This window comes from Corynebacterium durum, assembly GCF_030408675.1.
GTDB lineage: Bacteria > Actinomycetota > Actinomycetes > Mycobacteriales > Mycobacteriaceae > Corynebacterium > Corynebacterium durum.
On sequence record NZ_CP047200.1, the window covers coordinates 2419027 to 2476697 of the forward strand.

Genomic DNA, 57671 nt, shown 5'->3' on the forward strand with positions numbered 1-57671 from the left:
AACTACTGGAAAAGGTGTTCAACCTTCATGCCGTTGTTGTGGAAGATCCCATCACCGGCGGGCCGATGATTGTGCCGCTCCGCAACGCCGACAAAGCAAAAGCTGACTAAGACTTTTCTGACTTCGTGTAGGAATCCAAGTCCACCTGCGGGGTAGGCTGCAGCTCGTCGGTGGCGGGGTTGGCCACTGACGGGTTTTTGAAATCTACGTGGGAGTCGTCGCCGCTGTCCACGTAGGGTATCTTCCCGTCCAGCACGTCGTGAACGCGTTGCTTATCAATGGTTTTCGTCCAGGTTCCCACCAGCAGGGTGGCCACGGCGTTGCCAGAGAAGTTGGTCAACGCGCGGGCTTCGGACATGAAACGGTCGATGCCCACGATGACCCCTACGCCGTCGAGAAGCTCGGGGCGGTGCGACTGCAAACCAGCGGCGAGGGTGGCGATACCAGCGCCTGACACACCTGCGGCGCCTTTGGATGCGATGATCATGAAGACAAGCAGACCGATCTGTTCCCCAACTGTCATTGGCTTGTTCATGGCGTCAGAAATGAAGATGGCTGCCATGGTGAGGTAAATGGCGGTGCCGTCAAGGTTGAAGGAATAGCCGGTGGGTACCACGATGCCCACGGTGGATTTGTCCACACCCACATGCTCCATCTTGCGCATCAGGTTAGGCAGAGCCGATTCGGACGAGGATGTTGCCACGATGAGCAGGTACTCGCGTGCCAGGTACTTGGCCAGCTTGAACATGTTGTATCCAGTAAAGAGCCGCAGCACCAGCCCCAACACCCCAAACACAAACACCACACAGGTGATGTAGAACGCCAGCATCAGAATGGCTAATTGCTTGACAGCCTCGAAACCAGTGGCACCCACCACGCCAGCAATGGCACCGAATGCACCAATCGGAGCGATCCACAGGATCATCGTCAAAATTTTGAACACCAGGCGCTGGACGTGGGCAATTCCCTGGAGGATCGGTTCACCTTTGGCCCCTAGGGATTGCACAGCAAACCCGACGAGCAACGCCACGAACAGCGTCTGCAGCACAGAACCCGACGTTAGGGCAGAAAACAGCGTGTCGGGGATGATGGATTGGATGAATCCGACGGTTCCGCCACCATGATCGGCTTTAGCCGCGTACTGGGCACCAGCATCTTTTGTTGCCTCAATGTTGAGACCGGTGCCGGGTTCAATAAGGTTCCCCACTACCAGGCCAACAGCCAGGGCAAAGGTGGACATCGTAATAAAATAGGTTAGCGCGATGCCGCCAGCTTTACCCACGGATGCTGCCGCGCGGACGGAGCCGATGCCCAAAACGATGGTGCAGAAGATCACCGGGGAGATCATCATCTTGATCAGGTTGACGAACATCGTTCCGACAACCTTGAATTCGGTGGCTGCGCTGGGTGCCACCAGCCCGAAGATAATGCCGGCGATAACCGCAATGATCACTCCGATGTAAAGCCAGTGGGTCCTGTCTTTTCTTGGTTGTTTTGACTTAGCGATGCGTAGACCGCTACTCGTCCGTACGTCAGACATGTCACACTCGATTCCTTGCAGCTATGTATAAAGTGTCCTGGCGGATAGTTACACCTTATAGGTGACCGGCGCTACACAAAAGAAAAAGAGCAAAAAAATTTCCCTGCACCATTGCAGCAATAAAGCCACTCTTATGCAGGGGTTCCGCCTCGTAGCTGGTCAATAATCCACGCATGTTCAAACGCTGCCTGCTTCCAGCTCTCGTACCGTCCCGAGACGCCGCCATGCCCGGCCGACATCTCAGTCTTCAGCAGAAAATCCCCAGATGTTGCCATATCACGCAACTTGGCAATCCATTTAGCGGGTTCCACATACAACACCCGCGTATCGTTCAACGATGTGGAGGCCAAAATATTGGGGTACGGCTTCGCCTCCACGTTCTCGTACGGTGAGTAGGACGCCATGTAGTCATATACCGCAACATCTTCCAGTGGGTTGCCCCACTCCTCCCACTCGATCACGGTCAGTGGAAGCTCCGGCATCAAAATAGAGGTCAGCGGATCCACAAACGGTACTACTGCGTGAATGGCCTTAAACCGGTCCCCGCCCATGTTGGCCACGGCACCCATGAGCAAACCACCGGCCGAACCCCCCTGCGCCACCAGCAGTTCAGGCGTGGTCATGTTGCTGCTGATCAGGTAATCCGCCACGTCAATGAAGTCGGTGAAGGTGTTCTTCTTGGTCAGCATTTTGCCGTTGTCGTACCACAGCCGACCCATTTCACCACCGCCGCGAACATGTGCCACGGCCACGATGATCCCACGGTCAAGCAGACTCAGCCACAGAATGCTCATGCTCGGATCGATGGTGCTTTCGTAGGAGCCGTAACCGTACAACAGGGTGGGGTTCGGCACGCTCATGTCCAGGTCAGCGCGGTGAATCACCGACACCGGCACCTGCGCGCCGTCCTGAGCAGTCACCCACAGACGGTGTGCCACATAGTCGTCACGGTTGTAGCCACCGGGAATCTCCTGTTCCTTCAGCAACCGAAGCTCACCTGTGGCGGGCCAGTAGTCGTACAGTCGGGCGGGCGTCGTAAAGGAATCGTAGCTGAGACGGAAACAAGGAGCGTCCCAATAGTGGCCGGTGCCGAAACCGACGTCGTACAGCTCCTCATCAAACTCCAGTTCCTTGAACTCGGTGAACCCCTGCTCGCCTAGCTGCATCACCGCGAGTTTCGACGCCCCCTCCTGCCGGTACGACAGCACCAGATACCGCGCCCACGCGCCCACGGCATTCAGGCGGACAGTATCGCGGTGCGGCACCAAAACACGCAGGTCATCGAGGTCATCGGGAAGCGGCCCCAGCGGGCATTCGCCCAGCTCAAAGTTCGGACCGTGAGCATTATGCAGCACCAACCAGCGCGGCTCGCCGCCAACCTCGGCGTAGGTAACGTCGTACTCCACCTCCGCCTCGCGGGTGCGCAAACACCGAAACTCGCTGGTGGGATTATCGCACTCCAACACCCATATTTCGCTGCTGAGCTTGCTGCCCGATTCGATGTACAGGAACTTTTCCATGCGATCCGAACTAACCCCCACCCAGAAACGCTCGTCCGGTTCATAAAACACGCGCACATCGTCGGTGACCGGGGTACCCACCTTGTGCCGCCACACGGAATCGGGGCGCCACGCGTCGTCGACACGCTGGTAAAACAGGTACTCCTCACCGCACCAGGTCAGCCCCGAAGAAATGCCCTCAATGGTATCCTCCAGCAGCTCGCCCGTAGCCAGGTCCTTGATGTGCAGCGTGTAGCGCTCGTCACCAGTGGTGTCGGTGGAATAAGCAAGGAACCGGCCGGATTGCGTCACCCCAGAACCACCCAGCGAGAAAAACTCGTGTCCCTCTGCCAGCACATTGCCATCAAGAATGATTTCCTCGCCCTCAGGCGCGGAGTTTTCTGGAATCACCGGCGGGGTCCACGGATCTTGGTCCGGCAGCACCGGAAGCCTGCACGAAAGGAAATAACTCTTCCCCTCCTCAGTACGGCCGTAATACCAGTAATCACCATCGCGGGACGGCACGGACATGTCCGTTTCCTTCACCCGAGACTTGATCTCCTGGAAAATATCCTCCTGCAGCTGTTGCTGATCCTTGGTCGCCTCATCGGTGTAGGCGTTCTCGGCCTCAAGGTAGGCGATGGTCTCCGCAGCCCCCTTGTCTCGGAGCCACTCATAGTCATCAACGAACACCCGACCATGATGCGTTCGCGTGGTCGGGTGTTTTGGTGCCTTTGGTGCTTGAGGCTTGGGAGCAGTGCGGTCGGTTTCAGTCATGGGTCACCATGGTACCGGACAGTGTGCACTTCCCCGCAGGCTTATACAGTGGCCTTAGGTTGCGGGCCTTAGGTTGCGGGTGATGCCGCCGCAACGTTGGCGCACACGTTAAACAACTCACCGGTGAGAATCGTTCCGTAGTTCTCCCCTGTCTTACCGCCGGTGTGGATAGCAAAAATCATCGACTTATCATCCATCACCGAGGAACCAGATTGGCCGTTAAACGTATCCGTTTGGTACACCACCTGACGGTCCGTCACCTTCACGACCTTGTTCCGGTCCGCCCACTGCGCACCGTTATCCTTATCCCCCGGATAACCAATAACCGTCGCCTGCGTATCCACCAGCTTCTGCGTATCCGGCACATTCATACCAAACCAGCCCGTCTTCTCCCCGACCGCAGAATCCAGCTTAATCACGGCCCAATCGTGGCCGGTCTCCCCGTACTTCTTGTCGTACCAGATTTGCTTCGCTGCGGCCGTGCCGTAGGGCTGCTGGCCCTTGTTTTCACCAGCCGCAAAGGTCCACTTCGACTGCCCCTTGGCCACACAATGCCCGGCAGTAATTACGGTGTCCTTCGAGATTAACGACGCCGTGCAATACGACGACCCACCACTCTGCGTGGTGGAGTGCAACTTACCCACCCAGCGCGCCGGGGTCTGCTTCGTGTCCGAGACTTCCTTGCGATCATCATTGCCGATCACCACATTCGGGAGGGCCCCTTCCTGGAGATGATTGATGCCCATCTCAGCCCCAGCCAGGTTCTGCGCCTTGGGAACGAGGGGGCTTTGTGCGTTGGCCTGGCCCGACGGTTGGGTGCTTGAATAACCAGGATCCTTCTGAATCTCCGCATTCGCGATGGGGTTGTTGGTATCAAGCTTGCCGTCCACAACGTTGTATCCCACCGGCTCGATCGGCAGATTCGAGGGAGTTGCGGCTATCGACACCCCCACTCCCGACCACGTTGCAGTCACGGTCAGCGCCACAGCAACCACGCCGCGTGCGACGCGTATGTGACGCTTTGATGCGATATGTTGTCGTGTCACTTGTGTCGTATGCATGCCCGCCAGTATTGCGCGCAAAAGCTTGAGGCGCAATGTTAATTGATTAAGTGAAAAGATTAATGATAATCGATTAACGATAGTCATATGTGACACGTACACAATTCGCTTTGCCGCAGTCCGGGATGCATAAACACCCAGTAGCAATTATCATGACAACTCGAAACATAATTATTATATAAAACAAACCTTTACATATCATTAAGTTTCATAACGTCGCTAACATAATTCTGGAGTAAGTTCTTGACATGTTCAGAAAATTAGCACAGAAAGTATGCGACCACACACATAACCAGGGACAATACATGGACGTCGTTTTATATGGGTTGTGATACATAAACCGATAGCAGGATGAAGTACATCGTTGCAGTTAAGGTAAAAAATTCTCATATATGCACAAAACGTCCCCCTCATGAGGGTGCATACATTAAGGCAGATTAAAAAAATCGGTTCGAACATTGACCATTAAACCCGCGAATGTAAAAATCGAGCTATGTCCATATGGCAATAACATATCGCCTACATTGTGATAGGAGTTTTGGTAACAGAACTTTTCGACGAAAAACAAACATCAGCAACGCAACCCAGGGCCGAAGACCACGACGGCCGGGACATAAGGTACATCATAATTATCCAGGGAGGATATACCTTGAAGAAAAAGAACATCGCCGCAGCTATGCTTGCAGCCTCAATGCCATTGCTTTCCATCTCGGCAGCACACGCGACCCCCGATACGGCAAGCACTACACCAAGCCAGACCCAGCAGCAGGGTGAGCAGCGCGAAACCCAGCAAAGCACGTCGAAGCAGGATGTTGAAGTAACTCAGGAGCTGGTTGAAAAGTACTCACAGTACGTTTCACAAGAAGGAGATCAGTTCCGCCTCAACGCACCAGAGAACCTAAAGTCTGACAACGCCCAAGAGGTCTCGAAGGTGCAGGAGATCATCAACAACACCAACGAAGACATCGCGAGCGGCCAGACGGAGGTTACCGACAACGAGAGCGATGACCAAACCGTAGAGACCGCAGCCGGTAAGCACAAGGCATCGGGTTCGCATGGCGGATATGAATATAAATGGTGGGGAATTCAATTTTGGCTAGATGAGTGGGCCACCCAAGAATACACCAATTCACTATCACAGGGTGCCTCAGCTGATAAAATCGCTGCAGATTTCTGCGCATGGACCGGCATCAAGAGCAAAACAGTTGTCAAGGTTTCACAGACCTTGCGCATTGACGCAAAAATTGTGCGCACCAGCAATTGGCAGAACAGGGGAATCATTGTGAATGCTCCTGTTGGCAAATTTACCCGGGCATGGTGCCAGCCACGACACGCAGACACAGACACCCCAGATGTCCAGAAGCCTCACAAGCCCCAGAAGCCCGAGTAGTCTCAACCTGGCTACTAGCGAGCGCTAGATTTCAGGGAATCAACGTTTCCCCAACGTGTGCCCACTGTTTTTCATCAGTGGGCACACGTTGTTCTACTACATAGGGGCTCTTGCCCGCCGGGGGCAATACAGCGCAAGAGCTTCTGGAAAGTTGCGCCCCTCAAGCACGCTCAGGTGCTTAAGGGAAGGCTGCGCATTCGCAAATGGGGTTGTTGTGCGGATTATAGTCCGCAACATTGTATCCCAACGGCTTGCTTGGCGGGTTCGAGGTCTCGCAGCTATCGATGTCTCAACTTCCGGCTATGTTGCCGCCACAGTCACCGCTACAGCAATCACCCCTCAATGTTGATCAACCAAACACATCACTACCATAATTATTCACCCCCAGATACATCCCCCCATTACAACATGCAATAAGCCTGTGCACTGATGTTTTAACACTTAGCATTTTTTATTCCTATTCCTCGTTCGTTTCACTATGTAACGTGGTATGTACTTTAATCCAGCACGTCACGGTAGATGAAGCCACTCTGGAAGGAATAGATTGGGACAGTCTCAAGCTTGTGCAGTAACAGTAGGCCTTGGCTGCATCGCATGTCTCAGCGCCGCTTCAGGGGCAACTGGCGGGACCGCTGGATACTGCGTCGGCAAGAATTGGAGCTAACCTCGCATGACTCGGAATAAGCGCATTGGAATCGCATCGCTGACACTTATCCCCCCGTTTCTTCTTGTGATTAATTTCATTGATATTCTTGGGTTAAGTATTGCGGCCTGGGCATTCGCATTCTACTTGCTAATCTTCAGTGTCTTCATGCTAACGCGAGACTCTAATAGTTAGCCAGACCAACGGCAACTGTTGCACAAAGTAAAACGCTCTGCACAGTAAATCTAGCGTGGAGCACGCATATCAGATTCGCTTCCACAACGGTACTCAAAGAGGTACATACCTAAGCAAAACTAGAGGGAAAGATTGTACACCTTCTCGCGAGAAGATCGCATACTGTTATGCGTGACGGTATGCGACTTGTCAGTTAGCAGTGCTGCCCATCTGAGGCAACAGGCATGCTCACTAACGCGTATGCGCATAACGATCCCCCATCATTACGAAGGCTTTTCACCAAGCATGTCACAGCACCTAGAACCTAGTCACAGCCAGCCGATACACCCGTTCTCACATTTTTCATAGCTTTACACCACAAAGAGGCCATCACATTACCCCCAAACACCCCTAAATGGCGCCTAAATTGATATTTCGCCAAGAATATAATAAATATAAAGTAAATACCTATTACTATAAGAACGTTATTGTTATAACGTCGTACAGCCGTGCGACCCCTGTTCTCGCCAACTCTCAGGGAGCCTGAACAATGATCGTTCCTCGACATTTCGACGACCTCAGTGTCCTTCACGAGCACACGCTGCCTCCCCGCGCCTACTATGTGCCCGCCTCCCACCCACTTTCTACCGCATGGAAACGAGAGGATTCCGACCGCTTCCACCTGCTCAACGGGACATGGGCTTTTAAATACCTCCCCAGCATCTATGAGCTCACCGAACCTTTCTGGGATCACAGCCCCACAACCTCAGCCCCAGACGGTTTCAGCATGATCGAGGTGCCCAGCACCTGGCAGCACCTGGGTTATGACCACCACCACTACACCAATGTGCGCTACCCTATCCCCCTCGATCCGCCGCATGTTCCCCAGGACAACCCTTGCGGCGCCTACATTCGGGATTTTGACTATACACCGAACCCCCAGGCACCCAGCACGTATCTCACGTTCGAGGGGGTGGACTCCTGCTTCTATGTGTGGCTCAATGGCACGTATATTGGCTACAGCCAGGTGTCCCACGCTTCCGCCGAGTTCGATGTCACCGACTTCATTCACCCCGACGCGAACCGCCTGGCCGTACTGGTGCTCAAGTGGTGTGATGGTACGTACCTGGAGGATCAGGATAAGTTCCGTACCAGCGGCATTTTCCGCGACGTGTACCTCGTGGACCGCCCGGCTGCCGTGTTTTTCGACTATGTCACCACAACATCATTCACGTCGGACACTGCCATTGTTGATATTCGAGGCAACTACCGTGGCGGCACCGTCCCCACCACTGTGGAACTCTACGACTCCGATGGGCATCTGGTGACCACCAGCACTATGGAGCTTATCGACGCCGATGCTGACTACACGCACCACGCCCAGCTCACCGTGACCAATCCTCACCTGTGGAACGCCGAAGATCCTTATCTCTACCAGCTGGCTATTGTCAAGCCCGACGAGGTGATCACTGACCGGGTGGGCATCCGCGATGTTGCTGTAAAAGACACTGAGGTGTGTCTTAATGGCAACCCCCTCACCTTACGGGGCGTCAACAGGCACGATTCGGACCCTGTCACTGGCCCCGTGGTTGATCTGGAGCACATGCAGCGTGACCTGCGGTTGATGAAGGAACACAACATCAACGCGGTGCGTAGTTCCCACTACCCGAACGATCCGCGCTTCTACCAGCTGTGCGACGAGTATGGTTTCTATGTCATGTCCGAGGCGGACAATGAGAGCCACGGCACGCAAACCCAGTTCCTTGCCGATGCATCCTGGGATAACCAGGTCGAGCATTGGAACGAACCTATCGCCGATAATCCCAAATGGACCGAGGCCACTGTGGATCGCATGCAGTTGTGTGTTCACCGGGAGAAGAATCGGCCCAGCATTATTTCCTGGTCGGCCGGTAATGAGTGCGCCTATGGTTGCACCCTTGAGACGGCACTGTCGTGGACCAAGAGTTTCGACCCCACACGACTGACTCACTACGAAAGCTCCTACTACCGGGATTCTAAGCGTCGTTACGACTACTCCTGCATCGATCTGTACAGCCGCATGTACCCCGCCATTGAGGAGATTCGGAAGTACCTGGATTCCGACCCGGATAAGCCCTTCATCCTCGTGGAATACTGCCATGCAATGGGCAATAGCCCCGGTGACCTTGAAGATTACTGGGAGATCATCCGTGCGGATAAGCGTATGTGCGGTGGTTTCGTGTGGGAGTGGTGCGATCACGCAGTAACCGCCGGAACCAGCGAGGACGGCCGTCCCATCTATCTCTACGGCGGCGACCACGACGAACAGATCCACGATGGCAACTTCTGTGTTGATGGACTGGTTTCACCGGACCGCATCCCGCATTCCGGCCTCGCCGAACTTAAGAATGTTCAACGCCCCGCCCGCGTCGTCGCATACGACCAGGACAAGGGCCTGCTCACCATCGTCAATGAACTTGACCACACGGATCTGTCCCAGTACCTCAGCATCTCCTATGAGGTCCGGCGCGACGGTGCAATCGTTGAGCACGGAGATCTTGATCTGAATGAACCTGTGCCGCCACACGCAACAACCACGCTGCGCTGCGAGCCACGTATTCCAGAATCCGGGCGCTGTCATCTTCTAGTCACGTATCGCCTTGCACGCCCCGAGCCGCTACTGACCACTGGACATATCCTCGGTTTTGATGAAGTTCCACTGCATAACAGTGACGCCCGCCACCAGCGGGCCGTAGAACTCGCACACCGTCCGGTAGGTAACCAACCGTTGTCGGTTTCCCGAACCGCAACCCGAATCGACGTCGATACGCGCGACCTGCACTATAGCTTCGATGTACGAACCGGACTGCCTGTGAGCCTGGTGCATCGCGGCAGTGAGTTTCTGGACCGTCCAGCTGAGCTGAATATCTGGCGCGCCCCCACCGACAATGATCGCCACATACGTCGGGAGTGGGAACGCGCTCACTACCATCAGGCGACGGCCCGTGCCTACGCTGTTGATGTCAGTGAGGAACCTGGGCGTGTGATCATCAGCGCAGAGGTAGCTGTGGTGGCGCCGACGGTCCAACCTGTGCTGCGCGGACGTCTCACCTGGACCATTACCGATAGCGATGTACTCAGCCTGAACCTGCGGTTACAGCGAACTCTCGGATTCCCCAGCCTTCCACGCCTCGGGCTGCGCTTGTTCCTTCCTGAGTCCATGAATCATGTGGATTACTGCGGTATGGGTCCGCAGGAAAGCTATGTGGACAAGCATCGCGCCAGCTACCACGGGTTTTTCAACGCCACCGTCGCTGATCTTCATCAGGATTACATCCGGCCGCAGGAAAACGGCAGCCACTCCGACTGCAACGAGGTCACTATCTCAGACAGCGACCGAAGCCTCACTGCCTTGGCACTCAGCCCCTTCTCCTTCAACGCCTCTCACTACACGCAGGAAGAACTTGTTGCACAAAAACGCAACACGGACCTGACACCGTCGGGAAGCACGGTCTTGTGCCTCGACGCGGCCATGGCGGGCATCGGATCGAACAGCTGCGGGCCAACACTTCGGCCCAAATACCAAGTGAAAAACCACGAGCTGGAAATGGACCTCCACCTCCTGCTCACCACTTTCTAATCACAATCCTTTCATCACACCAGTATTCAGAACGAGGTGAGAACCATGAGCAACGATATGGCCGCCAGCAATCCCAGCAGTTCATCCGCTAGGATGGGACTAGAGGCAGCCAGCCAGAAGAAATATCTCAAGTGGTACAACAAGGTGGGCTACGGCTCGGGCGACGTGGCCGGCAATGTCGTTTACGCGCTCTTGTCCGCCTTCGTCATGATCTATCTGGCGGATACGGCAGGACTGAACCCGGGTGTCGTCGGCACGCTCATGATGTTGTCGAAAGTGTTCGACGGTATCTCAGACATGATCTTCGGTACCCTGCTGGACCGCACGAATACACGCATGGGTAAGGCCCGGCCGTGGATGCTGTGGGCCTATGTAGGGTGCGCAGTGTTACTCGTCGCCATCTTCGCCATACCCCCGAGCCTGGGTGATTTTGCCAAGTACACATGGTTCTTCATCGCTTACACCCTGCTCAACGCCGTCTTCTTCACAGCCAACAATATCGCTTACTCCTCGCTAACGGCGCTGATCACCCGCAACAAGGACGAGCGCGTGCAGATGGGGTCCATCCGCTTCATGTTCGCCTTCACCACGAACATGCTTATCCAAACCTTCACCGTGGGCGGTGTCATGCTGTTCGGCGGCGGGGCTGGAGGCTGGCGGAACATGGCCATCGTCTACGCACTCATCGGCCTGGCAATTAACACCCTGTCTGTGTACTCGGTGAAGGAACTCTCGCCGGAGGAGCTGGAAGGCGAAAACAACGGCCCTGAGGAAGACAAGCTGCCGCTACTGGAATCGGCCAAAATCCTCTTCTCTAACAAGTACTACCTGATTATTTTGGTGATCTTCCTGCTCACGCAAATCTTCACGGCCATGCTCAACATGGGTATCTTCTTCATGAAGTACGTCCTCGGTGACGAACGCCTCCTGGGCACCTTCGCCTGGGCCATCAACGTCCCGCTCGTCATCGGACTCATGATCACGCCCTACATTGTGAGCAAATACGGGGGCATGTATCGCATCGACATCCTGGGCTACATCATTGCCGTCGCCGGGCGACTCGGAGTGCTGGTGGCCGCTTACATGCAGAATGTGCCGCTGATGCTGGCGTTCTCCGCCATCGCTTCCCTGGGCATGAGTCCGTTGCAGGGCACACTCAACGCCCTGATCGCAGAGGCATCGGAATACACATGGCTACGCACCGGCAAACGCATCGACGGACTGCTATTCTCCTGCACCTCGCTGGGTGTGAAAATCGGTAGTGGCCTGGGCACCGCTGCATCCGGCTGGCTCCTCCAGATGAGCGGCTACCACGCCAACATGGAGGTGCAGCCAGACTCGGCTATCCAGATGCTCTACGTCATGTACGTGTGGCTCACGCTCGGGGCCAACGTGATCATCCTTCTCTTGCTCACCAGGCTTGACGTTGAAAAAGCCACCGCCCGTTTCAAGGAACAGGCTGATGCCATGGCTTCCGATGGAAGTGTCAGTCAGCCAAGCTAGAGCCTTGTCAGCTGGCGTGCGTACGTGTTACGCACGCCATAACCTTTTCAAGGCCATGGCCACCAATCCCGCGCACACCAACAGCACCGCCGCATCAACGCCCCACTCCAGTGCCGAAGAATTCTCCACCGCAGAACCCGGCAACATGTAACAGCCAAGTGCCAACGACGACACCACGTATATGCGCCACCTCCCCGCCAGGAAGTACGATGCCCGCATACGCATTCCATATAACCGACCGACCACATACAACAACGCCGTCAGTGCACCCACGCAGGCAGCACCGCCCACCATAGGCACAGCATCACCGCTGCGAATGCTTATCGACGCCGCGCATCGCGCCGCTCCCAACGAAACGGCAATCAGCATCACCATCACCCAGGAAAAAACATCTTTCTGCATGGTGGATCCCTTCAACATTGACGCGGCGTCGTCACGCGTGTGGTGCCACACCTGCCACCCTAACGTGGGGCGCTGCACTATTGCCAGTTTTTTAGTGTCACGTTCAGGGAAGTTGGGTACACTCTACAAAGCTGGCAGTTGATGCTGCCCAACCCCGTTTTGTAAAGGAAAAACTACTATGATGGAAGCCTTGACGGAGTACATTATCCACCTGGGTATCGTAGCCGTGATCGCTGTAATTTTTGCCGAATCCGGGCTGCTCGTCGGGTTCTTTTTGCCGGGCGACAGCCTCTTGTTCATGTCGGGCTTCCTCACCCAACAGGGCATTTTCAAAATCAATATCCACCTTTTTGCCCTGCTCCTTTTCATCGCCGCAGTGGCGGGCGACAACGTCGGCTACAGCTTTGGCAAACGGGTGGGCCGGAAACTGTTCGAACGCCCCAATTCCAGGCTGTTCAAACAGCAATATCTGGTGCAGGCGGAGCAGTTCTTTGAAAAGCACGGATCAAAGGCCATTGTGCTGGCCCGTTTCGTGCCGGTCGTGCGCACCTTCACCCCGATTATTGCTGGTGTGAGCACCATGCATTACCGCACGTTTTTTGTCTACAACCTCATTGGTGGTTTCCTCTGGACGGCCACGTTCAGCTACGCCGGATACTACATCGGCCAGAAGCTACACGAGATGGGCTTCAACATCGAAATCATCTCAATTGTGATCATCCTGATCTCTGTTGCCCCGATCGCCATTCACGCCGTGTCCAGCCAGGAACGCCGACAGGCACTCATGGCACAGATCAAGAATCTGCCTACGACCATCCGGGGGATCTTTACCAAGGAAGACAGCGCACAGTAGTCTTCCCTGGTCTCATCGATTATTCCACCGCCGACACCACTGGAACTCCATCATGGTCCAGAATGTCGGCGTGTACTTTATAGACCTCATGGATAAGGTCCGCGTCCAGCACGTCCTTCGGCGACCCCTGGGCGACAATGCCGCCGCGCTTCATCACCATGAGTTCAGAGCAGAATCGCGCGGCAAGATTGATGTCGTGGATAGCCACGAGGGCAACGGCTCCAGTGCTTTCGGCACGGTTTCGAATGGTTTCCAGCAGGAAAAGCTGGTGATGCAAGTCCAGTGCGGACGTAGGCTCATCAAGCAACATCACATGAGGCTCCACCACCATCATCTGGGCCACCGCCACGAGTTGGCGTTGCCCGCCGGATAGCTCCCCGAGGTACGAGTGCGCTAGGTGCCCTATCTGCAGCGCCTCCATAGTGCGAGCCGCCATGGCTGCCGGTTTTTCTGACACGGTGTGCACATTACGCGCCCGACGCGCGGCGATGAGCACCGTCTCAAAGGCAGTGAGTGCTGCAGCGACGGGTAGATCCTGGGGGACGTAACCAATGTGATCACGCAGTTTCCGTCCTGTGTATTCCTGCCCATCAATGTCCGCGGCGATGGTTCCCGCGCGTGGTTTGTTAACCCCAGCGAGGGTGGTGATGAAGGTCGACTTACCGCAGGCATTGGGTCCGAGTAGACCGATGACGTGTCCGCCGGTGAAGGGCTTTGGGGTGAAGTTGGTGAGGATGGATTCTCCCCTCCCATACCCCACGTCGAGGTCGGAGACTGTAACAACGACGGGTTTCACCAGAGTGCTCGCTTCCTGGTCATGATGATGAATATGAAGAATGGAACACCAACAAGGGAGGTGACAATCCCGATGGGTATGGCCAATCCCGGTGTGATGATGAGGCTGACTGCATGCGCGGTAGACATCATGAGCGCACCGGATGCAAGGGACGCTGGGATGAAGTAGCGTTGGTCTTCCCCAACGAGCATGCGTGCCACATGCGGACCCACAAGCCCCACAAATCCGATGATGCCACTGAAAGCAACGGATGTTGCGGCCAGTAGAGACACAACAATGAGCACAATGACCCGGAGGCGGGTGACGTTAACGCCCATGGCGCGTGCGCGGGCGTCGCCAAGCCTTAGCGCCGTGAGCTGCCAGGATAGCCCCATGAAGATGGGGAGACAGCAGACCAGCACGACTGCAAGGATGCCGTTTCCAATCCAGGTTGCACGGGTGAGGGACCCGAGAATCCAAAAGACAATCTGCTGTAGTGCCTCAGTTGATGCCTTGTATTGAATCAGCGCGAGCAATGCTTGGAACAGGAAGACGAGCCCGATGCCGAGCAGAATCATCGTTTCGGCGCTCGCTCCGCGAAACAACGACGCAAGGACAATCACCAGCGAGGCAGTCATGGCCGCGAACCAGGCGATCAGTGCGATATTGAGCTGCGCGTTGGGAAGGAAAATCAGGCCGAAGACGATTGACGACGCCCCGCCAAACGCTGCCGCCGCCGAAATACCCAGCGTGAATGGTTCGGCAAGGGGGTTGCCCAGAATCGTCTGCATCTGCGCCCCAGCCACGCTCAACGCCATGCCCACGAGCAGCGCCATGACGGACATGGGAAGACGGAGCTTCCAGATCACGGTGTGCGATTGCCGGTCCAAGGTCTCGGGCCGGAAAATACCAACGATGACGTCACCAACGCTGATGTTAACTGGCCCGACAACGGTGCTGACGATAAAAGCGACAAGCGCGCAGAAGATCAGCACCGCAATAATCAACAAGCGGCGGAACACCAGAGCGCGGTGATCAGCGACAAGGGTGTCCGCCGTAACATGTGGAGTGTGCGTTTCCACCGGATTAGCCGTTTTGGCTGACAAAGAGCACTCCAGAATTGGGGAACGGAAGGTACTTTTCGTGCGCTTCTTGGTAGTGCTTGGTCACGTCCACGTCTTTGAACAGATCAGGCTGCAACCACACACCGAATTGCTCCAGTGCAAGGAAGTTGAACGGGGAGTCATAGAACTGGTGCCACACACCGTACATTTCCTTATTCTTGGGCGCGTCCAGCTGGTCGAAACCTGGCGTTGCGGTGAGCCCCTCAAGGGTTTGCTTGGCCTGCTCTTCATTGGCCTTGTATCCAAGAGTCACGTAGGGGACCTGGATGTTTTTGTCCGGCTTGACTACCCACGATCCACCGGTGGCAATGATCTTCTCAGGCTGCTCAGCAATGACTTTTTCGGGGGTGATGTCGCCGGATTCTGAGTCGAGGATATGGTCGCCCATATTGTCGCCACCAGCCACGTTGACCAGCTCGCCAAGGTTGCTTTCTTTGACTGTGGCACAGCAGTCATTCCAGCCGGCAGCGCGCCAGAGGAACGTCTTGGGCTTCTTGTCAGCTTTCGCTGCGGTTTGTTTGACGCGATCTACTGTATCGGTCCAGTCCTTGTTGAAGGCTTCCGCCTTGTCTTCCTTATCAAAGATCTTTCCCAACAGCTCAATGGACTTGGTGGTGTTGGTGAGCGGATGCTGACGGAAGTCGGTGACTACGTACTTAATCCCGGCATCGTCCATTTTGGTGAGCATACCGTTGGTTTCAGAGGCTTTATAGTGGTCGGCAGTCATAACCACAACGTCCGGGTTGTAGGACAGAAGATTTTCTACAGTCACGTCCCCCTTAGCCATATTGCCGATTTCGGGGATGTCTTTTGTCTCTGGGACAGCTTTTTCCAATTCCTCGTAGAAGGACGGTGCGGCTGTTTTCAGGTCGGAGCCTCTGGCAACGACTTTGTCGAAAGGCTTGTCTTTGTCCAGAATTGAGGTTGCGAATACCCCGCGTCCTTCTGCCAGGATGATGCGTTCCGGCTGCTTATCAAAGCTTACTTCACGACCTTGCACATCCGTGACCGTTAACGCCGCATTGTTGGCGGCGTTACCGCTTGCGCTGCTGCCACCTTCGCCGTTCGACGTTGTTCCCCCGCCGCATGCGCTAACGAAGATGGTGCAGGCAGCAACGACGACACCCGCCACCATCTTTGTGTAACTTTTCACCTTAAGGCTCCTCTCAATGATGCACTTCACATCTGAGAATGAAGCTTAGATGCAGCCATATATTTTAGGCAAGCCTGGCCTAAGGGATATGTCAGTTTTCTTAGTTCACCTAAGCGCAGGACCCTATCCACGTGGTGAATTTCTTACCGGAAATACGCTCGTACGCCTCAATGTAACGCTCGCGAGTTGCCTCTACCACTGAACCAGGAAGACTCGGCGGAGGCGCCATGCCATTACGATCCCATCCGGCTTTAGGACAGTTCAGCCAGTTGCGCACATACTGCTTATCAAAGCTCGGCTGCGTCTTCCCCTCCACATAGTCGCTGCTGGGCCAGTAGCGTGAGGAATCAGGCGTGAGCACTTCATCGGCCAGCACAAGCTTGCCATCCGCATCGATACCGAACTCCAGCTTTGTGTCAGCCAAGATCAGCCCATGTTCTTCCGCAAGGGCCGCTGCCTGCTTATAAATACTCAGCGTGGCCTCGCGCAGTTCATTCGCCCGCGCCTCACCCAGCTTTTCGACGACCGCTTCAAACGGCACGTTTTCATCATGGTCACCCAACTCCGCTTTCGTCGCGGGAGTGAAAATAGGCTCGGGCAGTTTCGACGATTCACGCAGCCCCGCCGGTAGCGGAATGCCACAGACGGTTCCGGTTTCCTGATACTCGGCAAGCCCCGAGCCGGTGAGGTAACCACGCGCCACGCACTCAAAGGGGATCATGTCTAGTTTTTTACACACAAGCGCCCGACCAAGAACCTCTTCGGGGATGCGCGGATCGTCTACCGGACCGGCGAGGTGATTGGGGAAGTCGATGTTAGCGAAAAAGAAGACGGTCATCGCGGTGAGCACGCGCCCCTTATCCGGGATCTCCGTGTCAAGGACGTGGTCATATGCAGAAATTCGATCAGAAACAACCATAAGAAGGTTGTCGTCGTCGATCTCGTAAATCTCGCGAACCTTACCTGCTGCGAGGTGGTTGTACGAGGACAATTCAGGACGCATGAGTAAACACTTTAGCCCCGTGTAGTACCCAATGCCATGCGACACCTTGCGATGTGCCAAAGCCCACCTTTAAACATGCCAAAGATGGGCACAAATGAGGGTAGCGGGATGTCGAAAAGCGTCGTTAAAGGATCTCGCCGGGCTTGTAGGCAGCGGCCTCTGGATGGCGGGACACAACATCGTTCACGCGAGCAAGTACCCGCGCCACCTGGCTTTCCGCAGCACCGATGAAGACGCTACGGTCCGCCAGTGCATCCTGCAGCTGCTCCAGAGTGAGTGGAATACGGTCATCGTCAGCCAGGCGTTGAATCAAATCCTGCTCCGCGCCGTTTTCCCGCATATTCAACGCCACCGCAACAGCATTCTCCTTAATGGCCTCGTGTGCAGTTTCCCTGCCCACACCGGCGCGCACCGCCGCCATCAAAATCCTGGTTGTGGCCAAAAATGGCAGGTAGCGCTCCAATTCACGCTCGATCATTGCCGGGAACGCACCGAACTCATCTAGCACCGTCAGGAACGTCTCGCACATGCCGTCAATGGTGAAAAACGCGTCCGGCAGCGCCACACGACGCACCACCGAACAAAACACATCACCCTCATTCCACTGCTGACCAGCAAGATCAGCGACCATCGTGAGGTAACCGCGCAGCAGAATCTGCATACCACCCACGCGCTCACACGAGCGAGCATTCATCTTGTGCGGCATGGCCGACGAACCCACCTGCCCCTCTTTGAAGCCCTCCGTGACAACCTCATTGCCCGCCATCAGACGAATCGTCGTGGCCAGTGACGACGGCCCCGCGCCCAACTCCACCAGCGCAGAAACCACATCAAAATCCAACGACCGCGGATACACCTGCCCCACCGAGTCAAACACGCGACGGAAACCAAGATGATCAGCCACACGTGTCTCTAACGAGGCCAGCTTGTTTTCATCGCCCCCCATCAAGTCCAGCATGTCCTGGGCCGTACCCATCGGGCCTTTAATCCCGCGCAGCGGGTACCTGCGCAGCAGCTCCTCCACACGTTCGATGGCCACCAACATCTCATCAGCGGCGGACGCGAAACGTTTGCCCAGCGTCGTGGCCTGCGCTGCCACGTTATGAGACCTGCCCGCCATCACCAAGGACTGGTACTCCCCCGCGCGCGCCCCAATTCGCGCCACCACAGCCACGGCCTTATCGCGCACCAACTCCAGCGACCGGCATACCTGCAGCTGCTCCACATTCTCTGTGAGATCGCGGCTGGTCATACCCTTGTGAATATGCTCATAGCCAGCCAGGGCGTTGAACTCCTCGATGCGGGCTTTCACATCATGGCGGGTCACCCGCTCCCGCTCCGCGATAGACGCCAGATCCACGTGGTTGATCACGTTCTCGTAGGCAGCGATTGCCTCCACAGGAATATCCACCCCGAGATCCTTTTGGGCTTTCATCACGGCAATCCACAACTGGCGCTCCATGATGATTTTCGCCTCAGGACTCCACAGTTCCGTCAATTCCGCCGAGGCATAGCGATTGGACAGTACGTTTGCGATTTTCTTCTTTTCAGCCACGTCGCCCATTATCGCATGGCATTTTAGGTGCGGGTGGGGTTCCCGGCGCGCTTGTAATAGGTATAGAGCGCCACGCTCAAGCACACCGGCCAGAAGAACAGCGGTACGTAAGCGATGATAAGCCAGAACAGGTGTAGCCCACTCATGCCGTCAACGGGGGTGGGATTATCACTCAGCCCAAGCCAAGAAGCAGAAAAACGGACGAGGAGTGGCCCCAGAATCAGGTACAAAACAGCGTTTCCGAGTGCCCCCAGAGTGAGTGGAACCCACCGTGGAAGCCACATTGTCCAATCAATGGTTAACCCCATACTGAGTAGGCCACCAATTAATTGCAGCGCTTCCAAAGTGAGCACATAACGGAGATTTGGGCCGTCTTGATACATGTCTGCGAACGCAAAACCCGTGTTCACGCCACTAATCATTGCAATGCGCCAGATCATTGAAGGCAGGACGCAGGCTAAACACAGCCATGCGGCGACATTTTTTAAATTTTTAGTTCTAAATGTCATGTTTCCAAGCGTAACTATGATATGAAAGCATGGCTAGACCAGTGCGTTTTAGTTCCGATGATATTTTAGACGGCACCGCCCGTACTCTCGCGTTACGCGGGAAGAATCTCACCATGTCTGACATTGCTCAGGAAATCGGTGGACCAACCGGATCGATTTATCATCGCTTTGCTTCACGTGAGGAGCTGCTAGCTACGCTCTGGATCCGCTCAATTAAGCGTTTTCATGTTGGTCTGATCACCGCCTATACCCTCCCCGACCCGGACACCGCCATCCAATCGGCAGCGGTGCACGTGGTGACGTTTTGCCGCGACAACCCACAGGACGCGCTTGCGATGACACTGTTTCGCCAAACCAGGCTCGCCAATGATGGCCCGGATAATTTGCGTAGCGACGTCGCGCACATCAACGACTCCGCCACCCAAGCACTCTCAGAGCTGGCGATCCGGCGTTTTGACACGCCCTCCAACCATCACCTTGATCTCCTGACGCTGGCCACCCGGCAGTGCCCCTACGGGCTGGTGCGTCCCCATATTGGTTCTGACATCCCCACATGGCTCGATGCCGCAGCGGCGACCAGCGCCGCCGCGATTGCAAAACTCGGCGATGAGCCGAGTGGTCGCCGCGCTACCTAGTCCTTTGTTGCATTTTTGGGGTGCCATCAATCGCTACCAACACTCTCATATAGTTTTGCATTCAAAAGTTATTTGAGAGTTTTGGCAACGCCACACAAACAAGCATCGCAGCGGCAGCATCACTGCCCGCACACGCAGCCACAGGCGCGCGACCTCATGCTATGTCCGATCTCGATAGCGCCTCAACGGGCTCGCGCAAAATTCGGTGATGCGCTGACACGCTTGCTCAATCACATCCACATCCACGCAAAAACTGATGCGTATGTAACGGTGCCCATCAATGGGATCAAAATCTACACCCGGCGCGACGGCCACGCCGGTTTCCCGGAGCAGGTCGCGACACCACTGTTCTGAGTCGTCGGTGTACTCGGAAATGTCGATGTATAGATAGAAGCCACCGTCGGGTGGGGCGAACCTGGTGAAGGGCAGTTTTTCTAGCAGCACATCACGGGCAGCCGCGTAGTGTTCCACACGCTGCGCGAGTTCCCGGCGGGATTCCTCCGTAAACGCCTCGACCGCCCCCACCTGGGAAACCGCTGGCGGGCACAGCGCCAGGTTAGCCTGCAGGTTTTCCAGGGGCTCGACAAGGTAATCAGGGACAATGAGCCAACCCAGCCGCCACCCTGTCATGCAGAAGAACTTGGAGAGTGAACCCACAACAACAGCCTGGTCGGAGTAGGACCTCGCGGTGGCACAGGTTCTGCCGTAGGTGATGCCGTGGTAGATTTCATCGGAAATGAGCAGGCAGCCGTTGGCGTCACACCACTCAGCGATAGCACGGAGTTCATCGGGGTCGATGATGGTGCCGGAAGGATTGTCGGGGCTGGTGACGATCACCGCCTTGGGTACCGTGTCCAGCTCGGCAAGCATGCGGGCTGTGGGCTGGAAACGAGTATCGGGTCCGCAGGGTAGGTCCACAATCTGTGCGCCGAGTGCTTGAAGGGTGTTGCGATAGGCGGGGTAGCCAGGCCGTGACATAGCGATGGTGTCCCCATGATCAAGCGCCGCCAAGAACAGCGCCACGAAACCGCCGGAGGAGCCGGTGGTGATCACCACGTTCTCGGGCCGAGTAGTCACGCCATAGGCGGCACTGTGCCAGTCCGCGATGGTGGCACGCAGCTCGTCGGTGCCCAGCGTGGGGGTGTAACCCAACGGGGCGTCGATAAGCGCCTGCTGCACCCGGCGGATAACGGGGGTAGGGGCACCGGAGGAGGGCTGGCCGACGCACAGCACCAGGGAATTTTCGTCGGTTTGGCCGAGGATCTGCATCACCCGGAAGGGGTCGACGTGGCTACGCTGGCTGGGTTGCGCGTTCATGGTTATACCGAGATTCGACCTTCGACAGCGGACAGAGCGATGTCGGAGCGATAGTGACTGCCGTCGAGAGAGATGGTGTTGAGGACAGCGTAGGCGGCATCGCGGGCGTCGGTCAGCGTGGGGCCAGTACCAATAACATTGAGCACACGGCCGCCTGCCGATACCAATTCACCGTTGGCGTTGCGTGCGGTACCGGCATGGAGGACTGCGGGGTTCTCGGCACCCGTGATCACATCGCCAGTGCGGGGGGAATCGGGGTAATTCTGCGCGGCCAACACCACCGTCAGTGCGTAACCATCCTTCCATTCCAAAGGCGGCTGCTCAGCCAACGTGCCCTCCGCAACAGACGCCAACAGCTGGCCGAGCGGGGTTTTCAGCAGCGCGAGCACCGCCTGGGTCTCTGGGTCGCCGAAACGACAATTGAACTCCACCACAGCCGGGCCGTCCTGGCCCCAGGCCAATCCGGCGTACAGCAGACCCGAGTAAGAACAGCCGCGGGCAACCATTTCTTTGGCAACAGGAACGCATACCTCATCAACAATGCGTTGCACCCCATCCTTGGGAAGCCACGGCAGTGGCGTGTAGGCACCCATGCCGCCTGTATTCGGGCCTTCGTCATTGTTACCCACGCGCTTATGGTCCTGTGCGGGAAGCAACGGCACCACCGTTTCCCCATCTACCAGGCAGAACAGCGACACCTCAGGACCATCCAGGAACGTTTCCAGCAACACCGGATTACCGGCAGCGTGAACAGCATCAATGTGGGCGCGAGCGGCATCGCGATCCGGCGTGACCACCACGCCCTTACCTCCGGCGAGACCATCATCCTTGACCACCCAGATCGGGCCAAAACGATTGAGGGCGGCCTCAATGTCGTCATTGGAGGCACCGGGGGCAAGCGCCTCGGCGTGGGCTGTTTTCACACCGGCGGCTGCCATTACATCCTTGGCAAACGCCTTAGACCCCTCAATGCGGGCGGCATCCTTGTCAGGTCCAAAGACCTTGATACCCTTCTCACGCAACGCATCGGCCACGCCCGCTACAAGGGGAATCTCAGGGCCGATCACAACCAGGTCTACATTTAATGAGGTTGCGAGCTGTGTCATCTCGGCTGGGTCAGTGACAGTACCCTTATGCAGGGTGGCGAGGTCAGCCATACCCGCATTGCCGGGAACAACATGGAGATCTGACACAGCAGGGTCCTGTGAGAGTCCAAGGAGCAGGGCGTGTTCACGGGCGCCCGAGCCGATAACAAGAATGCGCATGGCTGCCAGTTTATGTGATGGGCTAGTGGGAGCACGAGAGCGGATATTGTAGGTGAAGGTTGGGATGCGCGGTGGGGTGGAGCGTCTGGCGTTAAGCGCCCAGCACGGAGGCGTGCGGTGGGTGTTTGATACCCGAAATGTCACCCATTATCGGTCGAACATAAAAGCGATCTAGCCTGTTGAGACTTAATTGATCATTCATGCTACTAACACCCTATTTTTGCTCCTTATTTTAGCCATTCAAAATGAACGATTCGATCATAATCGCGTCCGAAAGTTGCACACGGCACCTGTAGCAGTCACCACCGTGGCAGCACTATTGCTATCTCTTTATAATTCACTTTAGTTTACAAATACCCCATAGACCCCACAGAATAACTCTACATAAGTAAATCACATAAGTCACAATAACCACTCAAGGCAACATTAATTAACTCCAGAAACACGCCCGAAAATGCCGAAGACCTGCGAAAATAGTATTGTTTTGGATAACATACAAGAGCTAGAAACGCTCAGAAAGATAACTCATCAGACATATAAATCACGATCCTATAACAACGCGATAACACTTCGGTTGCACTTTCGCTACTTTTGGGTGACAGTTACGCTTTTTCCCCATCAAGGGACTAGATTTAATTGTATGAGCAGCGTATTTACCAAAATCATCAATGGAGAGCTCCCTGGGCGCTTCATTTACCGCGACGACACTGTCGCCGCATTCCTAACCATCGAACCACTCGCCTATGGACACACCCTCATCGTGCCCGTTGAGGAAGTGGACAAGTGGACCGATCTGGCCCCTAACGTGTGGTGCGAAGTCAACGAAGTCGCACAAAGTATCGGACGTGCAGTCATGGAAGCATTCGACGCCGAACGCGCCGGATACGTCATCGCAGGGTTCGATGTGCCACACGCCCATATCCACGTCTTCCCGACCAACACCATGGCCGACTATGATTTCTCTAAAGTCATCAAAGCCGACGAAACCGACCCCGCCCTGATGGATGAAGCCGCTGAAAAACTGCGCGCGATCATGGACACCAACGAAGCGGGGTACGCCTATTAAGAAGGAAGAATGAGCAAGCCGCTTGGGGCACGCGTTCCAACCCGAGGGTGGGTGGAAGACGACTGGCGCGCAGCCCCAAGCGCACAGCGGCCGTGGCCCGTGGTGCTCGTGCACGGGACGTCGGCAAGCACGGGGGATTACATGGAACTGGCGCGTGAACTGCGCGAGCTTGGGTGGGCGGTGTTTATTCCTACTTACGGCAACCGAGCCACCAACCCCATCGAAGACTCCGCCGAGCAAATACTCGCCTACATCAACCAAGTCCTCCACGCTACCGGCGCGGAGAAGGTGATTATTGTCGGGCACAGCCAGGGTGGGGTACTCGCACGGTACCTGATCAAACGGCTGGGAGGGGCATCGAAAGTCAAGCACTTGATCAGCCTGTCCAGCCCGCATCACGGCACCAGCCTCGGCGGCATGCTCAACGTGCTGGTCAATTCGGAACGCAGCGCCGACTTCATGATCCGCATGATCAACAACTACTTCGGGCCGGCAGGCATGCAACAAATCGTCGGCAGCGACTTCCTCACCGACCTCAACGCGGACGGCGACACCGTGCCCGGCCCCGGATACACCTGCCTGGCCACTCGCACAGACACCACCGTCTCCCCCGCCGAGTCCGGCTTCCTCGACGGCCCCGGCGTGGACAACAGTTGGATCCAGGACTACTACCCCCTCGCCGTGATCTTCCACGAAGACATGCCCCGCGACCGCCGCGTCCGCGAACTCGTCATTTCCACCATCGAACAACTAAGGCCACTGCAATGAAACCCCTCGTCCTCTACCTCCCGCGCAGAGGCACCCTTCCCGCTCCCCTTCCTGTCACGCGTGACGACGTCCCGGTGCTCCTGCTCCACGGATACTTAGGCTCGCCCGGCAACTTCGGCCCCACCGCACGCGCCCTCCAACAACGCGGCACCCCTGCCCTCGGGTTCGAATTCGGGCACCGCGGCACAGACCGGCTCGACGACTCACTGAACCAGATCGCCGACTTCGCACGCACCATACCCAGCGAACGCTTCGACATTGTTGGGCACTCCCAAGGCGGACTGCTCGGCCTACAACTCGCCCACCTCCCCGAATTCCAGCCGCGCATACGGCGCATCGTCGGCCTCGGGGCGTCTTTCAAAGGCATCAACGTCAACTATCCTGCGTGGCTCGATCCTATTGCCGCTGCCATCGGCGGGCCTGCGGCGCCCTATCTTCGCGGCAAAGGCTTCCACGAGGCAACCATCCCTGACGGGGTGGAGGTTGCCTCCATCATCTCCACTGCCGACCGCATCGTCCGCCCCGACAACGCCACGCTTGGACACCTGATCACTATCGACGGCGTGCCACACTCCCGCATGCCAGAACTCGCCGGGCCAGTAATAAAGGCGCTGGATATGGAGGTGTGAAAGGGATGCTGTATGCAACGATCGTGCAGAGAAAAATTAAACGCACATTCCGTGAGATTAACCAGGGCAACGTCCAGCCAATGCTTGACACCCTTGCCGACCCATTTGTCTATGTCTTCCATGGGACACATGCATTGGGAGGACGCAGAACCTCCAAGGACGCTATGAGGCTGTGGTGGGAGCGAGTTTTCCGGCTACTACCTGGTATTCGATTCGACGTTCAAGAGGTTGTGATCAGCGGGTGTCCGTGGAATATGCGCGTTGCAGTTAGGTCTTTAGTGAGCGGCGACCTGCCTAATGGGGAGTTGTACAGCAACACCGCATTCCAATTCATGAAGTTGAGGTGGGGACGAATCACACGGATAGAAACCATGGAAGACACCCAACTTCTTGAACAGGCGCTTCGGGTGGTTGCTGAGTCTGGTTGCGTTGAAGCACTAGAACCACCAATGAATGAGTAATCCGCTCACGACACCGACGAATCTCTGAGCCTTATAGTCCACGTCAGGGTAACAAAAAACGCGCTGATGGCACTAAAAATGATAAGCACCACCAGATGTTTGCCGATAATAAATCCCAGCAAGATGACACACAGGACAGCGAACCATGCTGCACATATTGACAAAATAGCAATTTTGCGTTGGCTCATTTCCTACTCCTTTCCTGCCAAAATGTGAATACACCGCCGAGTATGCCATTAACCGTCAAAAGCTGCAAGCAGGAAAAGCAAATCTTGACTTAGCTTTCCCACACCCTACAGAAAATTAACCCATTAAAATTCCACCTACATGAACGAATTTCACCAACAATAAATTTAATTCTATCTGATCTTAGAACGAGAAATTTTCATTAGCATTACAAGTAAAAACACCCCCTTAAGATCAAGTTCACAATAAAAAGACTGTGTCCAGACCCCATCCCCCAGCGTCAATGGGGTGAACCTTGTGCCATAGGTATGACGTTGTCGCCATAGTGAAACCATCACCAACACAAAACGACCCATACACGCTAGACCACATGCGACCAAGCTGATGACACAACCTATAAGCAAGCTATAGAAAATTGAAAGCAAAACAAGCTATATACACTCAAATATAGAGGCGTTTTCTTCCAGAATCAAGGACACATTTTCCTTACGCCCAGCCTAGAAGACCCGCGAAAAACCCCGCCCAAAACCCGCTTAAACTACTGCACAGAGTCCCGCTGGATGAATCTTATAGACGATGTCAGAGAAGTGCTCTACTTCGCTCTTGGTGGAGAAAATTGGCGCTAAGACAGCACTAATTCTATGTCGCGTTTACCATTGTAGCTGGAATTGGGCTTTGCATTTCTTTCAGCCTGGTTACAAATACTGCGCCAGCGCTGTACCCAAGTCTCGCGCTGGCGCAGCTGTCGTAATTGCAGAAATCAACAATAAAATCGGCAATACACTGGGAACTGCGCTCCTCGAACCTTTACCTACAGTTGTATCCCAATACAGCTATTCTGCAAATGAAACAGGCGTTGCTAAAGTTATAAACAAGTACGACACTTCCTACTCACACCGTATTAAATATCCGCACTCGCTATAATATTTTAAGTCACACGACTCTCTGCAAGATCAACATCGTTATAAAGAAGATAGTGATTCATACTGATTGCAGAGTTCACACCAGCAGACATGGCGTTAGGTATCTGATCTGGAGAACTCACGCAGTTTCCACCTGCCCATAATCCCTCCTCACTAGTCTTTCCATCAATTTCAGTTTTCACCCATGAATTTTCAATGAGACATCCAGCTTCCCTCAATAGAAAATCATTTGGAGAAAATACTGGTCCCACAAAAACGGAGCCATACTGCCTACTTTTTGTTTCTATACACTGGAGGCTAACAGAACCCTTCTCTATATCGTCAGCAGATTCCATGCCAATCACAAGATCATCCACAACACAGACTCCCCAAGAGATCAGCCTAGCCCGTTCTTCTTTTGATAGATACATTCCATTAACAATTAGGTCAATTTCATCTGACCATAACTTAAGAAGGAAAGCCTGATGCAAAGAAAAATTTCTATTGGCGCCACCAATAACAGCAATCCTTTTCCCATTAAGCTCAAACCCGTGACAATAAGGGCAATGAAATACTGTTTTTCCCCAAAGTTTTTCCAAACCTGCAATATCTGGCAATTTATCGGATAATCCCGTAGCAACAAGACAACTTCTAGCCTTTATATGAGCTTCATTCGACAAAGTTGCAAGCCAATCACCATCAGCCCCTTTTGATAACTGGCTAACTAATTCATGCAGGAGTAGACCGCCAAAACTTAAATATTCCTCGGTCCCCTTCGCTAATATTTCAGCAGGTGGAACATTATCCATTCCCAGAATTCCATGAGCATGTTTACTGACAACATTTCTAGGATTTTGCGAATCCACTATAACAACTTTTCTATTGGCACGCGCCAGGGTAATCCCTGCACTCAATCCACAATATCCGCCACCAATAATAAGTGCATCATATCTCATATACATCACCTAACCGCATTAGAGCCTATGAATAAGACTTTTTCATCATATGAGTAGCCCTCGCTCATAAAGCTTAGATTGTTCTCCGTATTTCACGATGCGCCACACCGCAATAGGTCGAAGATTGAACGGCGACAAGCTAGCATACCTGGCACAACACCCTTACCTTGTCCTACATTTGGACCTATGAGCGACCCCGCCGACAACGATACCGTTCGCACAGACACCAACAACACCACAACCAACCCCGATCCCGCACACCACACAGTAGACATTGAGGACGAGACTCATTATTTTGCCTGGCCGAAAGACAAAGTGCTGCTTGACGCACTCCTTGACGCCGGGGTGGATGCTCCGTATTCCTGCCATATGGGCGAGTGTGGTGCCTGCCAGTGCACGGTCGAGGGCGGGGAGACGCACATGCTGGCTAACCAGGTGCTCAGCACCTACGACATTGAGGATGATCAGCGCCTAGCCTGCCAAACTATCCGCGACGAGGAGGGGCCGTACAAGATTTCGTACTGGTTCTAGCCAGCCCCACCCACCACCTACACAGCCTTCAACGCAACCCTAAACGTCGATCCTTCCCCTTCCACACTTTCCACACTGATCGACCCGCCATGTGCCTCAACCAGCGTTTTTGTAATAGCCAGCCCCAGCCCCGATCCACCGGATTCGCGGGAGCGGGATTCGTCGGCGCGGTAGAAGCGCTCGAAGATGTGGCTCGTCACCTCAGGTGACATGCCCACGCCATTATCCGAGATAGCCACCACAATAGTGTCGCCGTCTTTGCGGATGTTCACGTCCACGGCAGCGTCTGGCCCACCATGCTTCAACCCGTTGACCACGATGTTGCTGAGCACCCGGTGGAGTTGCGAGGCGTCGCCAATCACCATGGGTGGTTCGGTGGTGTCGTTGTGGATGCCTATACTGCGCCCTGGGTGTGCCGCCTGCACAGAGCTGACCACATTAACGGCCAGCTCAAACATGTCCACGGGTTGTTTTTCCATGCGGGAGCCCTCGGCACGTGTGAGCGCCAGTAGGTCTTCCACCAGGAGTGTCATGCGCGCGGCTTCGCCTTCGATGCGGTCTACGACCATGCCGAAGTCTTGGGTAGCACCTGAGCGATAAAGTTCCGTGTAGCCTTTCACAGAAGTGAGCGGGGTGCGGAGTTCGTGGGAGGCATCGCCAACGAAGCGGCGCATTTGTTCTTCTTTTTGCTGCGCCGTCATCAGGGAGTCTTGCAGCTGGGTGAGCATGATGTTCAGCGCCGCAGCAAGCTGCCCCACTTCGGTGCTCATGGGCCATTGCGGGACCCTTCGATCGAGGTCACCGGCGGCGATGTCCCGCGCTGTGTGCTCGACTTCTTTGAGAGGCCGGAGCGCGCGGCGCACGGCCCACATGGCTACCAGGCCAAGGATGCCCAGCACGATAAACCCGATGAATACCTGCACAATGGTGAGTCGCCGCAGGAGGGAGTCTTCCCTCTCCAGGCTTTGCGCCACGATGGTTTGTTCTTGGCCTTGGGTGAAACCGAGGACGCGCCAACGCACGTGGTCACCGTTGCCAATGGAGGAGACGGTGGTGGGGCGGTCGTCGAAACGCACGGAGCTGACGTCGGGGGCGTCGGTACCGTCGTTGACTTCCAGGATTGTGCCGTCGGAGAAGCGTTTGAGCACGTAGAAGTCGCTGGGCGGGCCTTGTTGAGTTGCCCCCGGCCGCTGGAATTCGCCGCGGTCCAGCCAGCTTTTCGACGCCTGCTGCAACTTACTGTCCACATTTGAGTAGGCGAAGTCACGCATAATGCCGTTGACGGCGAACGCACTGGCACTGAGCCCCAGCGCGGACACAAGCACCACGATCAACACCAGCCAGGTCTGCAACGGCAGTGCTTTGAGTTTTGTCATGGCGGTTTAGGTTTTTGGGGTGGTGCGTGGGGTGCGCAGCACGTAACCGACGCCGCGTACCGTGTGGATGAGCTGCGGGTCGGAGGTGTCTATTTTTCTGCGCAGGTAGGAAATGTAGGATTCGACGACGTTGCCGTCTCCTCCAAAATCGTAGTGCCACACGTTGTCCAGGATTTTTGCCTTGCTCAGCACCACCTCGGCGTTAAGCATGAGGTAGCGCAGGAGGTTAAATTCGGTTGGCGAGAGTTCCACGATCTCACCAGCTTTAGTTACCTCGTGGGTGTCATCGTTGAGAGTAATGTCCGCGTAGCTCAACGTGGAATCTTCGTCCGCCGTCTCTGTGTGTAACTGGCCGCGGCGCAGGATCACGCGCAGACGGGTAATCACTTCCTCCAACGAAAACGGCTTGGTCACGTAGTCGTCCGCGCCGATGGTCAGGCCGTGGATGCGGTTTTCCACCGCATCTTTGGCGGTGAGGTAGAGCACTGGGCCGTCGAGACCGTCGGCGCGTAGGCGAGGCAGGAGTTCAAAACCATCCATGCCAGGCATCATCACGTCCAGGATGAACGCATCGGGGCGGAAGTCGCGAGCGACGCGCAACGCCTCCATGCCCGATTTCGCAGTGGCAACCTCGAACCCCTGGAACTTCAAGCTCACACTCAGAAGTTCCACAATGTTGGGTTCGTCATCCACCACGAGGACACGGGTGGGTGGTTGATTACTGGACGTGCTTTGGATGCTCATATCGTCCATTGAATCATTGTTTGTATCACTGGTTGCTGCAGCCACAGGTGTCATTCCTTACCTGCCGCCGCAGCAACAATCATGTTCTGCGCGGTTGCCGACGCCGGGGACGGCTCAACAACCTGCAAAAACAAACCGCTTACTGCAACTGAAGCCGCAACCACACTGGCAACAAAACCATTCATGGCGGCACCAACCTTCCTCAACTAGGCATCTCACTGTCTGTTAGGTGACAGTGTGCGCCACCCCTCTGGAGAGCGGCTGCCCGGTTCCTGGAAGGTTGCTGTGAATGGTAGGAGCGGCTATATGCACCCTCTAGCCCCACTCGACCGACTGAAGGTCAATACCCGCCGCAGCGGCCTCGGCCTCCACGAGTGTCAGCAAGTACTCGGGGTTGGTGTACATGTCGCGGTACCTTTCGTCGGCAACATACAGCCTGGCCAGCAACACCTGCTTGGACAGGGTGCAATCGTAGTAGCGCTCGACTTGGGCGCGGTGGCGTGCCACGAGTTCCTTCGCGGCGTCGGAACCCGGCGCGACACCCGCAGCCTTAGCGGCGGCGACATCTCGGTTGAATGCCTCCATTTCCGCTACGACCTTGACCCAGTCCTCGCGGGTCATCTGGGCGGTGCGTTCCTGGGCTTGTGCCCACTCGGGTGTATCGCCCCAGCGTGCCTCGGCCTCTTCCTCGTAGTCGTGCCACTTTTTGCCGAACAATTCGACTTTCTCATCCATGGTGAGATTTCCTTCCATGATCGTGTCCACTGCACGAACCATCTCGTGCAGGTGATCGATCTGTTCAAGGAGCAGCCGTTTCTGATTTCTCAGATGCTCCCTGACCGTACCTGGCTTGTCGAGCATCTCCTCGATGTCTTTCAGCGGAACACCCGCCTCGCGGTACACGAGGATCTGCATGGCGCGCTCAATGTCAGCTTCGGTATACAGGCGGTAGTCGGACCAGGTGCGAAAGCTCGGCACGAGAAGTCCGATGTTGTCCCAGTGCCGAAGCGTCCTGGTTGTCACACCCAGGTAGTCGGCCATCTGCCCAACAGTGAGTTCGGTGTTGTCGATCACGGGATTAAGTTTCTTCCTTTACGTTGGGTCAAGCTCAAGGGGCTGTGCAGAAATACGTCAAAAAAATTAAGGCCACACCCAACAACAGGCTGTGACCTTGAAAAATAGAGCTGGAGACGAGACTTGAACTCGCAACCTACGGTTTACAAGACCGTTGCGCTACCGATTGCGCCACTCCAGCACGTGACCACTTTTGCGGGCACGGTTGATTATGGTACCTGATTGCAGGAACTTAGCAAATGTGGGGCTTCATGTGTGCGAGTGGTGCGCTGGGGAGGGATGCTGGGTATGTTGTAATCCTTGGTACCGTTTTGTCGCCCTACGGCGTGAGGATTGAAGCGCGTGAGCACAGTTGTTGATCGGGTCAGGGCGTTGTTTAGCCGCAGGGGACGTATTGCGACTATCGACGCCGCGAAAGCCGCTCCCCCACCCTCCCCACTGGCCCCCGTCGACCTGACCGACCCCGCGCAAGTGTCGGGCGTGATGGACATTGCCGCACGCATCGGCGACATTCTTCTCTCCTCCGGCACCGGCAACAACGACGTAAAGGCACAGATCCATGCGGTGGCCTCGGCCTATGGCCTGCACTACAGCCACGTGGACATCACCCTGAACACCATCACCATTTTCACGCATATTGGTACCGCCCAGAAAATCCCGGTAAGCATTTTCCGCGTGGTCCGCAGGCTGAGCGTGGACTTTTCCAAACTCTCCGAAGTGGACCGTCTTATCCGATCCATTCAAGCGGGTGCCACCCCACCGGACGTGGCGGAAAAGATCCTCGACGAACTCTCCTCCGCCCCACCGCGCTACGGGCGGCGCATGTCGCTGTTCGGCTGGGCACTCATGGCCGCTGCGGTGGCCGTGATGTTGGGTGGCGGCCTGTTGGTGGCTGCTACCTCGTTCATTTCTGCGGTGGTCATCGTGGGTGGTGCGAACTGGTTGGATGAGCAACGCCTGCCCATGTTTTTCCAAAACGTCTACGGCGGGATTGTTGCCACCGTTCCAGCCGCACTGACCTACCGTTTGGCCTTGGAATCTGGATTGAATCTCGCGCCGGGACAGGTCGTGGCGTCGGGAATCGTGGTGATGTTGGCTGGTTTGACCCTTGTGCAGGCGTTTCAGGATGGCATCACGGGTGCGCCGGTAACAGCAAGTGCGCGGTTTTTTGAAACGATGATGCTGACCGGCGGGATTGTGGCCGGTGTGGGTATTGGCATCCAAACCTCAGCGGCTCTGGGCGTGACACTGCCGGAGCTGGAAACCGTCGTTTCACCGAACTTGGCATCGACCACGTTGAAAGTGACGGCAGGTGCCGTCGCGGCCGCTGGGTTCGCCATTGCGTGTTATTCCGAGTGGTCATCTGTGCTGGTCTCTGGCATGACAGCCGGCATGGGATCGTTTGTGCAGTATTTTATCCTGGTGCCGCTGGGCGTGGGTCCGGTGATTTCCATTGGTATTTTGGCCACCATCATCGGTTTGACTGGTGGCTTGCTGGCCCGCCGCTTCCTCATTCCGCCGCTGATTACCGCCGTGGCGGGGATTACTCCGCTACTGCCTGGTTTGAGCATTTACCGGGGAATGTATGCCCTGTTGCATGAACAGATGGTGGTAGGGCTATCCAACATGGCCTTGGCGCTGGGTATTGCATCTGGGCTGGCCGCAGGCGTGGTGCTGGGCGAATGGTTCGCCCGGAGGCTACGCCGCCCGCCTGGATTCAACCACTACCGTGAGTTGTGGAAGCTGCGGCGTTTCTCCTTCCAGGATCATGCCCGCGATCAATCTTCCTAACACGGACGCTCAACGGGTCTTCCAAGCGGTCTGACGCAGCGGTGCCCCTGGTTCTAGTGCTACGATGGTGTGTCTACACGTGTGCTCTTTTTACATCATCAGGAGGATCCTTGCCCCCCAAGGTGACCGATACCCGCACGAACAATGCGGAATCATTACATGCAGTTGAGGCGGAAACTGCAGAGGCCGCGCGACGGATTGTTGCCACTTACTCTGCTGATTTCTTTGATTGCGCCACGCTGGTCAGCATGCTCGGCGTGGAGCCTGAGGGCTTGAACTACCGCAAGATTGCCGCCGAATACGCCGAGACCAACGCCCCGAAGAAGGCGACCAAGCGTACGCGGAAAACCACCAAAAAGGCTGCTAAGAAAGCCACCAAGGCCGCAAAGAAAACGACCAAAAAGGCTACCAAGAAGGCCACAAAGAAAACGACCAAAAAAGCCTAGGCATGTGAGATTGGGTTTCTGATCGTGAGTGGGGAAAATCAGTTTGTTGTTGTAGCGAACCGTCTTCCGGTGGACTTAACCACGCATCCGGACGGCACGGAGGAATGGACGCCAAGCCCGGGCGGCTTGGTTGCCGCGTTGACACCTGTGTTGGCTAAACAGCGTGGCTGCTGGGTGGGCTGGCCCGGAGTGGCAGATGCCGCCCCAGAGCCATTTCACACAGATGATGGTGTGCTGCTGCATCCAGTGAAGCTCACCTCCGTGGATTATGAGGAGTTTTACGAGGGGTTTTCCAACGCCACGTTGTGGCCGCTCTACCACGATTTGATCGTGCCGCCGGAGTATCACCGGGACTGGTGGGAATCCTACCGTGAGGTAAATTTGAAATTCGCCCAGGAAGTTGCGGAAGTCGCCGCTGAAGGGGCGACGGTGTGGGTTCAGGATTACCAGCTGCAGCTTGTCCCCGGTATTTTGCGCCAGACCCGCCCGGATCTTCGCATCGGATTTTTCCTGCATATTCCGTTCCCCTCTCCCGACTTGTTCCGCCAGCTTCCGTGGCGCGAGGAGATTGTGCGGGGTCTGCTCGGGGCGGATGTGATTGGGTTCCACCTGAAGATCAACGCCGATAATTTCTTGACGCTTGCCCGGCAGGTGGCAGGCGATACTGGTTCGCACATTGGGCAGCCGGATCAGCTGGCCGTGGAGGGCGAGGCATCGATGAATTCCATCACGGCAACCATCTCGGTGCCGGATGGCCGCGAAGTGGGGGTGGCGGCATTTCCCATTTCCATTGACACTGCATCGGTGATCGCGCAGGCAAACAACGCGGACCCGGCGAGTATTCGGCACAGCTTGGCGGATACAGAAACCATCATTTTGGGCGTGGATCGCCTGGACTACACCAAGGGTATTTTGCAGCGCTTACTGGCGTTTGAGGAACTGTTGGAATCCGGTGCGCTGGACCCCAATGATGTGGTACTGGTGCAGGTAGCCACGCCGTCTCGTGAGCGCATTGAGCATTACCGCACCGCTCGGCACGCCGTGGAACAGGCTGTGGGGCGCATCAATGGCCGGTTCGGGTCTATTGGTCGGCCCGTGGTGCATTATGTGCACCGTTCCATCAGCAAAGACCAGCTCATGGGGATCTACGCCGCAGCTGATGTCATGCTGATTACCGCGTTCAAAGATGGCATGAACCTGGTGGCCAAGGAGTATGTTGCCTGCCATGGTGACGGGTCGGGCGCGTTGGTGCTCAGCGAGTTCGCCGGCGCGGCTGTGGAGTTAAACCAGGCGTTCCTGTGCAACCCACATGACATCGAATCCATTAAAAAGCAACTGCTGGCAGCGGTCACGGAGCTGCGGAGCGCACCGGAGGAAACACGGGAGCGCATGGAAGCCATGCACCAGCAAGTGGTGGAGCATGATGTGGAGGCATGGGCGAAGAGCTTTTTGACCTGCTTGGAGCGCCACGCATGAGCCGACGCATAAAGACCATTGCAGCCGCAGCCGTTGCGCTGGGCATCGGCACGTTGATAACAGCATGCGGCAGCAATGACGACACCCCAGTGGTGCAGTCCACCTGGCAGATCACCAACGTGTATGTGGATGAGCAACACCCCAGCGTGCTACCTGATTCCATCGCAGGCAAGGCCACCATGGTGTTTGGTGAATCCACCATTGCCGGTAATAGCGGCTGTGCACCGTTCCAAACACGGGTGCATTTCACCAAGGACGGCCAGGAAACTTCATCAGCTGAGGCAACTCAGGTGAATTTTTATCGCAAGAAAATCGACGATCCTGCAGGCTGCACCGGAGCGGACTTGTACTACCATGACAGCCTGACAAACATGCTGGATGGAACATTTGACGTGCAGCGGAAAGCAGCAAACGAGCTGCTCTTGGTCAAGCAGACGGATGCGTTTAACCGTCCAGCTATCCGGTTGACCTCTATCAGCAACCGCTCCTAAGCGTCTACATTGGATGCTATGACTACCTTGGACGATCTGGCTACCACCCCAACCTTGCTGGTGGTCTCCGATTTTGACGGCACGCTGGCGGGGTTCAATGTGGATCCCATGAATGTTCCGGTGAACACGACGTCCATTGCGGCATTAGAGAAGCTGTCTACAATGCCGAACACCAAGGCGGCGATTCTTTCCGGCAGGCACTTGGAGGGTCTGCGCACAGTCGCCCAGGTTTCCGAATCAGTGATTTTGGCAGGAAGCCACGGCGCGGAAACCAATGAGCACATCACCCCGTTGACGGAGGAACAGCAGGAAGCCATGGCACAGCTCTCTGTTGAGCTGCATAAACTCACGGAAAAGTACCCAAAGCTATGGATTGAAACCAAGCCGCTGCACATGGTGGTACACACCCGCCCGCTGGAAGACACAAACTTGGAGGCTGCCGCCGCGGAGGAGGCGCGGGCGCTGTGCCCCGCCATCATGCACATCACAGAAGGCAAGCATGTGGTGGAGTTTTCCGCCATTGATATGACAAAGGGCAGCTGGATTACCTCCGCTCGCGACAATTACGGCGCTACTGCGGTGCTGTTCATTGGCGATGACCAGACGGATGAGAACGGTTTCCATGCGCTCGGCGACAGCGACATGGGCATTAAGGTCGGCGACGGCGACACTGCCGCTACCGTACGCGTCAATTCACTTGACGACGTCGCGGACGTCCTCACCACGCTCGCGACTGCGCGCGCACACCACTTAGGGGTTTAAGCACGTGGCGGGGCAACTGTCCCGCCTTCATGGAAGCTGGTGTCCAGGATGGTGCGGGGCGCGGGGCTGGGTGGGACGGCGTCGGCAAGGTAGTCGTCGATAAGCGAAAAGAGCATGCGACCCGCCGCAGCCCCTTTGGCCTTGTTGGGTTGCAGCACGGTGGTGAGATTGCGGTCCAGTGCGGTGCGGATGCCGTCAAAACCGGTGACGGAAAGGTCGTCCGGCACGCTCAGCCCTACCGACTCAGCGTAGGCGAGCACACCCAACGCCATGGAGTCGGTGGTGCACAGCACGGCGGTGAGCTCAGGGTGCGATTCCAGCAGTTCACGAGCGGCGGCGACGTTATTGGCGGGGTCGTTGATGTGCCGTTCAACGATGGGCACGGAGGTGGGGTCAATGCCAGCAGACTGCAAAACTGACAGTGCACCCTGCACGCGGGCGCGTTGAACGTGCAGGTCAGCGACGTCGAGACGGTCCGGGGTGACCGCGCCGTCATTCGGGCGGCGGAACAGGCGGATCGACAAGATGCCAATGTTGCGGTGACCAGCATCGATCAGGGACTGCGCGGCGGGTGCGATGGCCGCATAGTCATCAATACCCACAAACGGGAGGGAATGCTCGTCAGCGGGTTGGTCGCAAATCACCATCGGGAGGCGGCGGTTTTTCGCGGCCAGCAGATACGGGTCGTCGGCGGCCACCGAATACACCACAAAACCATCAACCACGCACTGATTCACCAGCTGCGCGGCAGCGACCTGATCCACGCTTGTGTCAGGTCCAACGGGCACAAGCGTCAGGGAATTGTTCGACCCGTAGGACGCCTCAGCCATGCCTGCGAGAAAATCCACGGATGCCAAATCCTCGAAGGCATACGACAAGTGCTCGGTCAGCAGTACCCCAAACGATCCCGTGCGGCGGGTCCGCAACGACCGGGCGGTCGGGTCAGGGCCGGGGTAGCCTAAGCGCTCAGCTGTTGCCAAAATACGTTCCCGTAGCGCGGCAGATAACTGTTCCGGGCGATTATATGCGTTAGAAACTGTGGTGCGTGAAACACCTAACTCTGCAGCCAAAGATGCCAGGGTGCCGCGACTTTGTGTACGTTTTGCCATGATTCTAAAAACTATCACTTTGTCACACCTTTCGGGGGTGACACACATAATTTTGGCAACAGAACTATGTCACACATGGGTTTTCCAGAAGTTTCAACATAGCGCTACCGTGAATTTATGTCTGATAGCATAAATGCGAATGGCGGAACACCCCAATTGTGGGGCGGTCCGCCTGCAAGGTACCTGGCCTGATCGTCGTCTAACTGGCGCGTCGCTGCCGGGCAAATTCACTTAACACTACACCCGCAGCCACGGACGCATTCAGTGATTCCACCCAATCTGATGTGGGAATAGAGATCTTAGAATCGCAGGTCTCAGATACCAGTCTGGACAGCCCTTTGCCCTCACTACCCACCACAATCACGGTTGGTTCGGTGCCGTCATAATCATCCAATGTCTTATCGCCGTCAGCGTCCAAGCCCACCACCTGGAAACCTGCTTGCTGGAATTGCTTTAATGTACGTACCAAATTGGTTGCCTTAGCCACTGGAAGTCTGGCAGCAGTCCCGGCTGACGTGCGCCAGGCCACCGCCGTCACCGATGCCGAACGACGCTCTGGAATGATCACGCCCTGCCCGCCAAACGCAGCCACCGAACGAATCACCGCGCCCAGGTTACGGGGATCGGTGATGTTATCCAGGCACACCACCAGACCCTGGCCAGAGGCCGCAGCCTCGTCGATAATGTCTTCCACGTGGGCGTAATCGTAGGAGGGCACCTGCAAACCAATGCCCTGGTGCATGCTGCTTCCGGTCATACGGTCCAGTTCAAGGCGAGACACCTCAATGATGGAGATGCCGCGAGAATTGGCCAGCCGCACGGCCTCAGCGAGGCGGTCATCATTATTCGTGCCCTCCGCGACATACAATGCCGTGGCGGGGACATTGGTGCGGAGGCATTCCACCACAGGATTGCGCCCCACCACCAGTTCTGTGGTGCGTTCCCGCACGTGACGGCCGGAATCCCGGCGTTGCTTATCAAGCTTGCGCTTATGCGCAGCGTGATAGACCCGATCCTCCGCCTTCGGGGTGGGACCTTTGCCCCGCAGCCCACGTCGACGCTGGCCACCGGAGCCCTTCGTCGCGCCTTTCTTGTTCGTCTTGCGCACCGCGCCGCGACGCCTTGAATTACCAGCCATGTATGTTTACCTCACACCTTTTACTATCTTTATCAGCGACCATCTCGTAGCGACCATTTTGCACCGTCAGCAGTGTCCACAATGTCAATCCCAGCCGCGTTCAACTGATCCCGTACCTGGTCCGCAGTAGCCCAATCCTTGTCAGCGCGGGCGAGTTCGCGGCGTCGTAACGCATCAGCAATGAGCACATCCAGGGCGGCGAGCGCGGCATCATTGGATTGGTCTCGGTCGCGCCACTGCGGAGCATACGGGTCCACACCCAGGATCGCAGTCATGGCTCGGACCTGCCCAGCAATGGCCGTCGCTTCTGCGGTGTCGCCTTTATCCAGGGCGGAATTACCAGCACGAACCGCGTTGTGTACTTCGGCAAGCGCTGCGGGGACACCGAGGTCATCATCCATCGCGGCCGTGAACGCGTCCGTCACCTCACCCTTTTCTATCTCACCAGCGTTCAGCTCAACCACACGATGCAGGAAGGACTCAATGCGGCGATAGCCAGCGGCGGCTTCCTGCAGCGATGCCTCAGAGTATTCCAACATTGAGCGGTAGTGGGCGCTGCCCAGGTAGTAGCGCAGCTCCACGGGGCGGACCTTGGTCAGCACGTTCGGAATGCTCAGAACATTGCCCAGCGACTTGGACATCTTCTCACCGGACATGGTGACCCAGCCGTTGTGCATCCAGTAGCGCGCAAAAGGGTCACCCGCAGCGTGGGCCTGTGCAATTTCGTTTTCGTGGTGCGGGAACTGCAGGTCCAGGCCGCCGCAGTGAATATCAAACTCCGCGCCCAGGTACTTTGTGGCCATAGCAGTGCACTCAATGTGCCAGCCGGGGCGACCATCGCCCCACGGTGTCGGCCAGCTTGGTTCTTCAGGCTTTGCTGCTTTCCACATGGTGAAGTCGCGAGGGTCGCGTTTACCGGTGCCAGCGGATTCACCTTGGTCAAGCTCGTCGAGTTTCTGGCCGGAAAGGTGCCCGTAGTCCGGCAGGGAGGTTGGCTGCATGTACACGTTGCCGTCAGCCGCATAACCGTGACCATTGTCAATAATGCGGCGCATGTACTCCACCATCTCCGTGATGTGCCCTGTGGCGCGCGGCTCAATTGATGGGGGGCGCACGCCGAGCTGGTCGTACGCCCATTGGAAAGCCCGCTCGTGGGTGGCCGCCCATTCCCACCAGGGCCGTCCGTTGTCTGCGGCTTTGGTAAGAATCTTGTCGTCAATGTTGGTGACGTTGCGCACAAACGCGACATCAAGCTCGTGGGCTTCAAGCCAGTTACGGAGGATATCGAATGCAACGCCGCTGCGAATATGCCCAATATGCGGCACCGTCTGTACCGTCGCACCACACAAGTACACCGAGGCGTGCCCGGCGCGGACGGGCTCAAAGTCACGGAGTGTTCGGGTCGCAGTGTCGTAAATTCGAAGAGTCACACGAATCAGTGTAACTGAGGGGGCCGGCACCTCCACTGCCGCCTACTTCACCACCGCCGCGATACCTGCAGGTGGCAGCTAGGCAACCATGACCTGCTAGGAGCTAAAGGCACTGGTCATGCGATCAAAAATCTGGTCTAGCGGCGCAAACATGGTACCAACTTTATTCAGCACGTCAGAACCCGGGAAGCTGGACAGTACGCTGCGTTTCGCCTCGTCAAGTTCCTTCATGTCCGACGCCAGCAAGGTCTCCAGATTAGTAGTCAGCGTGGCCAGACGTTCCTTGTCTTCTTTCTTGTCTGCGCGGGCGGACAGTTGCTTCACTTGCGTGAGAAGATTGTTTTCCTTCTCCACAAACCATGCGAGATAGTCAACGTTTTCCTGGCCATGGCGAGCTTTATTGTCGCGAGTGGTGAGATCTTTGTAATTAGCCTCCAGAATGCTAACTTCTGTGTCGACGCTGTGCTGGGAGGCGATGACCTCAGCGGTGGGTTCCGCTGGTTGTGCGGGGTCAGCGGACGCCACGGCGGCCCCACCCGCCAAGATGGATACTGTGAGAGCGGCGGATGTGGCGACGTTGACAGCGACGGTGACGGCATGATTTCTCATAACAAATTAATATACCTTAAATTATTTCCATAGCACAGCGGTGGCGATTGCGGCGCGCCCTTCTCCCCGTCCAGTAAAGCCAAGACCATCGGTTGTTGTGGCCGATACCGACACGGGAGCGCCGATGAGTTCCCCCATTATGCCTTCCGCTTCCGCCCGGCGCGGCCCCATTTTCGGCGTGTTGCCTACGAGCTGCACGGCAACATTGCCAATAGTAAAGCCGTGGGAGTCGAGCAGTTCCCGGCATTCCGTGAGCAGCTGCGTGCCAGATACGTTGTCGTATTCGGGGCGTCCGACACCAACAAAAGACCCTAGATCCCCCAGCCCTGAGGCACTGAGCAGGGCATCTACCACGGCATGCGCGACAACATCGCCGTCGGAGTGCCCTTCGCAGCCGTCGGCGGCGTCGAAAAGCAGGCATGCGATCCAGCAGGGTTTGCCGGGTTCGATGCGGTGGGCGTCGGTGGCGATACCCACGCGCGGAATAATATTAGTCACTTGGCACCTCAAAAATAGTGGGTTCAACGTCGTCGGTGATGTGTTGCGCCATGACCATATCCATCGGTGTGGTGACCTTAAATGCCATGGGATCACCAGGCACGCACAGCACGCGCTGGCCGTACCATTCCATGAGGCTGGCATCGTCGGTGGGCGTGAAACTGGGGTGCGACTGGGCAAAAAACTCCTGGTTGGCGGCACGCAGCGTTCGTAGGTCAAAACCCTGCGGAGTTTGCACAGCCCTCAAAGTATCCCGTGGCGGCGTATCGACGACCGCCCCTTCCGCCACTCGCTTGATCGTGTCTGCCACCGGTAGGACAGGGATCACGGCCGCGTTTCCCGCGAGAACACTCTGCGCCACACGCGCAATCAGCCCGGGCGGGGTGAGGGCACGGGCGCTGTCATGGATGAGCACAATGCCATCGTCTTCTTCAATGGCCTGCAGACCAGCCCACACACTGTCAGCGCGTTCCCCACCGCCATGGACAAGCCGAATACCCACCCCCAACTCGAACACGCCCCGTTTAGCAAACAGCTCGAGGGCATAGTCCTCCATGTCAGGGCTAACCAGCACAATGATCTGGTCCACTACATCGGAGGTCACCATGCCACGAATGCTGCGCTCCACAAGACTCACGCCGCGCAGCGAAACAAACGCTTTAGGTATTGGCGCTCCCAATCGGGAACCTTTCCCGGCTGCGGCCAGCAGCGCGGTGACACGGCGGGCGGGCATTGTTAGCCGCTAGTCTTCATCGTCGAAGTTGAGGTCGTCAAGGTCCACGTCCATGTCCTCCACAACCTTCTTCTCCGGCTCATCCTCCACGCCCAGTGCGCGGTGGCGCTCAATGGTTTCCGCAAACTGTTTTTCCAAGTCGTCGGCTTTCGCCTCATCCACGTTTTCTGCCAGCGCCAGCTCCCCCACCAGCACCTGGCGCGCTTTGGCCAACATGCGCTTCTCGCCAGCAGACAAACCGCGGTCTTGTTCGCGACGCCATAGGTCACGCACAACCTCCGCAACCTTGTTCACGTCACCAGAGGCGAGGCGTTCCTGGTTGGCCTTATAGCGGCGTGACCAGTTGCCAGCTTCTTCCACATCAGTCTCACGCAGTACGGAGAAGACTTTCAACAGGCCCTCTTCTCCCACCACGTCGCGCACACCAACAAGTTCAGCGTTCATTGCGGGCACACGGACGGTCAGATCCGACTGGTGAATCTGCAGCACCAAGTAGTCGACGACTTCGCCGCGCATTTCCCGCTGCTCAATGGCCTCAACCACGGCCGCGCCGTGGTGCGGGTACACGACGGTGTCTCCGACTTTAAAATCCATGCCCACTCCTTGTTAAAAGCCGTAAATATCGACATCATAACACGATCCAGGCAGGTCTCATGCATGGTCTATGCGGTGCGCGCAGACAGTCCTTGGATAGTCTGCGGCTAGTCTCAGTATGCAAGATTCACCCCTTCGACTGCCCCCGCAGACCCCTATTATCTGCAGAAAAAATGTGTGAACATGCCTTGGGGTGACTAAAGTAGGTTAGTGACAACTGACTTTACCCACCAGCCTCAAACGGAGGACATAAAAGTGATGACCCTCAAGTCGGCCGCTCGCCGTGGTGTCGCCCTTGGCTTAGCTGGTTGCGCCGCACTGGCCCTCAGCGCATGTGGCGCTGGGCAGATCTCCCAAACCGCCAATCAAGTAGCAGCAGTCGATGGTGCCAGCGCCCACAGCGACGACAACACAATCGCCGTCCGTGACGTCACTGTGGTGGTGAATGATGACTCTACTGCAGCGTTAAAATTCACGGCGGTCAACCAGGACACCAGCGAGAGCACCCATACGTTGGAATCCGTCACTGTTGGCGGTGAGCAGGTCACCCTGTCAGAGAAGCCAAAGCTGGAACGCGAATGCACTGTCGTTGCTGATTCCAAGAAGTACATTGACAACCTCACCAAGCCGGAAACCGGGTGCATCACACATATTTCCACCTCCCTGGAAAACAACGGTTTGGCACTGGGCGGCACCAAGGACGTGGTGTTCAACTTTGATAATGGCGAAGTGACTGTCTCCGCCACCATTGCAGGCAACCTGCACAAGTCGGGCCAGGTCGAACGCACCACTGGCTCCGAATCCGGCGATGCCCACTCGGGCCACAGCCACTAGCACAGGATTTTTCGCACCTCCTGGCAACCCCCGGCTTTGAGCTGGGGGTTTTCGCGTGCATGACCCCTGTTCATAAGTCCATAGTATGGGGTCAATGATTCAGCTTTCCGACGCCCACATCAGCGTGGGTAATAGCATTGTCACTAAAGTTGGCGGCCACCAGATGTAACACACATGTTCGACCCTTGTGTCGGACGTGTCTACCGTGGTGTCTACACTGCGCAACATGGCAAAAACGGCAGTGAAAAAACCACGCACCCAGTACCAATGCACTGATTGTGGCTACACATGTGCAAAGTGGTTGGGTCGCTGCCCTGAGTGCGGTTCATGGGGGACGTTGGAAGAAAAACGCGTTGCGGCAACCAGCAAGAACGGCGGTGGAGGCGCTGCCGTAGCCGCATTCACTGGGGCACTCCCCACGGGTCTAACACCTACCGCCCCGGCATTGCCAATTGTGCGTATTGACCCAGCGAGTTCCACCACTACATCCACTGGTATCGGAGAACTTAACCGGGTACTAGGCAGCGGCCTCGTACCGGGTTCCGTGGTGTTGCTTGCTGGGGAACCCGGCGTGGGTAAATCCACATTGTTGCTGGAGGTGGCGGCGAAGTGGGCGACGCAACCTGCGGAAGGAGAGGCGTCGACACGCGACACACGCACCGCCTTGTACGTCACCGCCGAAGAATCAGTGGGGCAGGTACGTATGCGTGCGCAACGCACCGGCGCGCTGAAGGATACGCTGTTTCTCGCAGCGGAATCTGACCTTGACGTGGTGTTTGGACACGTGGAGCAGCTGAAACCCTCGCTGCTCATCGTGGACTCGGTGCAAACCATGCACGCGCCCGGCGTAGAGGGCGTGGCCGGTGGGGTGGCGCAGTCCCGTGCCGTCACCGCCGCACTGACCGCGCTGGCCAAGAACACGGGCATTCCGATTCTGCTGGTCGGACATGTGACAAAAGATGGCAACGTCGCTGGCCCCAGGGTGTTGGAGCACCTTGTGGACGTGGTGCTGAATTTTGAAGGCGATCGACATTCCTCTCTGCGCATGCTGCGTGGCATCAAAAACCGTTTTGGCGCGACGGACGAGGTGGGGTGTTTTGAACAAGTCTCGGACGGGATCAAAGAAGTGGAAGACCCCTCTGGGCTGTTCCTCTCCCACCGCGACGACTCCCCCGATGGCACAGCTGTAACTGTCGCTATGGATGGGGTACGCCCAATTCTCGCGGAGGTGCAAAGCCTGCTAGTGACTACACCGTCGAAAAATCCGCGCCGCGCGGTGACAGGGCTCGATGCCACCCGGGTTCCCATGGTTCTTGCAGTGTTGGCTGCGCGCGCGGGCCGAAGCTCCGCCGACAAGGAGGTCTACATCGCCACTGTGGGCGGCATGCGCGTGCACGAACCCGCAGCCGATCTAGCCATTGCGCTTGCTACTGCGTCTGCCATGGCTCACAAGGCGCTTCCCGCGAAAATGGTGGTGCTCGGCGAGGTGGGCCTGGCTGGGGAAATCCGGCGGATACCCAACACCGTCCGACGCCTGCAGGAAGCACAGCGCCTTGGCTTTACCACCGCAATCATCCCCAATGGCGAAAAAGTCACTGTACCCGGGATAACAGTCAACTACGTGCGGGACATAACAGATGCTATTTCAACTGCGTTTAGCGCCTAGGGCATGAGTTACCCACGTAAATATCAAGAAGCTAGGCGTTCCCATGCAGGTTGAACGTGATGGGGTCAGAGTGGTTGGTACCCACCAAGGTGTACAGGTAGTAACCGCCATCAGGCACGTTTTCACGCTTGTTGCAGGAGTTCGGCGCAGAGCTTGTGCGTGACCAAATCACCTCGTAGTAGCGCTGCTCACCGGCGGGGAACACGCGGGAATCCTGCTCGTCGGTGGGCGTGCAATCCATATCCGACCAGATGCGCTTGTTGGTGGCCAGGTCGTACACCTCGAAGCGCAGGGGATTCTCAGCCAGGTCAATCTCGCAATCCACATTGGTGGGGTTATCCACCGTCATGTAGAAACGCGGCTGCTGGCCTGCGTCGAAGCTATCCTGATCGGATCTGGCACTGATCACCAGGTCCTTCAACTCGCAGGTATTTTTCGTGCCGCGTTCTGCACTGGTGGTGGGTTCTGTGGACCGCGCGTCCGAGGGCGCCGCCAAGGAATGCGAGGCGCTGCTGGATGCGCTGGAATCACTGTCCGTACTGCTTGCAGACGCGCTGCTGGTGGATGAGGGGGCGGCGGTGGACGAAGCGGTCGTGGCCACAGCGCTGGGATCCTCGGCGCTGGTCTTATTGCCTCCCCCAACAACCGACATCAGCCAAATGAGCAGGCCTGCGACAACCACGAGTATCACAACGGCTGCGATACGGCGGCGGATGTAAATAATCTCGGGGTGTCGTTTGTTCTGTGGCGTACTCACGCTTTTACCTTATTAGGTACGCGGCGCGTGATGCTTTAGCGTATCGGCGTGTCTGATGTGACTGGTGGTGCTACTCTCCTACCCCAATAGTGACCACTGGTTCGGCGAGTCCATCGGACAGACGGTAGCGCACTCCCACAATTCCGCATGTTCCACGGGAAACCTTGGACTTGACTTCTGGGGAACGGCTCAGCACTTGGTTCACCGTTTCGGCAACATGATGCGCCTCAAATTCTGCGGTGGTGGTGTAGCCGGCTGCGCGAGCCTGCAGAATGGACGGGCTGACTTTTTCAATAAGCACGCGCTGAAAACCATCGGGAATTTCATGCCCGTCTATTGCGGCTTGGGTGGCTGCGACAGCGCCGCAGGATTCATGCCCCATCACGACGATGAGGGGAACATTCAACGATTCCACAGCGTATTCCAGGCTGCCGAGCACCGCGAGATCAATGATTTCGCCGGCCGTGCGGATCACAAAAGCATCGCCGAGCCCCTGGTCAAAGATCAGTTCGACGGGCACACGCGAGTCTGAGCAGGCGAGCACGGCCACAATGGGATTCTGGCCGTAGCGCATTTGCATGCGGCGCTCCACGTCCTGGTTGGGGCGCTTTTCCCGGAACGTCATGAACCGGTGGTTGCCCTCCACAAGGGCGTTCCATGCCTGCTTGGGAGTGATGATGTTGTCAGTGCTAGAGGTGGTCATGGATTCATTGTGCATCTTCGATACGGCGCGTGCGACCTTTTTGGCTACACTGAGTACCTTGATGGCCTCTAAATTTTCCCCCGATAAACACCTCATCACCTGGTTTGCCGCCAACAAGCGGGACATCGTGTGGCGTACCCCCGACACCTCGGCGTGGGGAATCCTCCTGAGCGAGGTAATGAGCCAACAAACCCCGGTCAAGCGTGTGGAACCAATCTGGCAGGAGTGGATGCGCCGCTGGCCTACTCCCACTGATTTCGCCCAGGCCAGCGCCGATGACGTGCTGCGTGCGTGGGGCAAGCTGGGATACCCGCGGCGCGCTTTACGACTGTTGGAGTGCGCGCGGGTGGTCGTCGATAAGCATGGTGGCGACGTTCCGTCGGATGTGGACGAGTTGCTGGCGCTGCCGGGGATTGGGGATTACACAGCACGGGCAGTGGCTGCATTCGCCTATGGGCAGCGGGTTCCGGTCGTGGATACGAATGTTCGGCGGGTGTATTCACGCTGGAAGCTGGGGCGGTTCCTGCCCGGCGCGGCGTCGAAAAGGGATTTGGCGCAGGTGGAGGCGCTGCTTCCACAAGAGCCCCAACAGGCGGCGGATATGTCGGTGGCGCTGATGGAGTTGGGGGCGCTGGTCTGCACCGCCACCTCACCCGATTGCGATGCCTGCCCACTGATCAAAAATTGCGCATGGCAGTCGGCGGGTTGTCCAGAACCGTCTACTGAGGAACTGGCGCGGGCGAAGAAGCGTGTGCAAAAGTTCACAGGTACGGATCGGCAAGTACGGGGGCTGATCATGGATGTGCTGCGTGGTGCCACAGCCCCAGTTCCGCAGTCGCGTATCGACGCCGCGTGGCCCGACGCCCCGCAACGCTCCCGGGCGCTGCATTCCCTACTGACCGACGGTCTGGCCGAGCAAACGCCTGATGGTTTGTTCCAGCTCCCGGGCGCATTTAGTCCGCTGTGTGTTTCTGAAAGTCGATAGGCTTCCCGAACGCCCAATCCCTGTCCGTAAGGATGCGTGCAGTGACAAGACCAGCGGAAATCCACACGATGATCAGCCCGGCGGTAGCTGCGTTGGAGAGCGCCTGATCAATATCGCCTGAGTTGAGGAAATGCACGGCACGGTACATGGCCGTGCCGGGAATCATGATCACTGATGCAGGTACCGTCATGGTGATACGCGGCAGGGTTGTCTGCGCCGTAATCACCGCCCCCAGCAGCCCGACCACCACACCGCCGGTATAGGCGGCGTACTGGGGTTGCACGCCCACATCGATCATCACCAGCCGAACCATGTTGGCCACCACGCCTATCGACGCCGCGAACAGCACCATGCGCCGTGATGAGTTAAACAGCAATGCAAAACCACCAACACCGACGAAACTGGCAACAGCGGCGAGCAGATACCAGCGAGCAGTGGGGGTCGGGGCGTCGATAGACAACGGCGATAGCCCCGTCATCGCCGATACCAACGCTACGGACATGGTGGCGGCGGTAATCACCGCCATGGCGTAACACAAGCGGGTCAAACCTGCGGTGATGTCGAAACGGCTGAGGTCCAGCATGGAGGAAAACAGCGGAAAGCCGGGAATGAGGTACAGCACCGCCGCGATGTATCCGGCGGCGAAGGCACGGGCATCATCAGGGAGGTGCGTCAGCGGCAATGCCCAGTTCAGGAGGTAAAACACCAGGCAGGAGGTTGCCGCAGCTACGGCCACCACGCCCAGCTGGTTGAGGTGCCGCGACGCGAGAATCATACGCACCAGTTGTCCGCATGCCGCAGCCACCGCCACGGCTGCGGCCCCCTCGGCTGGAAAGTAGTTGAGCAGTGCGAACGCCGCACAGGCCGCACCCGCTGCGACCATCAACACAGGCCGCGACCAGCGGTGTGTCACCGAATGGACAATATCGTCCAAGCACATGGTCAACGCGTTTGCGCTCATGCGATTGGGCAGGTGATGTGTGAGATGTTCCAGGGCCTCTATGCGGGAGGCATCCACCGCCGGGGCGGGTTGCGTAGCCACCACCGTTCGAAAAGACACGCCCCGGTGGAACGTGCACACAACACTGGTGATGGAAATTTCCGCATCTAGGCGATCAAACCCCATGGCCCGGGCCGCACGTTTCATGGCGCGGATAACACGATAACCGCCGGTTCCAGCGGCAACCATCAGCAAACCTAGACGCAGCACGGCATCAGCTTCCACCCCCATCGCTTGCTGACCGGCGGTGCTGTCGTCGCTATTGCTCTCTTGGGCCATATGTCACTCCTCGCACATTTATGCTGGAGTGATTGTACGTCCATGGACGTACAACGATACTGTGATATGCGTCAGCGCCAGCGACCGCGGAATGTCAGGCCGCCGGGAAGCTTCAACCACAGACCACCGCGACTATTGAACGTCACTGGCCCCACCTTCGTGGATGCGGACACACCAGAACCCGACACGTTCAGCCAACTATTCTTGCCCATCTTCTGACGTTTACGGAAGGTGATTCCCACTCCGCATCAACTCCTTTACGATCCTTCACGCTTGTTGCGCCTCCCACTATATATGTGACATGCGCTTCATTGGTGAGGTCAGGTGATGTTAGGGTCGCACGACCTGAGTGAGAACCAGCTCGTCCCGAATGGGAATGCCCCGCTTGCTCACCGTCGGAATGGATGGTTTGGTGAGCCGCGCGTTGTTGATGGCTTCCGGCAGCACCGCCGTCAACTGGAACCCAATGCGCTGGTAAAACCCCAGAGCATCAAGATTATCGTTCGAGGTGACTACCGTTATTACCTCCCCAACCTCACGGGATTCCATGAGGGCATCCACCAACAATCGACCAATGCCGCGGCCTGGTTCTAGTGCATCAAGGGTCAGCACTTCGCAGTGCTCCCCATCGTCCGCGTAGGTGAGCACGCCCACGATTTTCTGCCCCTCCGTGGCCAGGAACCCTGATGCTGAGGCGACGTTGTGTTCCTTGCCGCGTGTCAGCAACGTGTCCCCACCCCACCTGTGCTGCAAAAACCCACGTAGCCAGGCGCGATCCTGCTCTAGGATCTCACGTACCGTCAACGCATTACCGTTATTCCAGCTGGGAGAAATACGCACTTCCCGCCCACGCTGGCCGGAGCTAATTGTGGCCGACATGCCCAGGCGGGTGGCGTGTTGGACAAGAAGCTCCTCCACAAACGACTCCACGTCCGTGGGATCCAGCCCAAACTGCCGGGACATGGCTCGGGCGCGGCGAGGAATAAACGTATCTGTGTGAATGATCACTCCCTCACCGTCGCGCACGATTTTCGCCGCCGTGCGCAACAGCAAATGCCCCTGCACGATGTCAGTGAGGAACGCCTCGAACAGGCTGTCTGGGTCGTGGCTGGCGGCAAATCCGTCGTACCAGCCGGTGGACTCGTACTGGTCGTGTACCCATTTGGCTAGCTGTGCCGGGCTATACCCCTGCGACCTGGCAAAAGACACAAAGGCGATGGCATACGCCAAGGGCGCGTCCCTGCGTGCCGACGATGTCAGCTGCGCGCCAAGGTCGTTGTCCTGCGCTTGTTTCCGCCTCGCGCCCATTTCACCTCTTTTCTTCGCCTGACTTCCTGCATGGGTTAGCACTTTTTAGGTTTTATTTTCAAAACAGCCTCACACTTTCCCAGAATAACGGTAATGTAACGGAATTGGTGAAAAATCAACAAAGCCGCTGTGCCCTTCACGCTCATGTGAGGGGACAGCGGCTTGTGTTGTGATGTTGACTACAGCGGTTGCGTCACAGGTCTTTACAGGTCTGAGTCTGCGGCGACGACCGCTTCGGCGGCCTCCACGGAGATTTCTCCGAAGTCACCACCGTCAGGCAACGGCTTGGGGCGCGGAGTGAAGGTGAATTGAGCTTCCGTGCCCTTGGATTCACCATCCCAGTTGTCCACGTCCACGGTGATGATCTCACCAGCACCAACCTCGCCGAAGAGGATCTTCTCGGACAGAACATCCTCGATTTCGCGCTGAATGGTGCGACGCAACGGACGAGCACCCAGGACCGGGTCGAAACCACGCTTGGCCAGGAGCTTCTTGGCATTGTCGGTGAGTTCAAGGTCCATGTCCTTGGCCTTGAGAGCCTTGGACACACGGCCGACCAGCAGGTCCACCATCTTGATGATTTCTTCCTGCGTGAGCTGGTGGAAGACCACAATGTCGTCAATACGGTTCAAGAACTCGGGGCGGAAGTGCTTCTTCAGCTCGTCGTTGACCTTCTGCTTCATGCGCTCGTACTGGCCTTCCGCATCGGTTTCCCCGACGCTGCTGAAGCCCATGCCCACGGCCTTGGAAATGTCCTGGGTACCAAGGTTGGAGGTGAAGATCAGCACAGTGTTCTTGAAGTCCACCACGCGTCCCTGGCCGTCGGTGAGGCGACCGTCTTCCAGCACCTGCAGCAAGGTGTTGTAAATCTCCTTGTGTGCCTTTTCGATCTCGTCGAACAGAACCACGGAGAACGGCTTGCGACGCACCTTTTCGGTGAGCTGACCGCCCTCTTCGTAGCCGACGTATCCGGGAGGGGCACCGAACAGGCGGGACGCGGTGAAACGGTCGTGGAACTCACCCATATCGATCTGAATCAGTGCGTCGTCCTCGCCAAACAGGAATTCTGCAAGTGCCTTGGACAATTCGGTCTTACCCACACCGGACGGACCAGCAAAGATGAAGGAACCGGAGGGGCGTCGCGGATCCTTCAGGCCGGCACGGGTGCGGCGAATCGCACGGGAGACGGACTTCACGGCATCGTCTTGGCCGATGATGCGCTTGTGCAGTTCCTCCTCCATGTGCAGCAGGCGTGAGGATTCTTCCTCGGTGAGCTTGAACACCGGGATACCAGTCCAGGTGCCCAGCACCTCGGCAATCTGTTCCTCGCCAACTTCGGCGATTTCCTCCAGGTCACCGGCGCGCCACTGCTTTTCCTTCTCGGAGCGCTCCTCGCCTAGCCTGCGCTCTTGATCCCGCAGGCCGGCTGCCTTCTCAAAGTCCTGGGCGTCGATAGCCGCTTCCTTCTCGCGACGCACGGCGGCGATGCGCTCGTCCACCTCGCGCAGGCCAGCGGGTGCGGTCATGCGCTTGATACGCATACGGGCACCAGCCTCGTCGATAAGGTCAACGGCTTTGTCCGGCAGGTAGCGGTCGTTGATGTAGCGATCGGAGAGGTTGGCGGCCGCAGCCAACGCGCCGTCGGTAATGGACACGCGGTGGTGAGCCTCGTAGCGGTCACGCAGACCTTTAAGAATATCGATGGTCAGCTCAACGGAAGGCTCCGGTACCTGCACCGGCTGGAAACGACGCTCCAGCGCAGCGTCCTTCTCAATATGCTTGCGGTATTCATCCAACGTGGTGGCACCGATGGTCTGCAGCTCACCGCGGGCCAGCTTGGGCTTGAGCAGTGACGCAGCGTCAATAGCGCCCTCGGCGGCACCAGCCCCCACGAGAGTGTGGATCTCGTCAATAAACAGGATGATGTCCCCGCGCTGGTTAATCTCTTTGAGCACCTTCTTCAGGCGCTCCTCAAAGTCACCACGGTAACGCGAACCCGCAACAAGCGAACCCAGGTCTAGGGAGTAAAGCTGCTTATCCTTCAGCGTCTCTGGAACCTTGCCGTTAACAATGTCCAAGGCTAAGCCCTCGACAACGGCGGTTTTACCCACACCGGGTTCACCGATAAGAACCGGATTGTTCTTGGTGCGGCGGGAAAGAACCTGCATGACGCGCTCGATTTCCTTCTCACGCCCCACCACCGGATCAAGCTTGCCGTCGCGGGCAGCCTGGGTCAGGTTCCGGCCGAACTGGTCTAACACGAGCGAATTGGAGCGCTCACCAACGCTGCTCTGCACCCGACCACCGGGGGAAGCGCCAGCGCCAACGGCGTCGCTGCCGCTGCTCTGCTGCGGAGCCTCAGGCGTACCGCCTTCACCGCCCTCATAGCCGGACAGAAGCTGAATAACCTGCTGGCGCACACGCGGAAGATCCGCACCGAGCTTCACCAGCACCTGCGCAGCCACGCCCTCACCCTCACGGATCAGGCCCAGCAGCAGGAATTCCGTGCCAATATACTTGTGGCCCATCTGCAGGCCCTCACGCAGGGAGAGCTCCAGAACCTTCTTGGCACGGGGAGTAAAAGGAATATGGCCAACGTGCGGCTGGCTACCGCGGCCAATGATCTCCTCGACCTCCTGACGCACGGCCTCCAGGGAAATACCCATGGATTCCAGCGCCTTCGCAGCAACACACTCGCCCTCTTGAATCAGGCCAAGAAGAATGTGCTCCGTGCCGATGTAATTGTGATTGAAGCTCCGAGCCTCCTCCTGCGCCAACACGATGACGCGGCGAGCTCGGTCCGTAAACCTCTCGAACATGACTCTCCTTCTTTTTCTAGCTAACGGCACCCACTGTAACCCGCCGCAAGCCCAATTCAGTCCCCATTGAACAGACGAGTTGCCCACCTCTAGGTAGCACATATAAATTTCAGCAGGTCAAACCCCACTTTTCGACGCCACAGACACTGTACGCCTGTAGCGAACAGCCCATAAAATTACCTGTGAAGCGGGGGTGCTGGCTTCGGCCCGTACACTAGGGTCCACCACCAATCAGGGCAGGAGGACTACGTATGTTTCGCTGTATGTTTCGCTGGTTCAACGGCACCGACAACGGAATGCGCTACACCGCCCAGTTTGTCGCTCGACACCTTAGGAACCGCAGCGCTGAGGACTACTTCAACCAACCACAATTCCGCGAGGTCATGGAGCTAGCAGCCACTAAAAGTACACTCAGAGTAGCCCGCGCCTATGGCAAAGTCAGCGACGATGAACTCCCGCTCCGCATGGCCGCCGCCGTGATTGCCTGCGAGCTCGCACGGCAGTCAACGTAGACGTCAAAGCGGGAGTGATACCTTTTCCATGTGGGGGAACAAGAACAACACGGGCTGATTGTGGCCCGTGCTCAGCCAGAGCCTTTTATGCGCGCCGTACGCAAGCTCGTCCGTGACGGCACCTACCTAAAACTTGCACGTGGTGTCTATATTCCACGAGCTGATTACACCAGCCAGCCGCCGTGGGAGCAGCACCGTCTACGCGCTCTCGCACTGGGAACAAGTCGGATACGCATCATCGGTGGTCGATCAGCGGCGCTTCTGTGGGGCATGTGGACACTCGTCGATAAGAATTCGCCGGTCGAATACTACGTAGCACGCGGCCGAAAAGACACGACTTGTTCCGGCAGGAAACTCACAGGCCGGTTGTCCACCAAAGACTATGTACAGGGGCAGCACGTCGTAGTCACCAACATTGCGCAGACAGCCCTTGACCTGGCACGATTCCACGGTTTCGAGGATTGTTTTATGTCCGTCTGCTGGGCATTGAAACACCGATCCGATGCCACTGAGGAACTTCGCCATGCCGCCACTCGATCACCAATGTTGGCACAATGCCTACAACTCGCCGACCCACATCTTGATTCCGCAGCTGAGGCATACTTTCTCGCACAAGTGCGCCACGAAGGACTCGTGGACCTGGCACCCCAGGTAGAACTTATTGACGCCCGGGGTGTGCTGCGTCGTGTGGACTTTTACGTTCGCGGCACCCGCATTGTCATCGAAATCTCCGGGCTGGGAAAGTACGGCGACACGGAAGATAACTCCATTGAAAAGGCCACCAACCGCCTTGATGCCCTCGTAACGGCCGGCTATCGAGTGTGGGCTTACTCCGCCAAACAAGCATTCTCCGGCTATGCCTACCGGGATGTGCTGAGAAGACTGCAACTACACCATAAAAAATAAAACGGTGTAGTTATACCCTCTGCTACTTTTGTGAACTGGAGATTTACGGAAGGGCATTACCATAATTACACCGTTTGATGGCCGAACGGTGTAATTATGAACAGAACCAAGGCCAGCACAAGGACGCTTAAACGCCTGCAGCTCGCAGCCCCCATCTAGTCCCAGAGCTACCCATCGCTTGCTGGCTCAGCCGTCTTGGCGGTCTTCCCAGCAGCAAAAAGCACCGTTACCAGGGTCGCCACGCCCACTAACGTGCCCACAATGAAGGCCGTTGACGCGCCAGATGCCATTGCCGTAGTCGGAGCATCACCAGAATCCAGGGCATACTTCGAGGCCACTGTCATCGCCGCCACCAGAATCGCCGTGCCAGCCGCACCGCCCAGCTGCTCCAGTGTATTCAAAATTGCGGAACCGTGGCTGTATAGGTTCTGCGGAACGGCGGCAAGACCGTCGGTCATGAGGGGAGTCATCACGCAGGCCAGGCTGAGGCATAGCAACATATGCAGCACCAACACCGCAAAAATGCTCGAATTTTCCGACAGCATGGACAGTCCCAGCTCACTGACAGTGATGCCGATCGCGCCGGGAATGACCAGCACACGGGCGCCACGCCGATCATAGATGCGCCCCACAACTGGGCTGGCCAGCCCCTCCAACAAACCACCGGGGAGCACCAACAAACCTGTCTGCAAGGCCGATGCGCCCAGCGAGTCTTGCAGGAAGAACGGCAATACTACAACCGTACCCAACAGCACACCCATGCTAGACCCAATGGCTATGACTGCAACGCAGAACGGCCTGAAACTAAACGGTTGAAGGTTCAATAACGCCGCGTCACGCTTGCCCAGTGTCAGCTGCCTGAGCACGAACAAGACAAGGAACACCGCCCCCACGGCCAGCACCACCAGTGGCATCTTCGTGCTGCCGTTGATCACCGTGCCGATTTCCGAGAGGCCGTACACCAGCCCGCCGAAACCCAACGCCGACAGCGGCACCGAAATAATATCCAGCGGAAGGGCGTGCTGCTCTGAGACATTCCGCATGAACTTAATGCCGATGACCAGGCATAACACCACAAAGGGCAGCACCGTCCAGAACAGCCAATGCCAGCTGAGCGCGCTGAGAATAACGCCCGACACTGTTGGTCCCAGTGCCGGAGCAACAGAAATAACCACACCGATCAGCCCCATCGTTGCGCCGCGGCGCTCCGGTGGAACTGTGGTCATGGTGACCGTCATGAGCAGTGGAATGATTACTGCCGTACCAATCGCCTGCACTAGGCGGGCAACCAGCAGAATGGGGAATGTCCAGGCCATACCAGCTGCGGCCGTACCAATGGCAAACAAGGCCAACGCCGCCACAAACATAGTGCGCGTGGAAAAACGCTGCAACAGATACCCCGTCATGGGAAACACAACGGCCATCACCAGCAGAAAACCAGTGGTCAGCCACTGCACCATCGTGGCTTCCACACCAAAATCCTGGGAGATAATGGGCAGCGCCACCGACAGGACCGTCTCGTTGAGGATCATCACCATCGTCGAGATAACAAGGATCCACAACACCAGGTTGTTCTGGCGCGCCGTGTTGGTTGGGCGGGAGTGATCAGGTTCGAGTGCGTCGCCTAGCGACTGGGGCAAATCTGACATAGTAATAGTAACTGTGCGCTTTCCTCACAAAAATTCCACGGCTAAAAGCCTAACTCTGAGAGTCTAATAGTTCACGACCTCCCATGCACACCGCGTATAGTCTTTGATCGTGATCAACCAACTTGTGCGCTGGCTGGGCCTCATCATGTTCCTTCTCGGCGGTTCTGCCTTCATTCTTTCCGGCATCAACTCGCAGATCGTTCCATTTGAAAACTGGCCTGCATTCACCAGCGGCCCCGAGAAACTTCTCGCCAACTATTCCTACTTCACATTGTGGTCAAATCTTCTTGGCGCACTCGTTGGGTTAGGGTACTTCACCAACTTCCGCCGCGTCTCCCCCACGCTCGCCAAAGTAGTGCGTATCGACGCCGCGCTCATGCTCACCGTCACCGGCCTGATCTACAACCTCATCCTCAGGGCAACGGCTTCCCCTGACGAGGGAATTGAGCTGTACACCAACCCTGTTTTCCACATCATCATGCCAATTCTCGCGCCACTAACCTGGATACTGTTCATGTTTTTTGGGGACACCAAAACCGAGCGGGAAATCACCCTCACAACCACACTTCTTGCGTTGGTCATTCCCGTGGTGTGGACCATCTGGACCATCTTCCGTGGCATTACCACCGGCGGCTACTACCCCTACGGGTTCATCAACGCCGACAAACTAGGCTGGCCGGTAGCCATTCGCAACATCGCGGGAATCTACATCGGATTCTTTGCGGCGGTATCGCTAGTTGGCGGCGTTGAAAAGCTGGCGGATGGACGGAAGAGGTAGCGCAGAGCTACACCCCAGCCTGGAAGCGCTGCAGCCAATCCTGAACCTGCTGCGGGGTGAGTTTCTCAACAACTGTCACTTCTGGGCGGATCCCGCCGAAAGTGAGGTTGGCCTGCCAGCTTCGTTGGTAAGGCGCATCGTCAATGAGCACCACGCGGGTCCCCTCGAACTTTTCGATGTCGTAGGGTGTTCCTTCGCCCCAGATCCACTCATCAAAGAAACTGTGTGACTCATCGTCATCATCCGATTCACCCAACAGACCTTTGATGCCGGTCCAGTTGACCATGTTGAACACGCCCACTGCGAAATCATCATCCGCAGGCTCTTGTTCACCACGGGCAATGGCAGCAATGTGCGGATCGGGTGTGTCGTAGGGGAAACCATCAGACCCGTTCAGGGCGTCGGCAAGGAGTGTGTGCAGCTGGAAATTATCGCCGATGCCACTAATGCGCACGCGGAAACCTTGTTCGCTTGCCGGGTGGATCACAAGGAGTTCTTCATTATCCAGCATTTGTGCAAGCCTGTGGCACCAGTACACGTTCTCGTTGTCAATAAAACCTTCCGTTGCGGCCAGTCGGTCGACAAAATCTGGAAGTTCACGAGCGTAAGCACGGGCTTCTGGGCAATGATTCATATGCGCCAGGGCAGCGTTGGGCAATCCTATTTGGGCTTCTAGAGCAAAGTAGAGCTCTGGATTGTGTTGTGCCACTTCCTCACCGTGGGTGGCGATGTGTGCCCGCACCAAATCCATCGGATCGATCTCTTCTGCCGACCCGTATTCGTCAATGAGGGGCTGCAGCGCTTCAGAGTCAAGTGGCATATCCACGCACTGTGAGGCGAAATCAATGGCCTTGCCCAGCGTCTCATTGAATCGGGTCAGAATCGGGGCATAACCAATCAACGGGTCT

54 protein-coding genes and 1 tRNA gene (2 of these 55 only partly in view) are annotated in these 57671 nt (G+C 56.8%); 22 read left to right on the forward strand and 33 right to left on the reverse strand.

Annotation, left to right across the window (positions count from 1 at the left end):
* A protein-coding gene (locus CDUR_RS11280; RefSeq protein ID WP_179418279.1) for an ABC transporter ATP-binding protein crosses the window boundary here: on the forward strand, nucleotides 1-110 show its final stretch. The gene continues 694 nt to the left of window position 1, outside the view; 110 of the gene's 804 nt are visible here — the last part of the coding sequence; the start codon falls outside the window, past its left edge; it ends in the stop codon at nucleotides 108-110.
* On the opposite strand, the gene CDUR_RS11285 is transcribed toward CDUR_RS11280, so the two are convergent.
* The 3 genes from CDUR_RS11285 to CDUR_RS11295 form a co-directional block, all read right to left on the reverse strand.
* Complete coding sequence (locus tag CDUR_RS11285; protein WP_179418280.1) at nucleotides 107-1540, reverse strand: cation:dicarboxylate symporter family transporter; 1434 nt, start codon at nucleotides 1538-1540, stop codon at nucleotides 107-109. The genes CDUR_RS11280 and CDUR_RS11285 overlap by 4 nt on opposite strands.
* Before the next feature lie 131 nt (nucleotides 1541-1671).
* A complete protein-coding gene (locus CDUR_RS11290; RefSeq protein WP_179418281.1) occupies nucleotides 1672-3816 on the reverse strand; it encodes a S9 family peptidase in 2145 nt (714 codons plus the stop codon).
* A 68-nt stretch (nucleotides 3817-3884) separates the two neighbouring features.
* Nucleotides 3885-4877 carry a trypsin-like serine peptidase gene (locus CDUR_RS11295; protein WP_179418282.1) on the reverse strand — a complete coding sequence of 331 codons (993 nt, stop codon included), beginning with the start codon at nucleotides 4875-4877 and terminating at the stop codon, nucleotides 3885-3887.
* A gap of 538 nt (nucleotides 4878-5415) precedes the next feature.
* Here CDUR_RS11295 and CDUR_RS11300 point away from each other — a divergent pair.
* From CDUR_RS11300 to CDUR_RS11310, 3 genes are all read left to right on the forward strand, one after another.
* Nucleotides 5416-6267, forward strand: a complete 852-nt coding sequence (locus CDUR_RS11300; RefSeq protein WP_179418283.1) for a hypothetical protein — start codon at nucleotides 5416-5418, stop codon at nucleotides 6265-6267.
* A gap of 1367 nt (nucleotides 6268-7634) precedes the next feature.
* Complete coding sequence (locus CDUR_RS11305) at nucleotides 7635-10703, forward strand: glycoside hydrolase family 2 TIM barrel-domain containing protein (protein WP_179418284.1); 3069 nt, start codon at nucleotides 7635-7637, stop codon at nucleotides 10701-10703.
* Nucleotides 10704-10748: 45 nt separating this feature from the next.
* Nucleotides 10749-12206: an MFS transporter gene (locus tag CDUR_RS11310; protein WP_218865446.1), complete on the forward strand. Its 1458-nt coding sequence runs from the start codon at nucleotides 10749-10751 to the stop codon at nucleotides 12204-12206.
* Between the two features lie 27 nt (nucleotides 12207-12233).
* On the opposite strand, the gene CDUR_RS11315 is transcribed toward CDUR_RS11310, so the two are convergent.
* Nucleotides 12234-12686 carry a hypothetical protein gene (locus tag CDUR_RS11315; protein WP_040358948.1) on the reverse strand — a complete coding sequence of 151 codons (453 nt, stop codon included), beginning with the start codon at nucleotides 12684-12686 and terminating at the stop codon, nucleotides 12234-12236.
* Nucleotides 12687-12786: 100 nt separating this feature from the next.
* Here CDUR_RS11315 and CDUR_RS11320 point away from each other — a divergent pair, with 100 nt between their 5' ends.
* Nucleotides 12787-13461 carry a DedA family protein gene (locus CDUR_RS11320; protein WP_179418285.1) on the forward strand — a complete coding sequence of 225 codons (675 nt, stop codon included), beginning with the start codon at nucleotides 12787-12789 and terminating at the stop codon, nucleotides 13459-13461.
* Nucleotides 13462-13480: 19 nt separating this feature from the next.
* Here the strand turns inward: CDUR_RS11320 and CDUR_RS11325 are convergent, their stop codons facing one another.
* From CDUR_RS11325 to CDUR_RS11350, 6 genes are all read right to left on the reverse strand, one after another.
* A complete protein-coding gene (locus CDUR_RS11325) occupies nucleotides 13481-14257 on the reverse strand; it encodes an ABC transporter ATP-binding protein (RefSeq protein WP_179418286.1) in 777 nt (258 codons plus the stop codon).
* Complete coding sequence (locus CDUR_RS11330; protein ID WP_390885473.1) at nucleotides 14254-15342, reverse strand: FecCD family ABC transporter permease; 1089 nt, start codon at nucleotides 15340-15342, stop codon at nucleotides 14254-14256. The genes CDUR_RS11325 and CDUR_RS11330 overlap by 4 nt, the downstream gene beginning before the upstream one ends.
* Nucleotides 15323-16495, reverse strand: coding sequence for an ABC transporter substrate-binding protein (locus CDUR_RS11335; protein WP_179419130.1), 1173 nt, complete (start codon nucleotides 16493-16495; stop codon nucleotides 15323-15325). The genes CDUR_RS11330 and CDUR_RS11335 overlap by 20 nt, the downstream gene beginning before the upstream one ends.
* A 127-nt stretch (nucleotides 16496-16622) precedes the next feature.
* Nucleotides 16623-17516, reverse strand: coding sequence for a phosphoribosylaminoimidazolesuccinocarboxamide synthase (locus CDUR_RS11340; protein WP_006062431.1), 894 nt, complete (start codon nucleotides 17514-17516; stop codon nucleotides 16623-16625).
* Between the two features lie 124 nt (nucleotides 17517-17640).
* Nucleotides 17641-19080 carry an adenylosuccinate lyase gene (gene purB / locus CDUR_RS11345; RefSeq protein WP_179418287.1) on the reverse strand — a complete coding sequence of 480 codons (1440 nt, stop codon included), beginning with the start codon at nucleotides 19078-19080 and terminating at the stop codon, nucleotides 17641-17643.
* 14 nt (nucleotides 19081-19094) lie between these two features.
* On the reverse strand, nucleotides 19095-19511 hold the full coding sequence (locus CDUR_RS11350) for a hypothetical protein (protein WP_179418288.1): 417 nt from the start codon (nucleotides 19509-19511) through the stop codon (nucleotides 19095-19097).
* A gap of 98 nt (nucleotides 19512-19609) precedes the next feature.
* Here CDUR_RS11350 and CDUR_RS11355 point away from each other — a divergent pair, with 98 nt between their 5' ends.
* Entirely contained in the window at nucleotides 19610-20215 is a 606-nt protein-coding gene (locus CDUR_RS11355; RefSeq protein WP_179418289.1) for a TetR/AcrR family transcriptional regulator, read from the forward strand.
* 159 nt (nucleotides 20216-20374) lie between these two features.
* On the opposite strand, the gene CDUR_RS11360 is transcribed toward CDUR_RS11355, so the two are convergent.
* Both CDUR_RS11360 and purD read right to left on the reverse strand, forming a co-directional pair.
* A complete protein-coding gene (locus CDUR_RS11360) occupies nucleotides 20375-21532 on the reverse strand; it encodes a pyridoxal phosphate-dependent aminotransferase (RefSeq protein WP_179418290.1) in 1158 nt (385 codons plus the stop codon).
* A 2-nt stretch (nucleotides 21533-21534) separates the two neighbouring features.
* Nucleotides 21535-22797 carry a phosphoribosylamine--glycine ligase gene (gene purD, locus CDUR_RS11365; RefSeq protein WP_179418291.1) on the reverse strand — a complete coding sequence of 421 codons (1263 nt, stop codon included), beginning with the start codon at nucleotides 22795-22797 and terminating at the stop codon, nucleotides 21535-21537.
* A gap of 640 nt (nucleotides 22798-23437) precedes the next feature.
* Here purD and CDUR_RS11370 point away from each other — a divergent pair.
* The 4 genes from CDUR_RS11370 to CDUR_RS11385 are packed head-to-tail and all read left to right on the forward strand — an operon-like array spanning nucleotide 23438 to nucleotide 25721.
* Nucleotides 23438-23863 carry an HIT family protein gene (locus CDUR_RS11370; RefSeq protein ID WP_179418292.1) on the forward strand — a complete coding sequence of 142 codons (426 nt, stop codon included), beginning with the start codon at nucleotides 23438-23440 and terminating at the stop codon, nucleotides 23861-23863.
* Between the two features lie 9 nt (nucleotides 23864-23872).
* Nucleotides 23873-24631 (forward strand): esterase/lipase family protein, encoded by a 759-nt coding sequence (locus CDUR_RS11375; RefSeq protein WP_179418293.1) that lies wholly within the window; start codon nucleotides 23873-23875, stop codon nucleotides 24629-24631.
* Complete coding sequence (locus CDUR_RS11380; protein ID WP_179418294.1) at nucleotides 24628-25260, forward strand: esterase/lipase family protein; 633 nt, start codon at nucleotides 24628-24630, stop codon at nucleotides 25258-25260. Before CDUR_RS11375 ends, CDUR_RS11380 begins: the two co-directional genes overlap by 4 nt.
* A 5-nt stretch (nucleotides 25261-25265) precedes the next feature.
* The gene (locus CDUR_RS11385) at nucleotides 25266-25721 is read left to right on the forward strand and encodes a nuclear transport factor 2 family protein (protein WP_179418295.1); all 456 of its coding nucleotides are present in this window, start codon (nucleotides 25266-25268) and stop codon (nucleotides 25719-25721) included.
* Between the two features lie 1114 nt (nucleotides 25722-26835).
* Here CDUR_RS11385 and CDUR_RS11390 read toward each other — a convergent pair.
* Complete coding sequence (locus CDUR_RS11390) at nucleotides 26836-27765, reverse strand: NAD(P)/FAD-dependent oxidoreductase (protein ID WP_179418297.1); 930 nt, start codon at nucleotides 27763-27765, stop codon at nucleotides 26836-26838.
* Nucleotides 27766-27951: 186 nt separating this feature from the next.
* Here CDUR_RS11390 and CDUR_RS11395 point away from each other — a divergent pair, with 186 nt between their 5' ends.
* A complete protein-coding gene (locus tag CDUR_RS11395) occupies nucleotides 27952-28296 on the forward strand; it encodes a 2Fe-2S iron-sulfur cluster-binding protein (RefSeq protein WP_179418298.1) in 345 nt (114 codons plus the stop codon).
* A 17-nt stretch (nucleotides 28297-28313) separates the two neighbouring features.
* Here the strand turns inward: CDUR_RS11395 and CDUR_RS11400 are convergent, their stop codons facing one another.
* From CDUR_RS11400 to CDUR_RS11420, 5 genes are all read right to left on the reverse strand, one after another.
* On the reverse strand, nucleotides 28314-29672 hold the full coding sequence (locus tag CDUR_RS11400) for a sensor histidine kinase (RefSeq protein WP_179418299.1): 1359 nt from the start codon (nucleotides 29670-29672) through the stop codon (nucleotides 28314-28316).
* A 6-nt stretch (nucleotides 29673-29678) separates the two neighbouring features.
* Nucleotides 29679-30425 (reverse strand): response regulator transcription factor, encoded by a 747-nt coding sequence (locus tag CDUR_RS11405; RefSeq protein WP_006062417.1) that lies wholly within the window; start codon nucleotides 30423-30425, stop codon nucleotides 29679-29681.
* Nucleotides 30426-30466: 41 nt separating this feature from the next.
* On the reverse strand, nucleotides 30467-30601 hold the full coding sequence (locus CDUR_RS11410; protein ID WP_267903396.1) for a hypothetical protein: 135 nt from the start codon (nucleotides 30599-30601) through the stop codon (nucleotides 30467-30469).
* Nucleotides 30602-30731: 130 nt separating this feature from the next.
* The gene (locus tag CDUR_RS11415; RefSeq protein WP_290207677.1) at nucleotides 30732-31490 is read right to left on the reverse strand and encodes a MerR family transcriptional regulator; all 759 of its coding nucleotides are present in this window, start codon (nucleotides 31488-31490) and stop codon (nucleotides 30732-30734) included.
* A 108-nt stretch (nucleotides 31491-31598) separates the two neighbouring features.
* Nucleotides 31599-31671: transfer RNA gene (locus CDUR_RS11420), tRNA-Thr, on the reverse strand.
* 161 nt (nucleotides 31672-31832) lie between these two features.
* On the opposite strand from CDUR_RS11420, the gene thrE reads away from it, so the two are divergent.
* From thrE to otsB, 5 genes are all read left to right on the forward strand, one after another.
* A complete protein-coding gene (gene thrE / locus CDUR_RS11425; RefSeq protein ID WP_290207695.1) occupies nucleotides 31833-33281 on the forward strand; it encodes a threonine/serine exporter ThrE in 1449 nt (482 codons plus the stop codon).
* 110 nt (nucleotides 33282-33391) lie between these two features.
* Nucleotides 33392-33727, forward strand: a complete 336-nt coding sequence (locus tag CDUR_RS11430) for a hypothetical protein (protein ID WP_179418301.1) — start codon at nucleotides 33392-33394, stop codon at nucleotides 33725-33727.
* A 24-nt stretch (nucleotides 33728-33751) separates the two neighbouring features.
* Nucleotides 33752-35203 (forward strand): alpha,alpha-trehalose-phosphate synthase (UDP-forming), encoded by a 1452-nt coding sequence (locus tag CDUR_RS11435; protein WP_006062412.1) that lies wholly within the window; start codon nucleotides 33752-33754, stop codon nucleotides 35201-35203.
* Complete coding sequence (locus CDUR_RS11440) at nucleotides 35200-35694, forward strand: hypothetical protein (protein WP_179418302.1); 495 nt, start codon at nucleotides 35200-35202, stop codon at nucleotides 35692-35694. Before CDUR_RS11435 ends, CDUR_RS11440 begins: the two co-directional genes overlap by 4 nt.
* 18 nt (nucleotides 35695-35712) lie before the next feature.
* Nucleotides 35713-36456 (forward strand): trehalose-phosphatase, encoded by a 744-nt coding sequence (gene otsB / locus CDUR_RS11445; protein ID WP_179418303.1) that lies wholly within the window; start codon nucleotides 35713-35715, stop codon nucleotides 36454-36456.
* Here otsB and CDUR_RS11450 read toward each other — a convergent pair.
* The 7 genes from CDUR_RS11450 to CDUR_RS11480 form a co-directional block, all read right to left on the reverse strand.
* On the reverse strand, nucleotides 36453-37565 hold the full coding sequence (locus CDUR_RS11450) for a LacI family DNA-binding transcriptional regulator (RefSeq protein ID WP_179418304.1): 1113 nt from the start codon (nucleotides 37563-37565) through the stop codon (nucleotides 36453-36455). The genes otsB and CDUR_RS11450 overlap by 4 nt on opposite strands.
* 199 nt (nucleotides 37566-37764) lie before the next feature.
* Nucleotides 37765-38703 (reverse strand): 23S rRNA (guanosine(2251)-2'-O)-methyltransferase RlmB, encoded by a 939-nt coding sequence (gene rlmB, locus CDUR_RS11455; RefSeq protein WP_179418305.1) that lies wholly within the window; start codon nucleotides 38701-38703, stop codon nucleotides 37765-37767.
* Between the two features lie 32 nt (nucleotides 38704-38735).
* The gene (gene cysS, locus CDUR_RS11460; RefSeq protein ID WP_179418306.1) at nucleotides 38736-40133 is read right to left on the reverse strand and encodes a cysteine--tRNA ligase; all 1398 of its coding nucleotides are present in this window, start codon (nucleotides 40131-40133) and stop codon (nucleotides 38736-38738) included.
* A 96-nt stretch (nucleotides 40134-40229) separates the two neighbouring features.
* Nucleotides 40230-40742 carry a hypothetical protein gene (locus CDUR_RS11465; protein WP_179418307.1) on the reverse strand — a complete coding sequence of 171 codons (513 nt, stop codon included), beginning with the start codon at nucleotides 40740-40742 and terminating at the stop codon, nucleotides 40230-40232.
* Between the two features lie 21 nt (nucleotides 40743-40763).
* Complete coding sequence (gene ispF, locus CDUR_RS11470; RefSeq protein WP_006062404.1) at nucleotides 40764-41240, reverse strand: 2-C-methyl-D-erythritol 2,4-cyclodiphosphate synthase; 477 nt, start codon at nucleotides 41238-41240, stop codon at nucleotides 40764-40766.
* Entirely contained in the window at nucleotides 41233-41973 is a 741-nt protein-coding gene (ispD, locus tag CDUR_RS11475) for a 2-C-methyl-D-erythritol 4-phosphate cytidylyltransferase (protein ID WP_179418308.1), read from the reverse strand. Before ispD ends, ispF begins: the two co-directional genes overlap by 8 nt.
* Before the next feature lie 9 nt (nucleotides 41974-41982).
* On the reverse strand, nucleotides 41983-42567 hold the full coding sequence (locus tag CDUR_RS11480) for a CarD family transcriptional regulator (RefSeq protein WP_006062402.1): 585 nt from the start codon (nucleotides 42565-42567) through the stop codon (nucleotides 41983-41985).
* A 258-nt stretch (nucleotides 42568-42825) separates the two neighbouring features.
* On the opposite strand from CDUR_RS11480, the gene CDUR_RS11485 reads away from it, so the two are divergent.
* Both CDUR_RS11485 and radA read left to right on the forward strand, forming a co-directional pair.
* A complete protein-coding gene (locus tag CDUR_RS11485) occupies nucleotides 42826-43401 on the forward strand; it encodes a hypothetical protein (protein WP_179419132.1) in 576 nt (191 codons plus the stop codon).
* A 226-nt stretch (nucleotides 43402-43627) separates the two neighbouring features.
* Nucleotides 43628-45067, forward strand: coding sequence for a DNA repair protein RadA (gene radA, locus CDUR_RS11490; RefSeq protein ID WP_179418309.1), 1440 nt, complete (start codon nucleotides 43628-43630; stop codon nucleotides 45065-45067).
* Nucleotides 45068-45098: 31 nt separating this feature from the next.
* Here radA and CDUR_RS11495 read toward each other — a convergent pair whose 3' ends face one another.
* Together CDUR_RS11495 and CDUR_RS11500 are read right to left on the reverse strand one after the other, a co-directional pair.
* Nucleotides 45099-45824 carry a hypothetical protein gene (locus CDUR_RS11495; protein ID WP_179418310.1) on the reverse strand — a complete coding sequence of 242 codons (726 nt, stop codon included), beginning with the start codon at nucleotides 45822-45824 and terminating at the stop codon, nucleotides 45099-45101.
* A gap of 70 nt (nucleotides 45825-45894) precedes the next feature.
* On the reverse strand, nucleotides 45895-46527 hold the full coding sequence (locus tag CDUR_RS11500; protein WP_179418311.1) for a carbonic anhydrase: 633 nt from the start codon (nucleotides 46525-46527) through the stop codon (nucleotides 45895-45897).
* Nucleotides 46528-46588: 61 nt separating this feature from the next.
* Here CDUR_RS11500 and CDUR_RS11505 point away from each other — a divergent pair, with 61 nt between their 5' ends.
* Nucleotides 46589-47512: an HhH-GPD family protein gene (locus CDUR_RS11505; protein ID WP_179419133.1), complete on the forward strand. Its 924-nt coding sequence runs from the start codon at nucleotides 46589-46591 to the stop codon at nucleotides 47510-47512.
* Here the strand turns inward: CDUR_RS11505 and CDUR_RS11510 are convergent.
* From CDUR_RS11510 to CDUR_RS11525, 4 genes are all read right to left on the reverse strand, one after another.
* Complete coding sequence (locus tag CDUR_RS11510; RefSeq protein WP_233452949.1) at nucleotides 47481-48791, reverse strand: threonine/serine exporter family protein; 1311 nt, start codon at nucleotides 48789-48791, stop codon at nucleotides 47481-47483. The genes CDUR_RS11505 and CDUR_RS11510 overlap by 32 nt on opposite strands.
* A gap of 71 nt (nucleotides 48792-48862) precedes the next feature.
* Complete coding sequence (locus CDUR_RS11515; protein WP_006062394.1) at nucleotides 48863-49033, reverse strand: DUF4236 domain-containing protein; 171 nt, start codon at nucleotides 49031-49033, stop codon at nucleotides 48863-48865.
* Between the two features lie 88 nt (nucleotides 49034-49121).
* On the reverse strand, nucleotides 49122-50099 hold the full coding sequence (locus CDUR_RS11520; protein ID WP_006062393.1) for a GNAT family N-acetyltransferase: 978 nt from the start codon (nucleotides 50097-50099) through the stop codon (nucleotides 49122-49124).
* A gap of 203 nt (nucleotides 50100-50302) precedes the next feature.
* Entirely contained in the window at nucleotides 50303-52918 is a 2616-nt protein-coding gene (locus CDUR_RS11525; RefSeq protein ID WP_006062392.1) for an ATP-dependent Clp protease ATP-binding subunit, read from the reverse strand.
* Between the two features lie 251 nt (nucleotides 52919-53169).
* Here CDUR_RS11525 and CDUR_RS11530 point away from each other — a divergent pair, with 251 nt between their 5' ends.
* A complete protein-coding gene (locus CDUR_RS11530; protein WP_290207708.1) occupies nucleotides 53170-53430 on the forward strand; it encodes a hypothetical protein in 261 nt (86 codons plus the stop codon).
* A 30-nt stretch (nucleotides 53431-53460) separates the two neighbouring features.
* Nucleotides 53461-54336, forward strand: a complete 876-nt coding sequence (locus CDUR_RS11535; protein WP_179418313.1) for a hypothetical protein — start codon at nucleotides 53461-53463, stop codon at nucleotides 54334-54336.
* Between the two features lie 167 nt (nucleotides 54337-54503).
* Here the strand turns inward: CDUR_RS11535 and CDUR_RS11540 are convergent, their stop codons facing one another.
* Complete coding sequence (locus tag CDUR_RS11540) at nucleotides 54504-55985, reverse strand: MDR family MFS transporter (RefSeq protein ID WP_179418314.1); 1482 nt, start codon at nucleotides 55983-55985, stop codon at nucleotides 54504-54506.
* A 109-nt stretch (nucleotides 55986-56094) separates the two neighbouring features.
* Between CDUR_RS11540 and CDUR_RS11545 the strand changes: the two genes are divergently transcribed.
* Nucleotides 56095-56763, forward strand: a complete 669-nt coding sequence (locus CDUR_RS11545) for a Pr6Pr family membrane protein (RefSeq protein WP_179418315.1) — start codon at nucleotides 56095-56097, stop codon at nucleotides 56761-56763.
* Between the two features lie 7 nt (nucleotides 56764-56770).
* Here CDUR_RS11545 and CDUR_RS11550 read toward each other — a convergent pair whose 3' ends face one another.
* Nucleotides 56771-57671 carry the 3' portion of a hypothetical protein gene (locus tag CDUR_RS11550; RefSeq protein ID WP_179418316.1) on the reverse strand. The gene runs 227 nt beyond the window's last position, so 901 of the gene's 1128 nt are visible here — the last part of the coding sequence; its start codon lies beyond the right edge, outside the window — the gene reads right to left on this strand; it ends in the stop codon at nucleotides 56771-56773.

Coding starts and splice junctions, on each gene's coding strand:
- CDUR_RS11290 (WP_179418281.1), bottom strand. CDS start 3,816: ATGACTGAAACCGACCGCACTGCTCCCAAGCCTCAAGCACCAAAGGCA.
- CDUR_RS11405 (WP_006062417.1), bottom strand. CDS start 30,425: ATGGACGATATGAGCATCCAAAGCACGTCCAGTAATCAACCACCCACC.
- CDUR_RS11285 (WP_179418280.1), bottom strand. CDS start 1,540: ATGTCTGACGTACGGACGAGTAGCGGTCTACGCATCGCTAAGTCAAAA.
- CDUR_RS11395 (WP_179418298.1), top strand. CDS start 27,952: ATGAGCGACCCCGCCGACAACGATACCGTTCGCACAGACACCAACAAC.
- ispD (WP_179418308.1), bottom strand. CDS start 41,973: ATGCCCGCCCGCCGTGTCACCGCGCTGCTGGCCGCAGCCGGGAAAGGT.
- CDUR_RS11465 (WP_179418307.1), bottom strand. CDS start 40,742: ATGAGAAATCATGCCGTCACCGTCGCTGTCAACGTCGCCACATCCGCC.
- purD (WP_179418291.1), bottom strand. CDS start 22,797: ATGCGCATTCTTGTTATCGGCTCGGGCGCCCGTGAACACGCCCTGCTC.
- otsB (WP_179418303.1), top strand. CDS start 35,713: ATGACTACCTTGGACGATCTGGCTACCACCCCAACCTTGCTGGTGGTC.
- CDUR_RS11355 (WP_179418289.1), top strand. CDS start 19,610: ATGGCTAGACCAGTGCGTTTTAGTTCCGATGATATTTTAGACGGCACC.
- CDUR_RS11340 (WP_006062431.1), bottom strand. CDS start 17,516: ATGCGTCCTGAATTGTCCTCGTACAACCACCTCGCAGCAGGTAAGGTT.
- CDUR_RS11500 (WP_179418311.1), bottom strand. CDS start 46,527: ATGACCACCTCTAGCACTGACAACATCATCACTCCCAAGCAGGCATGG.
- purB (WP_179418287.1), bottom strand. CDS start 19,080: ATGGGCGACGTGGCTGAAAAGAAGAAAATCGCAAACGTACTGTCCAAT.
- CDUR_RS11450 (WP_179418304.1), bottom strand. CDS start 37,565: ATGGCAAAACGTACACAAAGTCGCGGCACCCTGGCATCTTTGGCTGCA.
- CDUR_RS11505 (WP_179419133.1), top strand. CDS start 46,589: ATGGCCTCTAAATTTTCCCCCGATAAACACCTCATCACCTGGTTTGCC.
- CDUR_RS11370 (WP_179418292.1), top strand. CDS start 23,438: ATGAGCAGCGTATTTACCAAAATCATCAATGGAGAGCTCCCTGGGCGC.
- CDUR_RS11350 (WP_179418288.1), bottom strand. CDS start 19,511: ATGATCTGGCGCATTGCAATGATTAGTGGCGTGAACACGGGTTTTGCG.
- CDUR_RS11375 (WP_179418293.1), top strand. CDS start 23,873: ATGAGCAAGCCGCTTGGGGCACGCGTTCCAACCCGAGGGTGGGTGGAA.
- CDUR_RS11510 (WP_233452949.1), bottom strand. CDS start 48,791: ATGGCCCAAGAGAGCAATAGCGACGACAGCACCGCCGGTCAGCAAGCG.
- CDUR_RS11335 (WP_179419130.1), bottom strand. CDS start 16,495: ATGGTGGCGGGTGTCGTCGTTGCTGCCTGCACCATCTTCGTTAGCGCA.
- CDUR_RS11360 (WP_179418290.1), bottom strand. CDS start 21,532: ATGAACGCGCAACCCAGCCAGCGTAGCCACGTCGACCCCTTCCGGGTG.
- CDUR_RS11485 (WP_179419132.1), top strand. CDS start 42,826: ATGACCCTCAAGTCGGCCGCTCGCCGTGGTGTCGCCCTTGGCTTAGCT.
- CDUR_RS11520 (WP_006062393.1), bottom strand. CDS start 50,099: ATGGGCGCGAGGCGGAAACAAGCGCAGGACAACGACCTTGGCGCGCAG.
- CDUR_RS11320 (WP_179418285.1), top strand. CDS start 12,787: ATGATGGAAGCCTTGACGGAGTACATTATCCACCTGGGTATCGTAGCC.
- CDUR_RS11440 (WP_179418302.1), top strand. CDS start 35,200: ATGAGCCGACGCATAAAGACCATTGCAGCCGCAGCCGTTGCGCTGGGC.
- CDUR_RS11310 (WP_218865446.1), top strand. CDS start 10,749: ATGAGCAACGATATGGCCGCCAGCAATCCCAGCAGTTCATCCGCTAGG.
- CDUR_RS11295 (WP_179418282.1), bottom strand. CDS start 4,877: ATGCATACGACACAAGTGACACGACAACATATCGCATCAAAGCGTCAC.
- CDUR_RS11530 (WP_290207708.1), top strand. CDS start 53,170: ATGTTTCGCTGTATGTTTCGCTGGTTCAACGGCACCGACAACGGAATG.
- CDUR_RS11380 (WP_179418294.1), top strand. CDS start 24,628: ATGAAACCCCTCGTCCTCTACCTCCCGCGCAGAGGCACCCTTCCCGCT.
- rlmB (WP_179418305.1), bottom strand. CDS start 38,703: ATGGCTGGTAATTCAAGGCGTCGCGGCGCGGTGCGCAAGACGAACAAG.
- CDUR_RS11400 (WP_179418299.1), bottom strand. CDS start 29,672: ATGACAAAACTCAAAGCACTGCCGTTGCAGACCTGGCTGGTGTTGATC.
- CDUR_RS11385 (WP_179418295.1), top strand. CDS start 25,266: ATGCTGTATGCAACGATCGTGCAGAGAAAAATTAAACGCACATTCCGT.
- CDUR_RS11525 (WP_006062392.1), bottom strand. CDS start 52,918: ATGTTCGAGAGGTTTACGGACCGAGCTCGCCGCGTCATCGTGTTGGCG.
- CDUR_RS11540 (WP_179418314.1), bottom strand. CDS start 55,985: ATGTCAGATTTGCCCCAGTCGCTAGGCGACGCACTCGAACCTGATCAC.
- CDUR_RS11410 (WP_267903396.1), bottom strand. CDS start 30,601: ATGAATGGTTTTGTTGCCAGTGTGGTTGCGGCTTCAGTTGCAGTAAGC.
- radA (WP_179418309.1), top strand. CDS start 43,628: ATGGCAAAAACGGCAGTGAAAAAACCACGCACCCAGTACCAATGCACT.
- CDUR_RS11480 (WP_006062402.1), bottom strand. CDS start 42,567: ATGGATTTTAAAGTCGGAGACACCGTCGTGTACCCGCACCACGGCGCG.
- CDUR_RS11390 (WP_179418297.1), bottom strand. CDS start 27,765: ATGAGATATGATGCACTTATTATTGGTGGCGGATATTGTGGATTGAGT.
- CDUR_RS11305 (WP_179418284.1), top strand. CDS start 7,635: ATGATCGTTCCTCGACATTTCGACGACCTCAGTGTCCTTCACGAGCAC.